Below are 57,671 nucleotides of genomic sequence, written 5' to 3'. Positions count from 1 at the left end.
GCAGCAAAGCTCTTCACCGCTCTCGCCGACAACAAGGTGAACGTCCGCATTATCGACCAGGGTTCTTCGCAGATCAACATCATCACCGGTGTTGACGAAGCCGATACCGAGAAGGCCATCAAGGCTATCTACGGCGCATTCGTGAAATAGGCCCTATCGCTGCTGTTATTCTGGAGCCGCACCAAGTGGCGATAGAATCTAGGGTGACATGATTATAGTGTCATCTTGAGCGGAGGCGCGAAGCGCCAAAGTCGAAGGATCTCAAACCCGAAAATTAGAGACGACCCGGAATAAAATCCGGGCCGTTTTTTTGTTGGGCGGAGTAACAATGAAATTTCTGTTCGAAAAAATGTTCCCCTTTTCATCAACATTTTTCTAACCACTGACCACCAACTACTGACCGCTTTTTTATATTTAAGTCACAAAAATTTTCACTTTAACAGAAGGTTAATAAAATGGCTAAAATCGCTAAAGTTTGGGCTCGTCAGATCCTGGATTCCCGTGGCAATCCGTCTCTCGAAGTCGATGTTACTCTTGACAACGGTATCGTTGGTCACGCTGCTGTTCCGAGTGGTGCTTCCACCGGCGAACGCGAAGCTTGCGAACTCCGCGACGGCGACAAGAAGACTTACTGCGGTAAGGGCACTCTCACTGCCGTGAAGAACGTCAACACCAAGATCGCTAAGAAGATCGTTGGCATGGATCCGTCCAAGCAGACTGAAGTTGATGACGCTATGATCGAACTCGACGGCAACCGCATGCTCAAGAACACGCTCGGTGCAAACGCTATCCTCGGCGTTTCCATGGCTGTTTGCGTTGCTGCTGCTAAGGATGCTGGCCTTCCGCTTTACCAGTACATTGCTAAGCTCCATGGCACTGAAAAGCTCACCCTCCCGTGCCCGATGTGCAACGTGATCAACGGTGGTGCTCACTCTTCCGCTCCGATCGACTTCCAGGAATTCATGATCGCTCCGGTTGGCGCTAAGACTTTCTCCAAGGGTCTCCAGATGGTGACCGAAATCTTCCACGCTCTTAAGGCTGTCCTCAAGAAGGGTGGTTTCGATACGACGGTTGGTGACGAAGGTGGCTTTGCTCCGGGCGTTGCTATCAAGCCGGCTAAGAACAAGTTTGGTTACGAAATCAAGGACGTGATGACCCTCGAAAAGGCTCTCGCTGCTTTGAAGACCGCTACTGAAAACGCTGGTTACGTTTTCGGCAAGGACATCAAGATCGCTCTTGACGTTGCTTCTTCCGAATTCTGCGACAAGGATTCTGAAAAGAAAGGCTCCAAGGCTGTTACTTACACGTTCAAGAAGAGCACCAAGAAGACCCTCAAGTCTGCTGAAATGGTCAAGCTCTATGAAAAGCTCATCGACAAGTATTCCATCTTCTCCATCGAAGACGGTCTCGATGAAGCTGACTGGGCAGGTTGGAAGGTTCTTACCGACAAGCTCGGTGGCAAGATCAACCTCGTGGGTGACGACCTGTTCGTCACGAACCCGACCATCTTCGACGAAGGCATCAAGGCTGGCATCGCTAACGCTATCCTCATCAAGGTGAACCAGGTCGGTTCTGTTTCTGAAACCCTCGCTGCTATCAAGCGTGCTCAGGTTGAAGGCTATGCTCCGATCGTTTCTCACCGTTCTGGCGAAACCGAAGACACCTTCATTGCTGACCTCGCCGTCGGTACTGCCGCTGGCCAGATCAAGACTGGTTCTCTCTCTCGTACGGACCGCGTCTGCAAGTACAATCGCCTCCTCCGCATCGAAGAAGAACTCGGCAAGGCTGCCGTGTACGCCGGTGACCCGCGCAAGGCTTGCAAGGCCACTAAGACCGCTTGCGCTTGCAAGAAGTCCTGCAAGAAGAAGTAGTCTCTAGAGCGCAAGCTCTCGCAACTGCCCCTAGTTAATACCAGGGGCTTTGTTGCTCATGGAAGGCCGCTCCGGCTGCCAAGGCTTGCCCTGACAAGGTCACTGAGCTTGCCGAAGTGACCTTGGCAAAATTATTCAAGGAAGTCGCTCCCAACGGAGCGGCTTCTTTTGTATGTAATAGTGAATTAATTTGTTTGAACTGCAAAAAAAATAAGCGTGTGTTGCAAGTAGTGTAAATTTCTGTAAACAGCGATGGCGCGTGGGGATACCTATGGTGCGCAAAAAAATCCCTTTGTAAACACTATTTTTTAAAAAGCGCAGAACAATTTTTTCATTTAAATCTATATTACGGGAGAAATTTTTTCACACAAGCTTTTTATAGCTATAAAAAGAGGACACAAATGATTGGATTGAAATCGATTGCCAAGACGGCGCTTGCGCTCTCGGCATCCGGTGCGCTCCTTTCGGGTTGCGGCGACGCAGCATCGGAAGGTGATCTGGGTGGCGCGCTTCCCCGTCAACAGACGCTGTACTTGTCGGGCCAGCAGAACGACGCTCCGGGTTCGTTTAACCCGCTAGCTGAAAGCTGGATGGCTTCCTGGCCGGTGGGCGGACGCTTCAACCTGATGTACGAACCGCTCATCACCTACAACTCCCTGAATGGTAAGATCGAACCCCTTCTGGGCACCTTGGTCGAAGAGCTTTCCAATAACGACTCCATCGTTGTGGACCTGAACCCCGCCGCCAAGTGGAGCGACGGTAAGCCGGTGACTTCTACCGACGTGACCTTCATGTTCCTGCGCGGTTCCATCAACTCTACCGAACAGATTTCCGCTATTCATATCGACACCTTGAAGAAGAACGAAGACGGTACCGTTGCTGAACGTCTTTCCTTCATGGTCGCTAAGGACAAGCGCAACAACCCGCTGACCGTGCGCGACATGTTGCAGGCGACCCGTATCGCTCCGTCGCATGTGTTTGAACCGCTGATCAAGGAAAAGGGCCTCGACGAGACGAAGAAGCTCCCCATGGATCAGAATCCGGTGATTTCGGGTCCGTACAACCTGCGTAGCGCTGACCCGAACAAGATTATTCTTGAACGCCGCGACGACTACTGGGGCAACGCTGCCCTCCACGACGGACAGCTCCCGGCTCCGAAGTTCATTGTTCACCCGATTTACAAGAACAACGAACATAATACCATCGCCATGCGCGAAGGCAACCTTGATGCCTCCCAGAGCTTTATTCCGCGTATTGCTCGTAAGGCTTCGGCCGGCGTCCACACCTGGTGGAACGAGCCGCCTTACTTCCGTCCGGGTGCAATGCCCATGCTCGTGATCAACACCCTTAAGGAACCCCTGAACGACAAGCGTTTCCGCCGTGCTCTTGCTACGGCAATTGACTACAACGCTCTGCGCCAGTTCGCCGTTTCCAACTACACCTCTACCCTCAAGGCCGGCCTCATCATGCCGACGGACCTCGAAGGCAAGTACATTGTCGACGAAGACCTCGAAAAGTACGGCGTGAACCTTGGCATCAGCGATGAAGCCGAACGCCTCGCCGCAGTGAAGCAGATTCTTTCCGAAGCGGGCTTCAAGTCCGTGTTCAACGACGACGGTACCTTGGACCACATGGAAAATGCCAAGGGCGAACGTCTCCCGACTCTCTACATCACTAGCCCGAATGGTTGGACCGACTGGGAAGCCATGGTGACGATTGCTGTCGAAGGCATGCGCAAGGCCGGTATCGATATCCGCGAAGGCTTCGTGGACGGTGGTTCCTACTGGCCGGCCATGGGTCTTGGCAACTTCGACCTCGTGATGCACAAGCCTGTCGCCGACGTGACTCCGTCTCTTCCGTGGAGCCGCTTCAACGAAATCATGGCAAGCCGCGACTGGCAGCCGCTTGGCGCCTGGGCCGGTGTGAACATCGGTCGTTACAACCAGCCGGGTACCGAAGGCTTCCGCCCCGAAGTGGACCAGCTCCTTTCCGCTATTCCTCTGATGACGGACTCCGTGGAAATCGCAAAGGCCTACCGCGAACTCAACAAGATCTTCATGGAAGACCAGCCCTCTATTCCGCTGGTCTACCTGCCCGAACAGTTCTACGAATTCAGCGACCGCGTGTGGACGAACTGGCCCACCGCCGAAAACCCGTACGCTCCGGCTCAGCTGCCGTGGGTGGCTTCGGGCACCAAGATCCTCTGGAACTTAAAGCTTGCTAAATAAAGGTTAAAGGAATACAAATGCTTAAACAATATCCTATGCTACGCTATGTCCTGCAGAAGGGGTTCTGGTATCTCCTGACCTTCGTTTTTGCAGTGGCACTTAACTTCGCGTTGCCGCGTCTTGGCGACAACAACCCGGTCGACATCATTATGGGTCAGGCCGGTAAGGGCCTTTCTCCGACTGAAGCTCAGAAGAAGAAGGCCGAACTCCTGGTTTCCTTCGGCATGGCCGAACTCGACGACCAGGGTAACGTGATTTACGAACCGGAAGTCGACGAAAATGGTCAGATGGTTACCCGTAGGGTCGCCAAGCTCGACGAGGCCGGCAATCCGGTGCTCGTGACCGTGAAGGAAGTCAACGAAGACGGCACCCCGAAGATGGTGGAACGCCAGAAGGTTGACGCCGAAGGCAAGCCGGTCTTCGAAGAAAAGCCGGTACTCGACGCCAAGGGCAAGCCCGTGATGGAAAAGGTGGGCAAGAAGAAGGTCGCCAAGGTTGAAAAGGTTGCCGTGATGGAATCTGTCCAGGCAGAACGTCAGGACACCGTGATGGTTGAAGAACCGGTGCTCAAGACCGACCCGAAGCTCAGTTCTGCATTCTCCCAGTTCCTCCGTTACATCGCCAACGTGTTCAAGGGAGACCTCGGCCTCTCTTACCAGAACAACGAACCGGTGACCAACGTGATCAAGAAGTCCCTCCCGTGGACGCTCCTCATCCAGGCTCCGACTATTTTGCTCGGCTGGATTATCGGTAACTTGCTCGGTGCTTTCGCTGCTTACAAGCGCGGCATTTTCGACAAGGTGTTCTTCCCCTGCGCCATGTTCCTGAACGGTGTGCCGTACTTCGTGTTCGGTATGCTCTTGGTGGCCCTCTTCTCCATCACGCTCGGTTGGTTCCCGGCCATGGGTGCCTACAGCTCTGACATTCCGGAACTCACCTTCTCCTGGACCTGCATCAAGAGCGTCGCTTGGTACTACATCCTCCCGTTCTTCAGCTGCTTCCCGATTCTTCTTTCGGGTCAGGCAACGGGTATGCGCTCCATGTCCATTTATGAACTCGGTACTGACTACATGAAGTACGCTAAGTGGCTCGGTCTTCGCGAAGGCAAGATTATTAGCTACGTGTTCCGTAACGCCATGCTTCCGCAGCTCACCGGTCTTGCTCAGTCCCTGGGCGCCATGGTGGGTGGCGCACTCATTACCGAAATGATCTTCTCTTATCCGGGCCTCGGTATGGCGATGCTCAACGCCATCCAGAAGAACGACTACGCAACGATTCAGGGTTGTACGCTCATGATCTCTACCTGCGTGCTTGTGGCCAACTACGCCGTTGACGTGCTCATCGCCGTGTTCGATCCGCGCGTTAAGGCCGGTCTCCAAATGGGAGGTAAGTAATTATGTTGAAACTCTTAAGAAACCTTCTCAAGTCCCCGATGTTTGTCATCGGTATCTCGATCTTCGTGCTCACGCTCCTGATCGCGCTCTTTGGACCTCTCTTCTACAACGTCGATACTCACGCCCGTGACATTCTCGCTGGCCCGTATGCAGGTTCTTCTTCTGAACACCTGCTCGGTACCGACCACCTCGGCCGTGACTATGTGTCCCTGCTGATTGCTGGTCTGCGCAGCTCGCTCTATGTGGGTTTCGTGGCCGGTATCATCGCCACGACGATCGGTGTGCTTATCGGTCTGTTCGGCGGTTTCCGCGGTGGCTGGATCGACGAAGTCCTGAACATGTTCACGAACCTCTTCATCGTGATTCCGCAGTTCGTGATCCTCGTGCTTATCAGCTCTGCCGTGAAGGACGGTCGTTCCCTCACCTTGATCGGTCTCATCATCGGTCTTACCGCATGGAGCTGGTCTGCTCGTGCTGTGCGTGCCCAGGCATCTTCTCTGCGTAGCCGCGACCACATCGCGCTTGCCCGCATCAACGGTGCATCTACGCTCACGATCGTGATCAAGCATGTGCTTCCGTACTTGCTCTCCTACGTGTTCATGGTGTTCATCATGCAGGTGGGTTCGGGTATTCTTTCCGAAGCTTCCATCTCCATGATCGGCCTTGGCCCTGTCGATACGACTAGCCTCGGTATCATCTTGAACCAGGCGAAGGACAACGGCGCTCTTGCCGACTCCATCTGGATTGCCTTCATTCCGGCGACCCTCGTGGTGACCCTTACGGTGTTTGCCCTTTACCTCATCAATACTTCTATGGAAGGCGTCTTTAACCCGCGTCTGCGCAAATAAGAGGTAACGAAATGTCTGAAAATGTATTTGAAGTAGAAAATCTCGGCCTCTATTACCTTGGCCGTTTCGGCGACAAGACTCATGCCGTGACGGATGTGTCCTTCTCCATGAAGCAGGGCGAAATCCTCGGTATCGCAGGTGAATCTGGTTGCGGTAAGTCCACCTTGGTGTCCGGCCTTATGGGCATGTGCATCCCGCCGCTTTACCCCGAAAAGGGTGACGTGCGTGTGCGTGTGGGCGACCACATGGAATCCCTGATGCACCGCAAGCTCGAAGATGTTCGCGCTAACGTGCTCGCTCAGCAGGTCTCCATGATTCCGCAGGGTGCATTCAACGCGCTTAACCCGGTGCGTAAAATCAAGGACATCGCTGCCGACGTGATCGCTGCCCACCAGCAGCCGGGCAAGAAGCTCGACCACAAGGAAATCTACGACCGTCTTTGCGAACGTTTCGACCTGTTCGGAATGGATACCAAGCGTGTGCTGAACTCCTACCCGATTCAGCTCACCGCCGGTGAACGCCAGCGTTCCGTGATCGGTATCTCCACCTTGCTCAACCCGCAGATGGTGATCGCCGACGAACCGACTTCCGCTCTGGACGTTTCTACCCAGAAGGAAGTGATCAAGATGATTTTCGATCTTCTTGACAAGGGCATCTTCTCCACGATGATCTTCATTACCCACGAACTTCCGCTCCTGTACCACGTGGCAGACAACATCGCCATCATGTACGCCGGCGAAATCGTGGAATACGGTACGGCTGATCAGGTCGTTAAGGATCCGCGTCACCCGTATACGCAGGCTCTGATGGGCGCTATGCTTTCTACCGAAGCTTCCCAGCGTACCCGTCATCCGGTGGCTATCGAAGGTGCTCCTCCGAGCCTGAAGAACAAGATCGTGGGTTGCCGCTTTGCTCCCCGCTGCAAGAAGGCATGCCCCGACTGCAAGAAGAATACCCAGAACATCCGCATTGTAGGCGACCGTCAAGTGAGGTGCGATTATGCTGTCTGATAAACCCGTTGTATTTTCCGCTAAGCGCATCAGCAAGGATTTTGGTGCCGGCAAGTCCCTGAAGACCGCCGTGAAGGATGTGTCCTTCGACATCTATGACGAAGAGTTCATCTCCATCGTGGGTGGTTCGGGCTGCGGCAAGTCCGTGCTCGCCAAGATCATGCTCGGTCTTTATAAGCCGACTCGCGGCCAGTTCCTGTATCGCGACAAGCCCATCAAGAACCTGAAGGCTCACTGGAACGAAGTGCAGTCCGTGTTCCAGGATCCGTTCGGCTGCTTCAACCAGTTCTTTACCATCCGTAGCCAGCTGGAAGACGCCCTGAACATCCTCAAGGACAAGCCCTCCAAGGAAGAAGTTCGCCGCCGCGTGGACGAAGGCCTGATGGCTGTGAACGTGAAGCCCGAAGATATCGAAGGCAAGTACCCGTTCGAACTTTCCGGCGGTCAGATGCAGCGTATGCTTTTGGCTCGTATCTTCGCGCTCCGTCCGAAGGTCTTGATCGCTGATGAAGCCACCTCCATGGTGGACGCCTGTGTGCGTGCAAACATCCTCGATTACCTCCGCAAGTTGAAAGACGAGCTGAAGATGACCGTGGTGTTCGTGACTCACGATATCGGTCTTGCAAACTACGTTTCTGACCGTATCTTCATCATGCACGACGGTAAGATCGTGAACCAGGGTACTCCTGCCGAAGTGCTCGACAACACGACCGAACCGCACACGCTCAAGCTGCTCGACGATATCCCGGAAGTCCACAAGACCGAATGGATCAAGAACAGCCATCGTTCTAAGAAGTAATTGCAAGGTGAAAGTCGTGAAAACAAGTTTGCTTGTTTTCATGACCGAACCGAAGATTACTGCGATCGAAGAATCCAGAAAAATCGGCTCCGTAAGGAGCCGTTTTTTCGTATTTTGCGAGAAAAAAGAGTGAATTGTTTTTATAAAATGTATTTTTTTGATAAGTGATTATGCGGGAAGGACAAACGCTAGCGTTATAAAATAATGGTTCATCAGTATGCAACTTTATTCCATGTTGCTTTTGAACAACATTTAGATAACAGTTATTATGCGATAGATTGGAGGAAAAAATGAAATACATCGCTCTTGCCATATTTCTTATTCAGTTGTCCGCTGCCAATGTATTTGCGGCAAGTTGTGACATGAAAAAGTCCTTGTCGTTTTTTCCGTCAACAAGTATTTGCCTGTTCAAGAAGGACTCCTTGAATTTTAGGAATAAGAAGAATGTTGAACCGCCTGTAGTGAATCTGCAAAGGAGTGGAAACCTATGGATGTACCGCTCGCACTTGAATCCAATGATTGTGGTAACGACGGATGGAAGACGTGTAGTGCTGAGCAATATCTGTGAAAAGGACCCCTTGTGTGATTCCTTGGATACGCATGTGTCTTTTTCGGCGGTCTTGAAGGATGAATTTTTGCGGTGGCAGAAGGCCTCTGTTTTTGAGGGGACGGAACAGGAGGCTGATTCCTTGGTGAGCCACATTATTGTAAAGATGTCAAAGGCCTTTGGCGAAGAAGACGATGTTGACGAGCCGGATTTGGCATATATAGAGTACAATATCTATTGCGATGACACAGATTCTGCGGAGTCCATCTTGGGTCCTTTTTTTGGGCTTAATTGGGAAACGCCGACGGTACTTGATTCCTTGTATTTATGCGACGAGTATACTCTAAAGATTCCTGTCGCTTCGACAGGTTTTCACTCGTTGAACATCGAAAGAGTTTCTAGGAATACTTTCTCTATTGGAGGCATAAAGGACTTTACTCCATATAAAGTTTTTGATTTGAATGGAGTTTTGCTTAAACAGGGTTATGTACAAAAGGGATTGGTCGAAATAAGTACGTTTCCTAGTATTTTGATGATTTCAGATCAGAAGGTTCTGTTAAGGTAGGAAAAATAGGTCCTGTTTCCTGCTGAAAACGGAAAAAAGGGGCGGATGTTCCGCCCCTTGTTTTGCAGAAAGATTCTATTTTATGAAAAGATGAAACGAGTACTTCTAGCATTACTTACAATACAATTTTTTGTGTTGCCGACGTTTGCAGGGAATTGTGTTCTTAAAAAGTCCTTGTCGTTTTTTCCGTCGACAAGCATTTGCCTGTTCAAGAAGGATTCCTTGAATCTAAGGAATAAGAAGAATGTCGAGCCGCCTGTAGTGAATCTGCAAAGGGGTGGAAACCTGTGGGTATATCGCTCGCACTTAAATCCTGTGATTGTGGTAACGACGAATGGAAAACGTATAGAACTGAGCAATATCTGTGAAAAAGATCCCTTGTGTGATTCTTTGGACACGCATGTGTCTTTTTCGGCGGTCTTGAAGGATGAATTTTTGCGGTGGCAGAAGGCCTCTGTTTTTGAAGGGACGGAACAGGAGGCGGATTCCTTGGTGAGCCATATTATTGAAAAAATGTCGAAGGACTTTGGCGAAGAAGATGGTTTGGGTGAACCGAGGTTGATGTCTACAGAGTACAATATCGATTGCGATGACACGGATTCTGCGGTATCCGTCTTGGGTCCTTTTTATGTGCTTCACTGGGGAAAACCGACGGTTCTCGATTCCTTGTATTTATGCGACGAGTATACACTAGGTATTTCGGAAATTCCGGTCGGCGGTCGGTCGCTGGGCATACGAAGAATTTCTAAAGGCGCCTTTGCCGTTGATGGCCTGAAGGAAGTTTCTGCGTATAAGGTTTTTGACCTGAATGGGATTCTGCTTGAACAGGGCTATACGCAAGATGGACTTTTGAATGTGGACTATGCTCCTGCCGTTCTGGAAATCTCGAATAAAAGGTTTTTGTTGAAATAATCGGTCTGTTTTCTACTGAAAACAGAAAATCACCCCCTGGAATATTCATTCCGGGGGTTTTTTAGGTATATTCTAGGTATGAATTTCTCTAAAAGTGCGTTTTTAGCCGGTGCAGCTTCTGTAGCTGTGTCATTTTCGTCTGCTTTTGCAGGTCCCCTTGTAAACCAGCTGGGTTTTGCTCCCGATGCAGAAAAGATGGTCGTTTACCCCGGTAGTGACGCCAACGGTCTCGAAGTTCGCGACTTGAACGGCAAGACGGTACTGAAACTTGATGCGCCGATGGTCTACGACTGGGATTACAGTGGCGAGGAGGTGCAGTCGTTCGATATTTCTGCCTTAAAGGTTCCTGGGACCTACCGCCTGTTCCGTGGCGGCGAATACGTGGGTACCCCGATCGTGGTCGGCAAGAACGTCTACGACGACCTGGTAAAGGCTGCCCTCAAGTGGTTCTATTACCAGCGTTCAAGTATGGCGCTGGATCCGCAGTATGCGGGCAAGTGGGCCCGTGCTGCTGGCCATAAGGACGACAAGGTTATCATTTACGGTTCCGACAAGGTGACCGGAGGCAAGGGTGCCGGCAAGACGATCAAGTCGGACCGTGGCTGGTACGATGCGGGTGACTACGGCAAGTATATCGTGAACTCGGGCATTACCGTGTTTACGCTGCTCGAGGCCTACGAAAATTTCCCGAAGTACCTGGATTCGCTCTCCTGGAATATCCCGCGCGAATTTGCGAAGTATCCTGAAATCTTGGAAGAAGTACGCTATAACTTGGACTGGATGCTCACCATGCAGGACAAGGATGGCGGTGTCTACCACAAGGTGACAACGCTTAAGTTCGGTGGCAGCGTGATGCCCGAAAAGGACGACGCCCCGCGCTATGCGATTATCAAGAACGTGACGGCCTCGCTTGACTTCGCGGCCGTGATGGCGCAGGCGAGCGTGGTCTACAGGAATATCGACAAGGCATACGCCGACAAGATGCTCAAGGCTGCCGAAAAGGCTTACGGCTGGGCGAAGAAGAACCCGAAGGCTTTCTACAAGCAGCCCGCCGACGTGCAGACGGGAAGCTACGCCCCCGGCGACGAAAACGGCAAGGATGAATTCCGCTGGGCTGCCGCCGAACTTTACCGTGCGAAGGTGGTGGCGGGATCGAAGAACGACAAGGCTGCGGCTACTTATTTGGCCGACTTGAAGGCGAATCCCTTTACGCCCGATGGCGCCTGGTGGGGCAACGTGAATATGCTCGCCGCGTTCCGCGTGGCGCAGGATTCTGCTTCATTTGACAAGGACCTGGTGGCTGCCGCGAAGAAGGTCGTGCTGGACGAGGCGAACAACCTGCGTGCCGTGGGCGATACGAGCGGTTACCATCTGCCCGCTTTCCCCTGGAGCTGGAACTGGGGCAGCAATAGCGCCATGGCCAACAACGGAATGGTGCTGGTGCATGCCTACCTGCTTACCGGTGACAGGAGCTATGTGGATGGCGCCCAGCAGTGCCTCGACTACCTGCTCGGCAAGAACCCGATGGACATTAGCTACGTGACGGGATTCGGCTACCGAAGCCCCAGAAACCCGCACCACCGTCCGAGCGAATCGGACATGGTCGACGATCCGGTGCCGGGAATGCTCGTGGGTGGCCCGCACCTGGGCAAGCAGGATATCAACCTGGACGGCAAGGAACATTGGAAGTGCCCGGACTATGCCGCCGCCGACAAGCCGGCTCTTGCCTACCTTGACAACCGTTGCAGCTATGCCACGAACGAAGTGGCGATTAACTGGAACGCCCCGCTTGTGTACCTCGCCGCGGCCCTCGAGGTGATTTACGGCAAGTAGCGGATATTTGATTTTATGATTTGGCTCGGGTTCGGCGAAATGCCGGATCCGTTTTTTATTGTATATTTTATTTGAAATTCAAAATGGTGGAGAACATGAAGAAATTGTATACTCTCGGATTTGTGGCCTTGCTGTTTGTCGGATGTAGCGATAATGGGTCCGATGCCGAAGATGTTTTCGGTCCCGGCAAGAAAAAGGGAAAGACCGTTACCGTATCGGGGGTGGCGCAGCGCGGGTTTGGTGAGACGACTGCGAGCGATTCCATCCAGTTGGGGAGCCGTCTGGCGCCGGAATATTGGATTGGCGAATGGGGCGAATCCGTAGGTATCGATAGTGCCGGTAACTTCAGTGCGAGCGTGTTCGGACTCAAGATCAATTATGCCGAACTTTATTCCCCTTCCAATATACCCCTGTCGGCGGCGCTTGATGTTTCGAAGTCAAATACGGCCAACGTGAATTACCTGACCAGCCTGATTACCGAATCGGTATGGCATTATATGGAACAGGGCATGGCTTATGAGGAAGCCTGGTCCAAGGCGGCGAAATCCCTCCTGAAAAATCTCCACATGCCCGAGAATTTGACGGACTTTACCCATTATTCCCTGTATGGCGAAGGCGAAGGCGATGCGATGCTCGCGGCGCTTTCTATCGTGATTGAAAGAAGCGTGACTTGGCGGGTCTTTGAAATGGATACGGCGACAGGCCTTTTCCGCGAGGAGGAGGCTTTTAAGAAAATTTCGGCGAACGTGGCGGGGCTTGTGTATGGCGACAAGCTGGATTCCCTGCGCAAGGCTGTCGAGGCGCAGTCGCCTACGGGGAAAGTGGCGAATTACGAAAAGTACCTGAGCGAGATCTTTGCCGACGGCGAAGGCTATGACCGCTGCACGGCAGAAAATCAGGGCAAGCTGATTGGTTACGAAGATTACTACTACGCATCGATTGTCTGCGACAAGTCCGTATGGCGCAAGGCTCATTTGGGAGATTTTATCGGGCCCAAGTACAACCCGGACCTTACTTACGGAATGTATATAGACGATCGTGACCACCATGTTTATATGACCATCAATATCGGCGGAAAGCTGTGGATGGCGGACAACCTGAACTATGCGGACAGCTCCGCTACTCCGAACCTTGCGGGACAGAGCTGGTGCTACGACAACGATTCGACGAATTGCAACGTGTTTGGCCGTATGTACACCTGGAGTGCCGCGATGGATCTTCCTTCGGCGTTCCTGGATTCTTCTTATGACGAAAAAGAGGGATTCCATCAGGGCATTTGTCCTGAAGGCTGGCATATTCCCACGGACGAGGAGCTGAATTCTGTGACATTCGAGGGTTCGCCCCTGTCCTCCTTTATGACGGGCTCCGATAACGCGAGCGGCTTTTCTGTCATTCCTGGTGGCGCTGCGTATGCGGAAACGGAATACGGGGACTCGGAAGAATATACCGGCGTAATGCATTTTGAGGCCATGGAGTCGTATACGAATATATGGATCCGCAATGAATACAATTCGCGAAATGCGGAGGCTTGGTATTACCGGTATTCGATGGAAGGCGGAAGGTCTCAGGCGTATTCCGAATTGAACGACAAGCATCACGGCTTTTACGTGCGCTGCCTCAAGGATTACTAACGGAAGGTTGATTTGTTGAATTTTGCTGCAAAGATTGTCGCCTCGTTCGTGCTGAGTGCCTTGTTCGGGTGCGCAGGGAACAGGCCTGCGGTGGAAACGGTCGCGAAGTCTGCTGACGGTGTTTCGGCGGGGGCTCCGCGCGACAGCATGCGTGCGAAATTCCAGCTGACGATCGTACAGGACAGCTCGACGCAGGAACTGGATGCGGTCCTTTTCTCGGTGCCGGGAAAGCGCTACCGCATGGAACTCACGGGGCCGCTCGGTATCGGTGTCGCCTCGCTCCTGTGGCAGCAGGAAGGCTGGCAGATGACTTTCCCGACGGAAAAGCTCTACATGAAGGGCGAAGGGTACATGGTGGGGCTCCTGAACAGCGACGCGCTCCCGATGGTGCATATCCACCAGGTGGCAGACATTTTTGACGGCCGCTTGCTCCCCGAAGGGTTCGAGGAAGTGGCTCCGCCCGACGATTCGACCCGCATCGAGGGGGTTGTCTATGCCCGTGAAAAAACAGGGCGCAAGTTTACTTTTGGCCGCGAGCCTGTGGAGGGCGCCCCGGAAAAGTCGCGCGTCGTATGGCTTTCGCGTATGGGGGTCGGCGGCAAGACCGAGACGATCCGTTTCTATGATTTCAAGGCATTCGAGGGGGTAGAAACCCCGTCCAGAATCGTATTCGAACTTGACGGTGCGAAATTCCTCGAAATACGCATCAAGAAGATTGCCCGCAACAAGTCGTTCAGCTCGGGGACCTGGCGCCTGAACATTCCCAGGAGCTTCAAGAAAGTCGGGGAATGACTATTCTAAGTCGCGCCGACGCTCTACTTTCTGCTCCCTACTTTTGTAAATTGTGGATATGAAGTTAAATGCTAAGATCTTTGCATTGGTTTTTGGGCTATTCTCTTTTGTGCCGACGCTTGCTGCGGATACGTTGCAGGTGTATGCGATCCGCGTGCAGTTTGCGGATGAAAACCCTAACGACAACAGTCTCACGACCGGAACGGGACTTTTCGATTCCGACAAGGGAAAGAAGGGCGACTACAAGCTGGACCCTTCGGGGCGTCGCAACAGCGTGCCCTACTGGAAAAAGCATTTCGATTTTGCGAACGCCTACTTTAACAAGGCGAGTAACGGCAATGTGGTGATTGATGCGCATATTTTCCCCACCTCATCGAGCGCCTACACGCTGAAGAAGCAGATTATCGACTATAACCGTACGAGCAAGATGAAGGGCGAGAAGACGGCCGAATTCGACGAGGCCCGTAGCCGCGATTACCTGCAGTTCGTTTACGACGCCGTGATGGCGGCGCATGAGTCGGGCGAATCCCCGTTCAGCGAACCGTTGTCGAAAAACCCGAATACGAAACGCGTCTACATGATTATCCACGCGGGGGCGAGCCGCTTGCTGGATGGCGGCAGCATGGGTACGCGCGGTGCCGATACGCCGGGTGACTTCATGGATTTCTATGTCAGTCGCAACGATTGGCGGTATCTGCCCGATACGCTCGAAGGTACGGCTGTCCGCAAGGTAAGCAAGGATTCTTCGGTGGTCAATGGCCTGGTGCTGAAGGATGCCTCTATCGATACGTTGCGTTCGATCATGGTGACGAGCGAGACCTTCTCGCAGGACGGACTCAACTGGGGCGTGAACGGAAACATCGTGAACCAGATTGCGCATGAACTCGGGCTCCCGAACACCTACGACGTGGTGAAGGGTATCAGCCGCCTGGGTTATTACGACCTGATGGACTTTGCGGGCTACAATGCGGGCAACGGTTTCTTGCCTTCGCTGCCGGCGGCGTGGGAACGCGCCTACATGGGCTGGACGCAGGTGAAGGAAGTACGCCCCGTGGCGGGCAAGCCCGTGACGGTGGAAATTGCCGCGGCGGGAACGGGCAAGGGTACCGAAATTGTGAAGGTGCCGCTTTCTGCAAGCGAATACCTGCTGATTGAAAACCGTCAGCGCAGCTGGGACAAGGACGGCCTGGTGAGCGTGACGCTTGGCGACGATGACGAAAGCTCCGACACGATTGTCAAGACGGTGCCGGTGGACAGCCTGAACCTGGTTTTTGAGGACAGCGTCTGCGTCAAGGGTAAGTGCAAAAAGAACGCCAAGAAGGCGAGCGGGATTATTCTGGATGTGAGCAGCTATGACGCGGGGTTGCCGGCGAGCGGTATCGTGGTGTGGCGTGTGAATGACTGGTACTTGCGTAAGACCCTGGAATACGGCATTGCGAATTTCTGGGGCGGCGATACATTGCGCGATCACCAGTTCGGGATTGCGATGGTCGAGGCCGATGGAATTTTGAGTATCGGCAAAACCTTCAAAAATGCAATCGGCGAAGACACCTACGATTACGGTTCGGGGACGGACCTGTTGCCGCACCTGCGCAAGCCTGCAAAGGATTCCAAGCAGAAGTTTGATACGGTCAAGACGATAGGCGCGACGGGCTATGCGAACACGATGACGACTCAGGGTGGCTACACTGGAATCAAGATTGCCGTGAAGGTGCCTGAAGATGCCCGCATCGAAAAGACTGCGAACGCCTTCATGGGTGACAGCGTCGTGAACTTTGGCGCACAGACGATCAGCGTGACCATTAGCATTGACGACGGGAGTATTGAGGGCGGAAAGTTCCCACGCAATGTGGGCCTTGCCTCGGCGGTGCGTGGCGCCGTGTTCGTAGATGACCCTGAAAACGAAGGCGAAAAAATTCTCGTGGTGGGTGCCGAAGACGGAACGCTGCAGGCGTTCAATGCGATGGGAGATACGCTGTTCCCGGCGGATACGGCGATCGTGCAGAGGACCCTGACTCGCAATGCGACCGAGCGCGAGGTGCCGCTGTATCGCGTGGGTGCAAGCAACGGGACGCTGGTGGGCATAGCCAGCGACGGCAAGGACGTTTACAGCCTGCACAGGAGAAAACTCGTGAAGACGAGCTTTGCGGGAGGGCTCCCGACGCAGCGGGAACTTGACATCGATTCCGCGACGGCGGGGCCTGTGGTGTACGGCGGTGCGGTCTTCTTCGCGACATCGAAGGGACAGGCCTCTTTCAATGTGAGTGACGGGAAGGTGAAGCTTCTCGAGGAACGCGAAGGCATCAATGATTTGGCCTACTGCGGTTCCGCGGATGGAAAGGATGTGTTCGCCTATGTGACCGCTTCGGGAAGCGCCTATGTGCAGGACCGTGAGGTGAAATTGAGTGGCAAGGCCGATGAAATTTTCCGCATTGCCTGCGCCGATCTTGATCGCGACAATAAGGTTGACATGGTGGCGGTGGGTAGCCGCGGAACGGTGACGGCGGCTAGTGTCGGTAGCGTCAAAGGCCCCCTGAATTGGAGCAAGTCCTACAAGCGCGGCGCCGGCGGCACCAGCGGCCTGAAGGATGAAACCTCCGGCATTGCGGTGGGCGATGTCAACGGTGACGGTTATCCTGAAGTCGTGTTCCTGGGCGATAACCTCGTGTATGCGCTCGACCGCTCGGGGCTCCCGATTGCGGGGTTCCCGGTGAAGATTTCTCGCGGCGCTCCGATTTATGGATTCTTCAGCGACCCGATTCTGGTGGACGTGACGGGCGACGACGTCCCTGAAATTCTGGTACCGAGCAGCGACGGTCTTGTGTACGCTTACACGGGTAAGGGCAAGGCGGTCACGGATGGTTTCCCGATGGCGATGGGCAGCTACGAGGATGTTGAAACGGTGGCGGAACTCCAGCCCATGAGCATTTTTGTGGCGAATGCCGTTTCGGACAAGAAGTCGGCTGGTCCTGAACTCTACGCTTTGCATCGTGACAATTTGTCTGCACTGCGCCTGCGCAAGGCTTCTAGCGATGCGGCTTCGTCGAATGCGGCGTGGACGCTCCCGGCGGGTGGCAACGAACGCACCGGCTACTTTGACGCCTCGAAACTCGGAGACGTAAAGAAGCAGGTCGCGAAGGACGAAATTACGGAATTCTTCATGTTCCCGAACCCTGTCCGCGGCGGTGTCGCCAAGGCCCGCTTTGAAATCGGCGCGGCGGCGAAGGATGCGACGCTCGAACTCTACGACATTACGGGACTTTGCGTGTTCAAGACGAAGATGAACGATGCGAAGCAGGGTCGCAACCAGTTCGAAAATCTCGACCTGAAACACCTCGGTTCCGATGTCTATACCGCGCGGCTCAAGGTAAAGTTCGAAAGTGGAAAGACCAAGCAGAAACTCTACCGCGTGGGCGTGGTGAAGTAATGGTGTACTTTAGGGCTGAAAGAAATGAAGGGTCTGCTTCTTGTTATACTCCTTTTTCTTGCCGGGTGCGGCAACGAGTCCGTGAACGAGGCTAAGCCTAGCCCCGGTGGAGTTTCATATTCCAGCAGTCCAGAAATTAATCCGTTCGTTGATTCCTCGGATTCACCCGAACCTGTTGCTTATTCAAGTTCCGAAATTGTTTTAGAGGAATCGTCCTCAAGTTTGCAAGTCTCCTCGTCGGCGGAGGAATCTTCATCCAGTGAGGATACGGAATGGAGTTCTTCTTCGATGCCGCAAGGTTGTACTGGACCTGCCTGCTATTTATATAGCTCGTCTTCCTCGTCTAGAATTACAATCGTTTGTGATGAAATGGTTGACGAACGGGATGGGCAAACATATAGAACTGTGACTATAGGTGGTGAAGTTACTTGGATGGCAAAAAATTTGAACTATGCTTATCTGCAACCGACCGCAGACTTGGATTCTTCGAGTCGGTGCCTTGGTAATTGGTCAACAGGATGTGACGAGTATGGACGACTTTATCTATGGTCCGCGATGATGGATAGTGCAGCCATTTTTTCGGATAAAACGAGGGGATGCGGTTATTATGAAACAGCAGATGAATGGGTAAAATGCGATAGTAAGGGAAATATTCGGGGAGTTTGTCCAGAAGGATGGCGTCTTCCTACATACAGTGATTATCGTAAGTTGATTCCTGCGCGAACTTCTATAGACATGTTTTGGGCTTGTGATGATGTTTTTTTTGAAGAAAATGAGATTTGTGATGATGTGTTTTGTGAAGAACAATTGCGAATAAAGGAAACTGTTTTTTGGCTTGCTGAGGAAGAAAATTTTGCATATGGAATTGTTGATAATTATGGATATCGCGTGGTATTAGAATCTGAAGTGAGAGATTTGATTAATGCATCTAAGAAAGAGTATTACGCAGTTCGTTGTGTAAAAGATGAAGAGGTTGAAGAATGAAGCGTCGATTTTTTTGTTTGTTGACGACAAGCCTGTTGGCTTTTGTTTTCGGGTGCTCTGCTGACGGGAGCGCCGTGGAATCGGATCCCATTACCCCCGAGGGTGGCGGCGGTGGTTCGTATACGAAATCGAGCGAAAGCAAGGTTGCTGAATCTTCTAGTTCCGGTGCCGAGGCGGATTCTACCCAGGATTCGACGGCATCGCCGCTGCAGCGCCTTTCCGAATACCTGGATATGGTCGAAGTCCCGGCGATGGAGTTTTCCAAAGGTTCGGCGAAATACCGGGTCTCGGCGTTTTCTATCGGCGAGACGGAGGTGACGCAGGGCCTTTATCGCGAGGTGATGGGTGAAATTGAGGAATGGCTGGGGGAAAACCATCCTGTTTTCAATGTGAGCTGGTACGATGCGGCTCTCTTCTGTAACGCGCTTTCCAAGATGGCAGGCCTCGATACCGCCTATGTTTACGAATCGGTTGACACAAAGGGTTCTTTAACTAATTTGTCTGTAAATTACGCTGCGAAGGCGGTCCGCTTGCCGACGGAAATGGAATGGGAAGTCGCGGCCCGCGCGGGAACGACAACTACCTATTACTGGGGCACAGAAACAGCCTCGAAATATGCGTACTACGCACAAAGTAAAGGTCCCGTGGAGGTCGCTGGATATCTGCCCAACGCGTATGGCCTTTACGACATGGGCGGAAATGTCGCCGAATGGACGAATGACTGGTATGCGGCTTATCCGACGACCGCCCAGGAAAACTATACCGGGGCGAATAGTGGTGACTACAAGGTGGTTCGCGGCGGTGGCTGGCCTGACAAGGCGCCTGCGCTTGCATCTGCCGAGCGCGACAAGGAGGACCCGAAATACCGTAGCCAGAAGGTGGGTTTCAGGGCCGTGTATTCCGAAGGTTTTTAGAGGCTATCTCCTAATCGCAAGAGCCAGAACATAATCCTTTTTCTAAATTAGGCGCATGAGTGGAAAAAAGTTGTTGTTTTCGCTGTGCGCCGTAGCCCTGCTCGTAGCCTGTTCCGAAGAAAAGTCGGAGCCGTTGCCGGACCTTCAGCCTGTAGAAATTCCGAAGGATGTGCCGGGGCTCTATTCGGGGCGCCTGCCGTGTGATGACTGTACGAGCCGCATGGTCCGTATGACCCTTTCCGAAGACAGCTCTGTTGTTGCGACCCAGCTGACCCTGCGCGACACCATGGTGACGGATACGCTCCGGGGTACATACGTGGTGACGGATTCCTCCATCAAGATTTCACTTTCCGATAATCAGCTCCATTGGAATTTCAAGCGCATCAAGTTCGGTAACTTGCGCTACATGACATCTGCCGGCGTGCCCTACGAAGACAAGGATGGCCTGCACGCCGATTTTATACGTATTTACAAGGCTCCGCTCAAGCCTGTTGCCAGGAATTCGGCGGAACCTGATTCGTCTGCGGAAAAGCCCGTGGCGACCGATAGTTCGAAGGAGTAGCGATGCAGTGCACTGCCCTAGTGATTGATGATGAACCGCTTGCCCGCAAGCGAATGATGCAACTGTTGGAACCGTTCTCTTCCGAGATAGAGATCTTGGGCGAGGCCGGCTCAGGTGCGCAGGCGGTCAAGATGATTCACGAGATGCTTCCCGATGTCGTGTTTCTCGATATCCAGATGCCCGACATGGATGCGTTCGAAGTGCTGCATTCCTTGCAGGGCGAGGACATGCCGCTGGTCATCTTTACGACGGCTTACGATAATTTTGCGCTCAAGGCGTTCGAAGAGAATACGGTGGACTATTTGCTGAAACCCGTGGATCCGGAACGTCTCGCGACCGCCATCGAGAAACTGCGCCGCATGATTCCGCAGGTGGACGATACAACGGTGCCGCCCGGTTTCAGCTGGGAAAAGCTTTGCAACCTGGTCGACATGAGCGCGCTTTACCTGCAGCGCCTGCAGGTGAAGGTGGGCGACCGTATCGTGTTCGTGAACATCGACGAGGTGATTCGTTTCCACAGCGAAGAGAAGTACACGACGGTCTATACCGTGAACGGTCAGTACGTGATCGATACCCCGCTGGTGGAACTCGAAAAGAAACTGGACCCGAGGCACTTTACGCGCGTGCACCGTTCGCACATCGTGGCGATCGACTATATTGCCGAATGCCGCAAGGGCGATGCGGGCCGCATGGTGATGGTGCTCCGCGACAAGGCGGCGACCCAGCTGGTGGTAAGCCGTTCGCTCGTCAAGAAAATCCGCAATCTCTAATTGCAATTCATAGTTGAATACCCGATGGAAAATAAAGAAGAAAAGTTTTCGGCGAAAAAGTTCTTGAAGGGACTGCTCCGGGAAATCATTGTCCCGGTGGCGCTCGCCTTGATTGTCATCCAGTACGTGATTCAGGCATTCCAGATTCCGAGCGGCTCGATGGAAGATACGCTGCATACGGGCGATTTCTTGCTGGGTCTCAAGTTTACCTACGGTTCGCCGATTCCGTTCAGCAACCAGAAGTTCCCCGGCTATGCGTACCCGGCCAAGGGCGACGTGGTGATTTTCCGCTACCCGGGCGAGCCCGAGTATCCTGACGGAAATCCGGCGCGTTATACGCACCTGTTCAATGCGCTCATGTTCGGTAACCTCTACTGGGATCACGAACCGAAGGCTGGCCAGCCGCACCTGGTTCATTACGCCGATGGCCCGAAGGACTACATCAAGCGCTGCGTGGCGACGAGTGGCGATACGGTGGCGGTGCATAAGGGGCGCCTTTACATTAACGGCGTGCTGCAAGATACTTTGCCCGGTCGCGGCAAGTACACGGCGACGGCGCGTACGTTCTCTCCGCGCGATGAACGCGATGCGTTCGTGGTGCCGTCGGTGGGCGATACGTTTACGGTCGCGGATATGCCGCTCGAAAAGCTGTGGTGGCTGCGTTCGCTGGTGGCGCAGGAAAATCCGGACGAATCGGTGGAATTTGAAATTTCGCTGTGGAAGGACAGCGTCGAGATCAATAACTATGATTTCGAAAATTTCAGGATTCCGGTAGAGAATGACCGTGGCCTTGCGCTGAATGAACTTTTCCGCAGGAACCGCATGGTGCTGCAGCAGCGCTTGACGCAGGGCGATACGGTTTCTGGCGTGATGTCCTTTGCGTATTTCAAGGAACTTTCGCGCATCGGTTACCTGCCGATGATTGACCCGAACATCCAGGGCGGCTTTATGCGCCCGGTGAGCTACATGGCGTTCGAAGGGTCGCTCTTGCGTGACCTCGAAGGGAATGTCGCCTTGCTGAACCAGGCCGAAGAAGATAGCGCGGGAACTGTAGAAATGGTCGAAGTGGATGCTCCGCAAGACGGAGCCGCTACGGTGGAAGGGGTCGCGGGCGATACGCTTGATGCCCCGGCGAAGTCGAAGTTTGAAATCCGCCGCAGGCTGCTCCTGGGTGGCAAGCCGCTCGAAACCTACGTCGTGAAGACGCCGCAGTTCTTTATGATGGGCGACAACCACGACAATTCCGCGGATAGCCGCTACTGGGGATTTGTATCGCTGCGTAACATCCGTGCGAAGGCGTTCGTGATTTATTTCTCGTTCGAAAACGATGACGAGGCGTTCGTCCTGAAGAATCCGTTTACCTGGTGGCGCCTTCCGTTCCGCATTCGCTGGGGTCGCCTCGGCAAGATGATCCACATGATCGACTGATGAAGTTCTTGGGTTCGAAATACGGTGCGTTTTTTGCAGGGTTCTGCGGTGTGGCGCTTGCCGCGTTGCTTCTTGCGTCGTGTGCGACACAGGTAGCTCCGGGCGGTGGCCCCGAAGACAAGCTCCCGCCGCGCGTGGCGGCGGTGTATCCTGCACCGAATACGACGAACCATCCGAACGAACTTTTGGTGAGGCTCGAATTCGACGAGTGGATCAACGCCTCTATTCCGCGCAGCGCCGTTTCGATTTCTCCGCCGATCGACAAGAAGCTGCGTTTCGAGGTGAGCGGGAGTACGCTCGAACTTTCGTCGCGAGCCGTGCTCGATACGGGAACGACTTACACGGTTACGTTTGCGGGCGGTATCAAGGATTTGCACGGGAACGCGCTCGCGAAACCTTTCCAGGTGGTTTTCTCGACGGGTGCGATTATCGATTCCCTGACGGTGACTGGCCGCGTGCTCGTGAACCAGGCGATGGCCCGCAAGAAGGAATACCCGAGTATCGGCCTTTTCTTGCTGGGCGAGGAACGCAACTCCAGGCATTATCTTGAAAAGTACCGTGACACGACCACCAAGGAAATCAGCAAGGAACCGTTGCTGTTGAAGGAACCTCCGCTGTACGTGACGCGCGCCGACAGCGCCGGACACTTTACGCTCACGGGCCTTAAGGCGGGGCGCTACCGCGTGGTCGCCTTTGTCGACGGCAACGGTAACCAGAAGGTGGAACTTTCGACGGAACAGGTGGGCCTCTGGACGGGCGACCTGAACCTCACCGCCGAATCGACCGATACGCTGTGGCTTGCCGTGGCCGACATGGATACGACCAAGCTGGAACTTGAGTCGGTGACGCAGCCCTTTGCGAATGTGCTCGAGGCGAACTTTACGCGTGGCGTGTACTTTGATTCCGCGTTTACCGATACCGCGAATTGCCACTTGACGTCTCCCGAGAACAAGGTGCTCTATCCGAAGCTCGTTTACCGGAGCGTGAGTTCCAACAGACCGCAGTTCTACTTTGATCCCGCGCCCAAGGGAGAGGTGCTTTACAAGTTCGCCTGCAATGCGGCGAAGGATTCGATGTTCCGCCCGCTCGATACGCTCCGCAACGAGGTCGAATGGGAATGGAAGAAGATGGAATCCGATACGCTCCCGCCCAAGGTTTCGGGCGTAAGGAGCAATTCCAAGGCGAAGGCGCTGTTCCCCGACGATTCGTTGATTGTGTATTTCAACAAGCCGAAGCTAGATTCGCTGGAACAGACTTTCTTCGTGGCGGTCAACAAGGATACGACGCAGGTGCAGGTGAAGCAGGTGGACCCGGTGCGTTTCGCGGTCGAGAAGACGGCGCCCTGGCAGACCGACATTTCGGTGATTTTCCTGATGGGTTACATGGATACGACGCTTGCCGCCGCCGACAGCAACGGGAAACGCGACACGGTAATTGTGCTTAAGTACCAACGCCTGCAGAAATTCGAGACGGTGAGCAAGCTCAAGTTCGCGAAACTTCGCGGAAAGATTCCGGGGGCGAACCCGAAGGCGATCGTGCGCCTGCTTTCTGCAGAAACGAATCAGTATTATATGGAACATTGCAAGGGCGACGGCAGTTTCAGCTTTGATGACCTGGTGGAAGGCGCCTACCTGATGGACTACTACTACCCCGAAGAAGGCAAGGACCTGCCCGATGCGGGCTCCGTGGAGCCGCTGCGTTACGGTTCCGCCTGGCGTGCCATCAGCGATACGCTCAAGGTGAAAAACGGCGAGAACGTTCTGGATGAATTGACGAAGGCGGTGCCTTCGCTGTAGATTTTGCTGTAATGCCGCAAAAAGTTTAATGAGGAATGAAATGGAAATGAAATCTTTCGTGGCGATTGACTTGGAGACGACGGGTCTCGATTTTGAGAAGGACGAAATTATCGAAGTGGCACTGGTGCGTTTTGAGAATGGCGTCCAGGGAGAATCCGTTGACTATTTGGTCAAGCCGACTTCGGTGACGCTGCGTCCTTTTATCGAATCGCTTACGGGAATTAGCAACGCGGACCTCGAGAATGCGGAACCGTTTGCGGCCGTGGCGCAGAAGATTTATTCGTTCATTGGCGACCTGCCGATTGTCGCGCACAATGCGATGTTCGATTCCAAGTTCCTCAAGCAGACTTTTGCGAAGGTGGGAATCTCGTTCGAGAACCATCCGGTGTGGGATTCACTGACGGTTTCGCGCATTGCTTACCAGGATGTGCCGAACCACCGCCTCGATACCTTGGTGCAGGAGCTGGGCATTGAACGCAGCCGTGCGCACCGTGCGCTCCCCGATGCCGAAGCCTGCGGTCACCTTTTTGTGATGGCGCTTGACAAGATTGCGAATTCGGACCCGTGGCTCGTGGATGTTCTCGCAAGAATTGCCAGGGGTTCGGACTGGTCGCTTGTATGGGGCGAATCGGAGAATGCCTCGGAGCTTCCGCAGTTCAAGCTGCCGGATGTCCCGCTTGAAAATGCGCCGGTCAAGGAGCGCGCCCCCCGCGTGAGCGAGTTTTTTAAGGAGGGTGGGCTCCTTTCGACGAAGGTTGAAAATTTCCAGGTGCGCCACAACCAGCAGGATTACGCCTCGGTGGTGGAACGCAACATGCACAAGGGCGGCCTCTGCGTTCTGGAAGCTCCGACGGGTTCGGGAAAGTCGCTGGCCTATCTGGTTTCTGCCGCATGCAAGGCGGTGTCGGGCGAACGCGTCGTCATCAGTACGGCGACCCGCGCGCTGCAGGAACAGCTCTGGAGCAAGGACATTCCGCTGGTGGCAAGCCTGTTCGACGGCAAGCTGAAGGCGGCCGTGCTGAAGGGCCGCGAAAACTACCTGTGTCTCCGCAAGTTCGAAGAAATCGTGAAGGCTCCGCAAAACCTGCTGCTCAGTGACGAACGCGATTCCTTTATGGCGATCGTGCCGTGGGTCTACGCGACCGAAACCGGCGACGTGAACGAGTGCAATTCGTTCAGCCAGGGCCGCAATCGCGTTCTCTGGTCCAAGATGTCCAGCTCCGCGAAGTCCTGCCTCGGCGAAAAGTGCCCGCATTACAACAAGTGCCCGGCCCTTGCCGCCAAGCGCCGCGCGATGAATTCCAACTTGGTGCTGGTGAACCATTCCCTGTTCCTTGCCGACATGGGCCTCGATTTTGCACTGCTTCCGCTGTACGAACATATCGTGTTCGACGAAGCGCACCGACTCCCGCAAGTGAGCCGCAATGCGTTCGGCCGCACGGTGTCCTTCTTTGCGCTCCGTAACATCATCAAGACGCTCGTGCCTTCGAAGGGCCACGAGGTCGAAAACCGCGACGGCCTTGTCGCTGAACTCGAAAAGCGCATTCCCGCCGAAGAAACCGAACTGCACGCAAGCTGCGTGAACCTTACGGAATCGCTCACCGAAACCGAGAAGGCGCTGCACCGTTTCTTCATGAAAATTGGCAAGAAGCTTGCGAAGCAGAAGAACAACCGCAACGGCTTTACCTACGCTTCCGGCATCATGGCCGAATACGATGCCGACCCTGCGACGTTCATGGAACAGGGCCTGAATGCAATCAAGCTTGCCGAAAGCCTTTCCGCCTCGGTTTCTGCCAGTGCGGCTCTCGCGGCCTCCAAAAAGGAACTGTCGGGCCTGCTCAGCGATGTGGGCGGCCGCATGACGGAACTTTCCCGTTTCTTGCAGGACTTCGAATTCGTGGTCAAGGCGGGCCGCGACGATTGGGCCTTCTATATGGAAGATCCCTTCAATCCGCATACCATCAAGCTGCACGCCAGTCCGCTCGACGCGTCTGCCCCGTGGAAAGAAAAGTTCTATCCGTGGATCAAGTCGGCTACATTTACCTCGGCGACGCTCTCGGTGCAGGGCGACCTTGATTACTTTGTCCAGAAAATGGGAATGGATTTCCCGGACGGCAAGAAGACGCCCTTCCTGCGCGTCTATAGCGAATCGGCAAACAAGGATGCCCGCCGCTCGGTCATTGTCGCGAAATATCTGCCCAAGCCCTCGGCTCCGGAATACAACGATGCCGTGAACGAGACCCTTATGGCGGTTCTCCCTGAAGTCGAGGAGAACACGATGGTGCTGTTTACCAGCATTTCGGCGATGATGAAGGCGCAGGCGGCACTTGCGCCGGTGTTCGCCGAAAAGGGCAAGTTGCTCCTTTGCCAGCATGTGGACGGTTCGCTGGACGGTCTGGTGGCCATGTTCCGCAAGTCCCGTGGCGCCTGCCTGCTCGGCTGTCAGAGCCTGTGGGAAGGCGTAGACTTCCCGGGTGATGCGCTGAAGTTGCTCGTGATTCCGAAGCTCCCGTTCCCGAACCCGGTGGATCCGCTGGTGGCGGGTGTCGCGAACAAGATGAAGGCCGAAGGCAAGAACGCGTTCAAGGAATTCTTTGTTCCCGAGGCCTATATGGAACTGCGTCAGGGACTCGGTCGTCTGATCCGTTCCGAAGAGGATTCCGGCAAGGTGCTGGTGCTTGACAACCGCATCGTGACGGAGCATTACGGCAAGAGTTTCATGCGAATCTGGAACAACAAGCAGACCGTGGTCGCCTCGATCGACGAAGTGAAAGCCTCGCTGCGTTAGTCGTTAAAGTTTCGTTGTGTTCGTCGCTGCACTGGCGGCACCTGAAAATTTTTCTATATTTGGCCACCCTAGTAAAGGGTGGAATTGATGTTTGACTTGAATGCTTTCTTTGACGGAATGTCCAAGCCACTTCTTCGCAACGCTCATGCGAAGGCCTTTGGCCATAAGGGCTTGTTGAACAACGCTTTGATTCAGAACGAGACGCTTTCTTTTTATAACGACAAGAACCGCGTGGCGGCGTTGTGCGAAAAGATGGAACCGTGGCAGCATCGCTGCATGGAACTCATTTACAACAGCGCGTCCAGGGGACTCACCTACAACGAGCTGCGCCTTACGGTCCCGGTAAGTAAGGCGCGCGACCTGCAGACATTCCTGCTTTCGATGTGCCGCGAATACTTATTGTGGCGCACCGCCGTCGGAAATACGACGGTCTATTACGGATTTTCGAATTTTACCGGTTGCTTTGACTTGCCCGTGACGCCGTTGCAGAGTGTTCCGGGGAACGGCCTTGCCTACCAGAACCTGGTGGATTGGCATATCTGCATCGTGCTTGCGAATGCCATGCTCGGTGACCTCAAGCTGAACAACAGCGGTGTGCTTCACCGCCGCAGCTACCAGATTTGCACGGATTCCTTTGTCATGGCGAAGCAGGTTTGCGATAAGGCTGCCGAAAACGAGCTTTCGCTGATATTCAATTTCCTTACGGGGAATGGCTGGCTGGAGCAGCAGGATTCGTGTCTGGTTCCGTCGGAAAAGGCGCTTGAATTTATCCGCAAGAACGGCTTCCGCCTGCACCAGGATCTGCTTTCCTGGTGGCTCAAGGAACGTTTCCGCGGCGACCGTAGCCATTGCGTTCGCCTGTTGCGCATGCTCGAGAAGCCGTTGTCCGCCTTCGAGGCTTCCCGCCTGTTCTGGGTGATCGATCCGAGCTTCAGGTTGCAGGAAAAGGGAAGCGAGCTCACGTGGGATTTCCTGCCCCGCGCCCTCCGCGAATTGTGGCTCCTGGGCTTTGTCCGCATCACGCTTTTAGGCGGCAAGATTGCCTCTGTCGTGCTGGACCAGTCCGGCAAGGATTGGCTGGAATCGTCCATCGCCTCTATTCCCGAGCAGAACATTTCGTGCTTGCCGAACTTCGAGCTGATCGCCTCTACGGGCACGGCGCCGCGAGTCCTCTTTATGCTGGCGTGCCTCGCCCATGTCGAGAATGACGAAATGTACCTGCGTTTCTCGCTGAACCGTGAAAGCTATATGCGCGGTCTCAAGTGCGGAATCGCCGAATCCGAAATCGAAAGTTTCAAGGCTTGGATCAAGCCGCCCGTGAACGTGGAATCGACCCTTGCCGAATGGAATTCGTCCTACTACGGCGCAAAGGTGCAGACCGTTCGCCTGCTCAAGATCGACAGTGCGGAAGTCCTCGGTGAACTTTCCCGTTTCCCGCAGTTCATGGAATGCGCCGAAGAGTTCATTCCGGGTTACGGCTTTGTACTGAAGCCCGAACTCGAAGGGCGCGCCTTCGAAATCCTGACGAACTACGGCTACTGCCCCTTTGTCGAAAGGAACAGCGAGAACCGTACGGCGGCTCCTGTCGACGAATGGCGCAAGGACTTTGCCGTGGCCTGGCCCGAAGCGAAGGCCCCCGACTACGAACTCAAGGAAATCGTGGATTCCGAATCGCTCCGTACCGCACTCAATTCTACGAAGTACGGCAACAATTACCAGCGCCTGAGCAACTTCGACCTGGTGCAGGTGCTGCGTTACGCGAAGACCGTCGGTGCGCTCATCGGTGCGAAGGTGAAGAATCCCGCGAAGCGTGGCGACAAGGAAATCGAGCGGAACTTCTTCGTGCATGCGCTCAAGCTCGCGAAGTCGCCCCAGTTCATCGAGATTCAGCCTTACGGAAGCGATGCTCCCGAAATGCTTGAACTTTCGTTTATCCAGGAAGTCAAGGTCTACAACGGGAAACAGCCGTAGTCAGGTAATGCTACGGTGCGCTCCCGCTACGGGAGCGTCTGCGCAAATCCCGCGATGTCGATAAGGTCCTGCAGCTCCAGCTCGTCGATGTAGGCGGCCATGCTGCGTTCCTTGTCGCCGAAGTTCATCTGGTACCAGAAGGTGGGCATTTCCTCGCGGGCGCGCTGTCCTATGAATGCGGGCGGTTCGTAGTAGGGCGCGAAGTTGAAGCGCTTTCCGTCGCTTCCGTGGCAGGGCCTGCAGTTCTGGTAGAAGAGCTCTTTGCCGCGCGTGATGTTTGCTCCCTTGATTTTCCCGTCCTTGTCGAGCAGCTTGTACACGAGAAGGGCCATGCGGGCGTCTTCGCGGGTGAGCGTGTCTCCCGGTGAACCCGGTTCGGGTTGGAGGGCTGGCTTTTCTTTCACGGTGGAATCGCTATCGGCAAAGGCGGAAACTCCGAGCAGCAACCCGTATGCCGCCACTAGGAAAAGTCCCCAACATATTTGCCGATTGAAACGCATGCATTCAATTTAGCTAAATCTGAAATCCGAATTAAAGTATGTTCCATTCCAGGAACAATCAATTCTGAAATCCGAAATCTGAAATCCGAATTCATCTGCGTTCCGTTCTAGCGACAATCAACTCTGAATTCCGAATTCTGAATTCCGAATTCCGAAATCCGAATTCTGAATTTACTACTATTCCCCCATGCGTTGTTTGAATAGGGTCAAATCGTCTTTGGCAGGTATCGCCCTGCTGTCCGTTTTTTCTTTTGGAGCGGAGGTCTCTGTGGACAAGTTTTCCGAAAATCTGTTGTTTAGCGGTCGCTGGGAACACGGCAAGGAATTCAGCCGCACGAGTGCCCCGGCAGCCATGGTGCAGTTCAATGCACAGGCCAAGTCGCTGGAATTCGAGCTGGAAGGCGAGGCGCGCTTCCGCGTAGACGAAGACGGCAGGCAGATTGCGGTACTTACGACAAATTCACGCTCTGTGAACAAAGTAAAAACTTCGGGGGACGGCTCTGTGCATCGTTACCGTCTGATCAAGATTAGCGAGAGCAATCCCGGTGGCGTGCGCCTTTACAAGGTCTCTACCGACAAGGCGGGCAAGTTTGCCGCTCCGCCCAAACAGAGCAATCGGCGCATCGAATTTATCGGTGACTCGTTTACGGTCGGCTTCGGAAACGAAGGCCGGAACGGTGAAGATGAATCGCTGGTGTTCGAAAAGACGAACGCGTCCAGGAGTTACGCTTTCCTGATTGCCGACGGCTTCAAGGCTGATTTCCAGGTGAACGCCTTTAGCGGTCGCGGTCTCGTGCGCAACTACGACAACATCGTGCCCGAGTGGCCTGTGCCGCGCCTTTACGAGTATACGGTCCCGGGCGAGGCTCCGGGGGACCTTGCGAATGGCCTGGCCGATGCGTCGCTGCGTTATGATTTCGATTCGTTCCATCCCCAGGTTATCGTTATCTTTATCGGGATCAACGATTTTCAGGGAAACCCGCCCTATGCCGACAAGGGCGCCTTCAAGAAGGCCTATGCGGGGCTGCTTGAAAAGCTCCGCAAGGCTCATCCGGGCGTAAAGTTCCTGCTGTTGTCTACCAAGGTATGGCCCAACGACGACTTGACTCCTACGGTAAAGTCCATTTACGACGTCGAAGTGGCCGCGGGTAAGCGCGATCTGGAATTCATGACGCTCCAGACGGCCAACGTGGCGCTGCTCGGACATCCGGATATCCATTCCCACGAAGACATGGCGAAGGCGATCCGTTCGCTGGTCGGGCGTCTGGGCCGCTGGCTTTCTCGCTAGTTATCCCCGAAAACGGGGGCTTTATCACGTAAATCTGCAAAGAGGCACTCTGTTTTATGAAAAAACAGTTGCCTTTTTTTTGTTTTTTATATATTTAAAACTAGATTTACGCTGGATTTCGTCTATGTCTAGGATATTTGAAAAGATTTATGTGCTGTTCAGGATGAACATCCTGATTTTCGTGCTTTTGGCCGTGACGGTCATCGCGCTTTTCGCGTATCAGAATGGGCTTGATGTGATTGAGCCTCTGTACCTGCACGACTATCCTTATTTGATGGCAGAGACGGACTCTGCGGATGGCGGCGCCTCGGCCGTGAAACTTTCCCGTACCGATTCCTCCATTATCGTGGACTACGAACTCAAGGAAGGCTATGCCTACCCGTATGTGGGCGTGAAGATTTTCCTGGGCGACGGCAAGACGCGCGGCAAGGACCTTTCCCGTTTCGACAGTATTTTCGTGTGGGTGAAGCCCCGTGGCGAAGGTACGGTCCGTCTCTACATGCGCGGGTACGACAGCACGTTCTCCCGTCCGGGGGACGAAACCTCGCTCAAGTTCAACGAAATTGAATTCTACCCGCTCGAAGAAACCTATCCGGCTGTATTTGTGCCGCAGGAATTCCGCGTGGCGGGCTGGTGGGTAGCCCAGAACGAGATCAACGTTCACAAGGCGAGGGTTGACCTCTCGAATATCCCCCTGATCGAGATCCAAACGGGCACGAATGCTCCGCTCGGGTACGGGACGCTCGAAATCAAGGGCCTCTGCTTCAAGGGCAAGAAGATCGAGAAGGAAGAGCTTGCGACGGCGTTGGTCGCCCTCTGGTTCATTACCTTCTTTGTTATCCTTGTGATCCGCTTCTTTGACTACAGTCGCGAACGCGCGGCCAACAAGAAGAAACGCGAAGAGCTTGAAAAGAACCTGCGCGCCCTCGAGATCGAGAAGAGCGAATACGAAAAGTCCAGCAAGGAAGACCCGCTGACGGGCTGCCTGAACCGTGCCGGCTTCAGCAGCGTGCTCATGCGCGAACAGGAAAATCTGCAAAAGAACGACAGCCCCGTGTCCTTCGTGATCCTGGATATCGACCACTTCAAGCACGTGAACGATACTTACGGTCACATGGTGGGCGACGAAGTCCTGGTGAACCTCGCGAAGCTTATCCAGAGCAAGATCCGCAATACCGATGCGCTTGTGCGTTGGGGCGGCGAAGAATTCGTGATCCTCTGCGGCGACACGCCGATCCAGAATGCCCAGTTCCTTGCCGAAAAGCTCCGCATGGCGATCGAGAACACGCAGCTGATCAAGCAGCAGAAGATTACCTGCTCCTTCGGTATTGCCGAGATGATTGCCGGCGAAGACCCGAAGCGCCTGTTCGAACGCGCCGACAAGGCCCTGTACGCCTCCAAGGAAAACGGCCGTAACCGCGTGACGAGCGCGACCTTCCGCCATACCAGGTAAGTTCGGAATTCGGAATTCAGAATTCGGAATCTAAATCATGAAAAATCTTATTAAGAACGTGGCAATCCGATTCACGATTGCCTTTTTCTTGTTAATTGCTTTTTTGCTCGCGGGCTGCGCCAAGAAGGAGCCTGAAGTAGACTTCAAGCCGGTCCAGATACACTGGAACCTGGCCGAGGGCGAAGACGAGTCGCAGATGCCCCGCAAGGACAACTGTGTGATCTTGCTCACGGGGCGCTTGATGGGCGAAGCCCCGGTGCAGGCCTCCCAGACGGGCGAACTGAACTACGAGGTCACCGTTTCCCGTAACGCGAAAAAACCGGAAATCCTTGATTTTAGCGGAATTTGCGCGGATTTGTCGATGGCGGATGCCCCGGAATGCAGGTGGTCGGCCACCTGCGATGCCGACCTCGAAATCGTTGTAAAGTTCGACAACGGAGATTAGGGCCGTTGCATAGTATTTTGAGTATCAAGGATTTATCTTTATTGGTATGAAGAAGATTTTTGAATACACGGACTATCGCGAGTGGTTGAGGGATGCTTTTGAGGATTTTAAGCAGCGCAAGACTGTCATTTCGTGGCGTTACATGGCCATGAAGATGGGCGCCGATCCGGGCAACCTCCTTCGCGTTTCTCAGGGCAAGATCCACTTGCCCCTGAGTCTGATACAGCCCGCCGCAGACTTCTTCGAACTCGAAGGCAAGGAAGCCGACTATTGGGCCGAGATGGTGTATTTCGGCCGAGCCAAGACCGATGCCGACGCGCTCCAGCACTACGAGCGCATGCAGGCTCTCAAGGGCGTCTCGCTCAAGTTGCTGCAGAAGAAGGAACTCGAGTTCTACCGTCACTGGTACTACAACGCCATCCGTTCCGTGATAGGCATCTGCAAGTTCAAGGATGATTACCAGGGGCTCGCCGAAAGCTGCACCCCGAACATTACCGAGAAGGAGGCCCGCGACGCGGTAAAGCTGCTGGCCGACCTCAACATGATTTCGATGGACCGCGACGGATACTGGAAGGTGAACGACACCTTCGTGTCTACCGGCGGAAACTGGCGCTCCCAGGCCGTGCGCGCCTTCCAGCACGAGACGATCCGCCTTGCCGATGAATCCCTCGACAGGCATCAGCCGTTCCTCAGGGATATCAGCACGGTCACCATGACTTTTTGCATGGACGATATCCAGCTCTTGCGCGAAAAGATTAACGCTTTCCGTGAAGATTTACTACGTTTATCCCAAGAAGGGACGGATGACGATACTGTGTTCCAGTTGAACATCCAGATGTTCCCGCTCGCGTTCACCAAACCTCTGAAGGAGAAAGGAAAATGAGAAAATCGCTCGCTCTTTTGCCTTTGCTCTCGCTCACGGTAGCGGGGTTGGTGGCCTGTAACAATAGCAATGATGTCGCTGGCGGTCCGGGTAGCATTACCACGAACGGAATCGCGCTTGTCGACGGTAAACCCGCGTCTTACGCGACGGTGGCGCTCCGCAAGGTGGACTTCAGGGCCGAACAGCCTGTCGAAGAGAATGCGCTGGTGGTGGCCGATTCCTATGCCGACGAAAAGGGTAACTTCAAGGTGGAAATCCCTGCCGGGGGCAAGTATCGCCTGACGGTGCTGCATGACGGCGTGGCTTACTCCAAGGAACTGTCCCGTGATGAATTTGCCGTGGTGGGCGAATCTACGGCTCCCGATACGGTGAACCTTTCTGCGACTGCCGTGATGGCGGGCGTTGTCGACATTCCCGAGGGGGATTCCTCTGTCTGGGTCGGCATTGTCGGAACCGATGTGCTGGTGAAGACCGATGCGGCGGGCTGGTTCGCGCTGTCGGCGTTGCCGGCGAACGATTCCCTTGTGCTCTACTTCGTAAGTGAAAATTTCGCCCAGAATCTGGGATCACAGTCGGTCTACGTGACTCCGCGTGAATCGCTGATGAAGGATTACCGTAGCGTGATTCCTGGCGATACCTCGTCTAAGGATACGGCGCAAAAGGATACCGCCGCCCCGCTCCCGCAGGTGTTGGCGCTCATGGGAGATGGCTCTCCTGCGGCCTATGCGACGGTGGCACTCCGCGCCGCCGGTGCGATGGTTGATAGTTATGTTGTTCAAAATGCAATGGCTGAATCCGATCTCCGCGCCGATAAGCAGGGGCGTTTCGATATGGAATGGCCTACCAAGGGTGACTTCCGTCTGACGGTCGTAAAGGATGGCTTTGCATTCTCCAAGGTGTATAGCGCCAAGGAACTTGCCGGCCTCGATACGGTCCGCCTTTCGGCTACCGCCTCGATTTCGAGCAAGGTAACGCTCCGTTCGGTGGATACCGCGGTGTGGGTGGGCGTCTATGGCCTCGATTTGTTGGTCAAGACGAATAACGTGGGCGCCTACGTGCTTCCGAATGTTCCTGCGAACGATGAACTCGGCATCTACTTTGTGACGGCGGATTCCGCCAATGGCCTTTATGCCGAATGGAATGCCTTTGCCGAACCGAACAGCACCGAGTTCTTGAGCCCCGTAAAGGTGCTCCAGGATTTTGAAGACGGTGCAAGCGGCTGGTATGTGAATACCGATTCCCTGAAGAAGGGAACGACCATTACGCCTGCAGTGTATGCGAAAGACGGCGTCGAGTACGATTCTACCCGCAAGTCCAACGTGTTCCACGCGAAATATAAGCTGGCCAACGATGGCTACGCCTGGGCGCTTGTGGGAACGTCCTTTGTGCATTACATGAATCTTGCCGCCATTGATTCTGTTGTATTCTATGCAAAGGGCGACGGAAATATCCGCCTTTCGCTGGAAAACTACATCGATCCGTCCAAGAACCTGAAGGCAGCCACCGAGTGGATAAAGCTCTCGAAGGACTGGACGCGCATCAGCGTGAACCCTGCGGAACTGTGCGTAGGTAGCGCCACCGACGAAAGCTGCTTCACTACCTGGAGCACCATCAAGGGTTATGTCAAGCAGTTCCACATCTTCGTGCAGGACGGCACTGAATTCTACATCGACGACGTGACGCTTTACGGCGCATTGTTCTAGTCCGTAGAGCATGTTGCGGACCGAATCGCATTTTTCGTCTATGTGTTCGGAGTGCCCGTAAGTTGCGGTCGCTCGAGTGCCCGCAGGGCGCGATAGGGGCAATCTTGATTAGCTTTGTTTTCCCGGCCCCCGGCTTTGGTGCCGGGATTTCTTTTTGCGTGTCCGGTATGCTCCTTTGGCGCTTGTTACGCCCCTTTGCGCGACCACCTTACATACTAAACACTTGAAAAAGGCCGATTAGTATGTAAATTTTCACGATTTTGACCTTCAAAATTGGCATTTTTTTATCTTGAAAAGCTCCCAAACTGCACTTTTCGGGCAATTTTGCCCCCATTTTTACATACTAATTGGGTTGAAATTCGTTTTTAGTATGTAAGCCCCCTGAAAAATTGTGTGAATAAATTAATCAAAAGGAACCCTGCTCAAGGAGGACTGTGTCGAATCGCTTTTGCGCCCCGAGAATGGGACGTCAGCCCTGGAAATGCTTTGATTCCCTTGCAAAAAGCGGACGCAGAAACGGCTGTTATCGAGGGGTTCAGGCATTGTTTCCGGCTTGTCAAGGCTTGTATAGGTGCCCGAAATTAAGTATCTTTGTGCTTATGGAAAATCTTGAAAAAGAAGCATCTGCTGCCCTTGATTACCTTTCCCGCATCTCGAAGGAAGCGGAAAAGAAGTTTGATGAATTTTTGCCGCCCGTCGCCGACCGTCCGGAAAGGCTCCACGAGGCGATGCGTTATTCGATGTTCGCCGGTGGAAAGAGACTCCGTCCGGCACTTGTTCGCGCTGCGTTTGACATGTTCGGTGGAAAGGGCGATTCGGTGGATTACGCCATGAGCGCCCTCGAAATGCTCCACACCTTCAGCTTGATTCACGATGACCTGCCCTGCATCGACAACGATGGCTTTAGGCGCGGGAAACCCACGAGCCACAAGCAGTTCGGCGAAGCCACCGCCGTCATGGCTGGCGATGCCCTTTGCATTCTCGCTTTCGAGCTGATGGGCAAGACCGGCAACGCGAAGGCGATTGAAGTCCTCGCACATCTGCTGGGTACCTACGGCATGATCGGTGGCGAAATGATCGACATCGAGTGCGAAGGCAAGAAGGTCGATCTCGAAATTGTCGACTACATCCATTACCACAAGACGGCGGCCCTGATCGAGGCTTCCCTGGAAGTGGGCGCGCGCCTTGCAGGTGCAAGCGAAGGCGACATCAAGATTGTTCGCGACTACGGTCGTTCCATTGGCCTTGCGTTCCAGATTGTGGACGACATTCTGGATATCGTTTCGACGACCGAGGAACTGGGCAAGGATGCCGGTTCCGACATCGAAAAGGGTAAGGCGACGTACCCGGCGCTGGTGGGCCTCGAAAAGTCCCGCGAACGTGCGCATGAACTGTACGAGGAATCGCTCAAGGCTTTGGACGGCCTCAAGTGCGATACCACGATCCTGCGCTCCATTGCCGCATTCATCATTACCAGGGTTAAATAATGGACCTTAAGAATATCAAGTCCCCCCAGGACATAAAGCATTGCTCGGTAGAGGAGCTTTACAACCTGGCGTCGCAGATCCGCGAGACCATCATCGGTCAAGTGGCTAAGCATGGCGGTCACCTGGCGTCTAGCCTGGGTGTGGTGGAACTGACGCTCGCTCTGCATTATGTGTTTAACGCCCCCGACGACAAGATCGTGTGGGACGTGGGACACCAGGCTTACGTTCACAAGCTTTTGACGGGTCGTTTCGACCGTTTCGACACGCTTCGCCAGCAGGGCGGTATTTCGGGATTCTTGAAGAGGAACGAGAGCGAGTACGACTGCTACGGTGCAGGGCATGCGACGACCTCGATTTCTGCCGCGCTCGGTTTCGCGGTGGCCCGTGACCATTTCAAGCGTAAGAACAGCGTGGTGGCCGTTATCGGTGACGGTTCCATGACTGGCGGTATGGCCTACGAGGCCATCAACAATGCGGGGCTTTCGAAGCAGAACATGACCATCATCTTGAACGACAACAAGATGAGCATCGCCCCGAACGTGGGTAACTTCAGCAAGTACCTGAACCGCGTGATTTCGGACCCGGTCTACAACAAGATGCGTTCGGACTTGGACCGCCTGATGAAACGCCTGCCGGGCATTTTGGGATCGCGTTTCCGTGACTTGTTCCTGCAGGCGGAACGCGCCGCGAAGACTGCGGTAAAGCCGGGTCGTTTCTTTGAAGACCTGGGCATTCGTTACTTTGGCCCGATTGACGGTCACGACATCAACGAACTCATTATGCTGTTGCAGCGCGTCAAGGAACAGCCGGGCCCGTGCCTGGTGCATATCTTGACCGAGAAGGGCCGCGGACTTGATGCTGCCGTGAAGAACCCGACCAAGTGGCACGGCATTGGACCTTTCGACCCCGAAAGCGGTTTGCCGCTTTCTCCGGGGAGTCCGAATCCGTCGCTCACGCATGTGTTCGGTCAGACACTTTTGGAACTCGCGAAGAAGGACGACCGCATTATCGGCATTACGGCTGCCATGCCTACCGGTTGCGGTATGGATATCGTTGCCCGTGAACTTCCGGATCGCGTGATTGACGTGGGCATTGCCGAAGAACATGCGCTCACGTTTGCCTCTGGCCTTGCCTGCGACGGCGTGGTGCCGGTGGTCGCGATTTATTCGAGCTTTATGCAGCGCGCCTACGACCAGATTATGCACGACATTGCCTTGCAGAACTTGCACGTGGTGATGGTGCTTGACCGTGCGGGGCTTGTCGGGGCCGACGGCCCGACTCACCATGGCGCGTTCGACTTGTCTTACCTGCGCACGGTGCCGGGCATTACCATCTTGGCGCCGAGCAACGAAAACGAACTGCGCGACATGGTGCGCGCGGCTATCGACATGAAGGGTCCTGTCGCGATCCGATACCCGCGCGGCACCGCCCTCGAAGAACACCTGAAACCCGCTCCCGAGACCGTGGACGTGAAGCTCCCGAAGGTCTTGGAAGAAGGCAAGGACATCTTGCTTTTGGGTGCAGGGTTCATGACAAACGAACTCAAGAAGACGGCAGCCGTTCTCCGCGAAAACGGAAAGAGCGCGACAGTCGTGGATGCACGCATTATCAAGCCGCTGGATACCGAGGCTTACCGCAAGCTCTTTGATGCACACAAGACGATTGTGACCCTCGAAGACAACACGCTGGTGGGCGGTTTCGGTTCTGCCGTGGCTGAACTCATTGCCGATCTCGGTTACACCGACAAGCGCCTGTTGCGTTTCGGCCTGCCGGATCATTTTGTGGAACAGGGTGAAATTCCTGCCTTGTTCAAGCTTTTGAAAATTGACGGGGAATCCGTCGCCAAACAAATCATGGAAAAAGTATGAGCGAAGAAAATAAAAACCGCACCGTAAAAGTGACTCTGGACCGTAAGTTCGGAGTGAGCGAAAAGCCTGAACGTCGTCCGCGCCGTGACGATGACCGCGAAGAACGTGGTGGCCGCGAAGGCCGTTCTTTCGACGATCGCAGGGGCGACCGCAAGTTTGGCGACCGTAAGCCTTTTGGTGATCGTGGCGACCGCCGTTTTAATCGCGATGGCGAAGGTGAGGGCCGTTTCAACCGTGACCGCCGCCCGCGTCGCGACGGTGATGACCGTGGCTCCTTCGGAGGCCGCGAAGGTCGCCGCCCGTTCGGTGACAGGGGCCGCTCCTTTGGCGGCGACCGTCGCCCGCGCCGCGAATTTGCATCTGCAGGTGCTCCGATTTACCGCCAGCGCCCCGAAGAACAGAAGGAAGAAGTCGAAGAAGTATTGGACGAAGCCGCACTCGAAGCCCGCGTGGCCGAAGTCGAGGCTAGCGAAGATTCCAACTTCAACCCGCCTTGGTTCAAGCGCATGCTCGCCCTCACGACCGAAAAGGGGCGCGAACGCGAAGGTCGCTTCCTCGGCGAAGGCGTGCACGTGGTGCAGGAACTGGTGTCCAACCACCGCGAACTCGTTCTCGGCGTGTACGTGACCGAAGCTTTCAACGACGAAGCCTTGATTGAACAAATTAACGAAGCCGAAATCAAGCTGAACGTTCTCACCGACGAACAGATGAAGAAGATTTCTTCGACCGTGACGACGCAGGGTATTGTTGCCGTGGCGCGTATCGCAAGCAAGAAGCCGGTGTACGAATCCAGCCGCAGCGTGATTACGCTCGTGGATGCCGTGCAGGATCCGGGTAACCTCGGTACGCTTTTCCGCACGAGCCTCGGTTTCGGTTCCGACGGCATGATTCTTGGCCGCGGTACCGTGAGCCCGTTCAACCCGAAGGTGGTGCGCGGTTCCTCGGGAACCTTCCTCCGCGTGCCTTTCGAATTCGGCGTCGATCTCGTGGACCAGATCAATTTCCTCCGTAGCAAGGGCTACACCATTATCGCGACCGATTTGCACGCCAAGCAGTCCCTGCGCCAGATTCCGCAGAACAAGCTCCGCAAGATGGCGTTCCTCGTGGGTAACGAAGGTGCAGGTACCAACCCGTACTTCATCGAACTCGCCGACGAAACGGTGAAGATTCCGATGAGCAGCGAACTCGAATCCTTGAACGTCGCCGTCGCTCACGGTATCCTCAGCTACGAAGCCGCCCAGATTCAAGAGGAACTTAAGTAATGAACTTCCAGGCCCGTTTAGAAGAACGTATCGCCAAGTGCGGTAACCCGATTTGCCTCGGCATGGATCCGGTCATGAAGCTGATCGACCCGTGCTGCCCCGAAGGTAGTGCCGAAGACAAGATCAAGCGTTTCTATTCCGAAATTCTGGAATGCTGCCTCAAGCGTAATGTAACGCCCGCCGTGGTGAAGCCGAATAGCGCTTACTACGAATGCGTGAGCGTGCAGGCGATGCTCGTGTTGCAGCAGCTGATTGCCGACTACAAGAGCGCCGGTATCCCCGTTATTTTGGATGCAAAGCGTGGTGACATCGGTAAGTCGAGCGCGGCCTACGCAACTGCCGCTTACGATGTGTACAAGGCCGATGCCGTGACGGTTTCCCCGTGGATGGGTGCCGATTCCGTGGGCCCGTTCATTCGCGAAAATTCCGAAAACGGTGCGTACGTCTTGCTCCGCACGAGCAACAAGGGCGCCCACGACTTCCAGGATTTGCCGGTGTCCCGTAGCGACGACCCGCGCGACGTTGCCGAAGCCTTCTATTCCGTGGCCGACAAGATTATGGAATGGGACGCAAGCCTCGGTTACCTCGGTGCCGTCGTCGGTGCAACCCACCCCGAAGAACTCGAAAAGATTACCGCTTACACGGTGGCCCACAAGCACGAAATTCCGTTCCTGATTCCGGGTGTGTCTATTCCTGGTGTTCCGGGCGGTCAGGGCGGTGATGCCAAGACGGTGCTTACCGCTATTGCAAACGGTGGCGGCAAGCGCAAGTTCCACGTGCTCAACAGCTCGAGTGGACTCAACTTTGCCTACCAGCGCAGCGGTCACCCTGAGAACTTCGCAAACGATTGCGTAGATGCTCTGGAAAAACTCGCGGAGGCCTGTGTTATCTAGAATTTAGATCTTAGAGCTTAGAACTTAGATTATTTTTTCTAAGCTCTACCAACTAAGTTCTTGTAACTCTGAACTCTGAAATCTGAATTGCCTATGCGTTTCCTAGTTGTCATATTGTTCGCTATCGCAGTTATCGCGGCGGCCTTCCATTTCGCGAAGCCGCTTCCCGGTACAAACTTCGACGAGTCCTTCTTGCCGAAGGCTTCGACGGTACATTATGTGGCGGCAGGTCATGACGCATCGGTGGCGGGACTTTTCTGGATTAAGGGTTTGACTGAACTCGGCGAAAGCTACCTGACCGGCAAGGAATATGCCTATCTGGGCCATGTGGCGGAACTTTCGACGAGTCTCGATTCCCTGTTCTACACGCCGTATTACTTTGTCGGTGGCGTGACTCCCATTGACGCACCGGATACTTCCGATTTCTCGGTATTGCGCCGCGCCAGCCGCGTTTACCCCGAGAACTGGCGCCTTTCCTTGTACTACGCGCTTCGACTTGGTCGCGGCCCGTACCCGAACAAGACCGAGGCGGCGAACGTGATGCGCAAGTATTTCGATAGTCCGGACACGACGATTCCCGACCATATCCGTACGATTTACCGTAGCTTTGAAATTGACGAAATGCAGACGGAAACGGCGCTTGAAACGGTGCTGAACGACGTGATGCAGCCGCGCTTCAAGAAGTTCCGTGCGAGCTTCTACTCAAAGATTCTAAGGTTGATCGGCTACAAGGGCTTGATTAACGATGTGGAAAAGGACGAACATTACCAGAAGGTGAAAACGCTTGTCGACGGTATGGCCGACGGCAAGATCCACCCGGCAATCGTCTACCGCGAGCTCCTCGCCATGAAGAAAATCCGTGACGACGAACTCGCGGAAGAAGCAAAGAAGTCGGCGGAAGCCAAGGCGAAAGAAACCGCTGATTCTACGGCGGTTGTCGACTCTACGGTGGTAACGGATACGACAGTTGCAGCGGATTTATCCGTCGTCGACTCTACGGCAACTACGGAAGCAACCTCTGTCGATACGCCCGCGGTCGTTGATACGACTGCTGCGATAAAAGAATAATTTGTTTGTAAAATAATTCGCCGCATCTCGTTAGACGCGGCGTTTTTTTAGGATTCTGAATTCCGAACTCTGAACTCTGAAATCTGAATTCTGAACTCTGAACTCTGAACTCCGAATTCGAAAGCTATTCCCCGCAGCGTTTGGCGTTGTTCGGGAGGCCCATCAGTTCAAAGGCGTTCTTGCAGCGGAGTTTCAAGTCCGTTGCTTCTTTTTTGGAGACGCTTTTCAGCTGCGAACGGAGGTAAAGGATGTTCGCCGTGTTGTAGGGCTTGTTCGCCTTGATCGCTTTTTCTTCGGCGACACGGTAGAGCGAATCTGCGTTGTCCTTGTTGGAAAGGTCAGCCATGCGGGCGGCGGTGAAGGCGTAGAAACCCCCGTCCTTGTCGGTGCGCTTGCCTAGCATCTTGAACGATTCGCTGGCGCGGCTCTGGTCGCGGTTTGCGGTGTAGGCGATTGCGCATCCGCCGTAGAAGGCGGCCTGCACGTTTTCGTCGGCGGACTTGAGCGACTTTTCGTTGTAGGAGTCGCATATCCTGACGGCGTCGGAAAACTTGTTGCGGTCACTCAGGAGCGCCACTTTCGTCTTGGCTAGCTGGATTCTTGTGCTATTGTCGAGGACGTTTTCACGGACGATTGAAAGGAGGGAATCCGCAAAATCAAGGTCAAGGCTCATGGTTCTGATCTGCGCCATGGCAATCAGTACGCGGGCTTCGGACAGGAGGTCGGCTTCCTTGCGGCTCGCGAGCAGGGCGCGTTCCAGCTGGCCGTAACCCTTTGCGAATTTTCCGCTGTCAAACGAGCGTTGGGCCCGGTAAGAAAGGATGCCCGATTCGGAGGCGCTGGCGATGGTACCTGCGGCAAGCATCGCGACAAGAATCTGCTTGAGTCTGCGCGTTACCATAGGGTCTCCACCATGAACGGCACCGAGTCCTTGCTAGGCAGGGAACGCTTCACGATCCACATGTTCGAAACGCCTGCCATCAGGTCGTCTGCATTCTGGAGCGTCTGCTCCGTCGCTTCCATAAAGTCCGAAAGTCCGGTAGTCACGAGGCTTACTTCGTTCAGCAGTCCGTCGACCCGGTTGAAGGTGTTGTCCACCTTGCCCATCATGCCGTCGACATTTCCCAGGAGGTTGTCGAGTTTTTGCGGCACGGGTTGCAGCTCGTTCATCATGCCCGAGACATTGTCTGCGATATTGTCCACCTTGCCCAGGAGAACCGGGACCTGCACCTGTATCGTATCGAACAGGCCTGATGCCTGGTTAAGCACCTTCTTGCCGGAGTACGTGATGTCGTCGAGACGGTTGAGCTGGCGGTTTAAGTTGTCGTAAAGGAGGCGAGACCCGAAAAGGGCACCGATGGTCGTTCCTGTATCCAGGGCCATTCCGACAAGGGTGTCGGCGGCGTTGATCAACTTGCTGACTCTTCCCAGGAGCTCGTTGGCGGTTTCGATCACGGTTTCGATATCCTGCGCATCTCCGGGTTTCAGGAAGTCTTCGTCTTGCAGCACGCGGCCCTTGCCACGGCGAATGTCGATGTTGACGACACGAGCCGAAATGAGGTTCTGGTCGCGGATTGCGAAAACTTCGGCACTGTCGGTAATCAGGTTCTGGTACTGCTTGCGAATCTTGAAATGCATGACGACGCCGTTGCCTTCGACTTCTATACTGTCGATTTGGCCGACGTCCACGCCGCTGATCTGGACCTTGGTACCTGCGTGCAGGCCGAACGCCTTGTTGAATCGGCTTTGCAGGTGGTATTCTTCGACTCCGATAATTCCTTCGTCGAAAAGTTTCGCGTAAAGCACGATAGCAAACACCATGACGGAAACGGTAAAGAAGACTCCGACCAGAAGGCCGGAAATTTCCATCCAGTTGATTCCTTTTAATGGTTTGAATGCCATGCTAAGAATATAGTAATAGAACTTAGAATTTAGAGCTTAGTGCTTAAAATTTAGAGCTTAGAGCATAGATTATTCTTCTAAGTTCTACCAACTAAGTTCTACCAACAATTACCTAACCACTGAATCCTATATTTACTTCATGGATTTTTTTGAATTTTTGAATAAATCGGTAACGCCGTACCATACGGTGGATAGCCTCAAGGGTCTTGTTGACAGTGGGAAAGATGAAAAATTTCAGTTGTTCGAACGCGGCGGCGCCCTGATTGCCGTCCGTCCGCCAAAGGAAGTTTGTTCTGACTCGAAATTCAGGATTGCCCTGGCGCATACGGATTTCCCGACTCTCAAGATTACGCCGGATCCCGATGGCGCTGCGGCGGGAGTGCGTACGTTGCACCCCGAGATTTACGGCAGTCCGCTTTTTACCAGCTGGCTCGATCGCGACCTGGGTTATGCGGGCTTGATCGCCTATGAACAGGACGGCCGTTTACGTACAAAATTGGTCCGTGGCGAAAAGTTGTTCCGTATTCCGCAGCTTGCCGTGCACCTGAACCGTGGCGTGAACCAGGACGGCCTCAAGGTTAACCCGCAGACGGACCTGAATGCGCTTTGGACCGCCATCGGCGGTAAGGAAAACTTTACAGATGCTTTGGCGGCGGAATTGCCCGCCGGGGCGAAGCTTCTGGATTTCGACATCCAGCTGTTCGACGCGCAACCGGCGCAGCTTGGCGGCTTTGACGACGAATGGATTTACTCGGGTCGCCTTGATAACTTGAGCAGTTGCCACGCCATTGCCGAGGCTTTTGCCGCAGCCCTCGCCCTTGAAAAGGATTTTCAGGTGGCCGCTTTCTTCAATAACGAGGAGGTCGGTTCCGAGACCCGCGAAGGTGCCAGCGGAAACTTCCTGAAGAGCGTATTCGAAGAGGTTCTATCTTCATTTACACAAACCTCAAAGCGAGCTTGCGAGCGATCTCTTTCCTCGATTCTTGCAGATTCGTTTGCATTGTCAATAGATATGGCGCACGCCTGCCATCCGAACTTTGTGCAGAAACATGAAAGCAACCATGCCCCCGTATTGGGTGGCGGTGTCGTGTTGAAGGTGAATTCGCAAAAGCGCTATGCCAGCGACGTATTCTCGAACGCGCGTTTCAAACTGCTTTGTGAACAAAGTAACATTCCGTACCAGACTTTCGTGATGCGTAACGATATGCCCTGCGGCTCGACGGTGGGGCCTGCCATTTCTGCCAGTCTTGGGATTCCGACGGTGGATATTGGCGAACCCATGCTCAGTATGCACAGTATCCGCGAAATGACGGCCGTTGCGGATCACGAAAAAATGACAAAACTGGTATCTGCGTTGTACGGTAGCTCAAATCTGCCCTAGATTAGTTACATTTACACACGCATGTTTGCTGATAAGATAAAAGCGATTCGCGGCAGGTTCCCGCGCAAGTCCCTGTTGGGGCAGTTTTTGCGTTACCTGGTGACGGGGGGCCTCGCCTTCGTTGTCGATTTTGGCCTGTTCGCCTTGTGCCTTTATGTGTTTGACTGGCATTACCTGCTTGCGAACTTGGTCGGCCTGGTTGCGGGGCTTGTGCTCAACTATACCATGAGTATCGTGTGGGTGTTTACGGCTTGCGAAAGGACTCTCGAAAAACGCAAGGTGATGGAGTTCTCGCTGTTCGCGCTTGTGGGAATTGCCGGTGTCGGTATCAACCAGCTGCTGATGTTTTTGATGGTGGGCGTGTTTGACTGGAACGAGATGGTCTCCAAGATGGTGGCCGCGGTTCTTGTTCTGATGTGGAATTTTGGGGCGCGCAAGTTGATGCTGTTCCGAGAAAGGAAGGAGTGATTATGGTTGCTGAAAATAGTGGAAAGAAGATTGCCGTGATTGCGGGTGCGGGCCCTGCGGGACTCACCTGCGCGCTGGAACTTTTGCGTACGACGGATGTGAAACCCGTGATTTTCGAGGCCGAAGATGTTATCGGCGGTATTTCGCGCACGGCGCGTTACAACGGCAACCGCATGGATATCGGCGGTCACCGCTTTTTCAGCAAGAGCGATACGGTGATGGACTGGTGGCAGGGAATCTTGCCGTTGCAGGGTGCCGCGAGCAAGGACGACATTGCTATTGGCCGCAAGGTGCCGCTGGTCGAAGGTGGCTCCGATCCCGAGAAGACGGACTACGTGATGCTTTGCCGCAGCCGTCTTTCCCGCATCCTTTTCTTACGCAAGCTCTTTGACTATCCGGTTTCGTTGAATGGCGACACCATCCGTAACCTCGGGCTGTGGCGCATGTTCAAGATTGGCATGAGCTACCTCAAGGTGCAGCTGCTGCCCGCCCGTAAGGAAAAAAGCCTCGAAGACTTCATGATCAACCGCTTTGGCGTGGAACTGTACCGCACGTTCTTCCGCGATTACACCGAGAAGGTGTGGGGCGTGCCCTGCAGCAAGATCAGCCCCGACTGGGGCGGCCAGCGCATCAAGGGACTCTCGATTACCAAGACCGTGGTGCACGCGCTCAAGCAGATTTTTGCCGGCAAGAAGAAGACTGAAGCTGGTGCCGCGAACGGTGCGGACATCCGCCAGAAGGATACCGAGACGAGCCTTATCGGGCAGTTCCTTTACCCGAAATTCGGCCCTGGCCAGCTTTGGGAAACGGTCGCCGAGAAGGTGCAGGAAATGGGCGGCGAAATCCGCATGAATTCGAAGGTGGTGGGCGTGAACCGCTCCGCCGACGGCAAGCGTATCGAAAGCGTGGTTGTTGAATCCCGTGCGGCAGACGGAAACGTTTCGACCGAAACGGTCGCCTGCGACTACTTCCTCAGCACGATGCCCGTGAAGGAACTTGTCGCCGCGATGGACAATGAAAAGAACCCGGTACCGGCGGAAGTTCGCCGCGTATCCGACGGCCTTGTGTACCGCGACTTCATTACCGTGGGGCTCCTGCTCGACGAACTGCTCATCAAGAACCCGGCGAAGCCCGGCACTCCCGAAAGCAAGCTCAAGTTCGTGGCGGACAACTGGATTTATGTGCAGGAGTCCGACGTGAAACTCGGCCGCATCCAGATTTTCAACAACTGGAGCCCCTACCTGGTGGCCGACCCGAGCAAGGTCTGGATTGGCCTCGAATACTTCGCGACCGAGGGCGACGAAATGTGGCGCATGCCCGATGCCGACTTCATCAAGTTCGCGATTGCGGAACTCGACAAGATTCACGTGGCAAAGCCCGCGTCCGTCCGCGATTCTGTGGTGTTCCATATCAAGAAGGCGTACCCCGCCTACTTCGGCACCTATGGCGAATTCGACAAGGTGCGCGCCTATGTGGACCCCATCGAGAACCTTTTCCTGATGGGCCGCAACGGCATGCACAAGTACAACAACATGGACCACAGCATGCTCGCAGCCATGGAAGTCGCGAAATGCATCCGCGAAAATTCTACCGACAAGACTGCCCTCTGGAACGTGAATAGCGAAGAAGAATACCACGAAGGCAAGAAAGCGTAGCGGTGCCTCTGATGAAAAAATTGCTCGGAATTTTCAGGCTCCCTGAACTCTATTGTGCATTGCTGTTGGCGGCAAGCCTCGTCGTCGGTTTTGCGTTGAGGGTTTCAGTCGAAAACGTCGTGCTGAGGCAGGGCGCTTCTATGGAGAAAGTAAGCCTTCCCGTTACCAAGAAAATGCGGGATGGGGAAGTGTTCCAGGTTGAACTGGATATCAAGAATGTCTACCGTACTCCGTACGACCTGCGCGTGGTTCCCGACGATTGCGCCGAGGGAATTGTAATCAATGGACAAAATCTGGAAATCAGGTCGGAGCCGGGGCGCTGTAATTTTACGAAAGGTTTCCTGCTGGACGACAGCGTGACTGCGCCGCATCGGGTGGGCGACAGGACTCACTATACGTTCTACCTGAAGAACAACGGCGGAAATGCAGGACTGAATGTATTTATCTACCAGACGTCGTTCTTGACACGTGTGGCGAATGTCGGCGCGGTGGTCTTTTTTGCGTTGCTCTGCATGTTTGTGGCGCGGCGGTTCAAGTTGCGCGGTGGAATCCTTTTCCTCTTTTTGTTAGGAGTGCTCCTCAGGACGGTGTTTTTTGCGAACGTGCCGTACACGACTTACTCGAACGATGTTGACGGGCATGTTGCCTACGTACAGTACGTCCTCGACAACCATGCCATTCCTGGAGTCGATGACTGCTGGACTTGTTACCATCCGCCGGTTTATTACGTAACGGCAGCTCCTGCGTTCGTTCTGGGGAACTGGATGGGAGTTACGGGAACGACGGGGTTGCAGGCGTTCAGCTTGCTGCTGTCGGTGCTCACGCTTTTCCTTGGAATCCTGTTCCTGAAGAATTTCATGTCGGGCGGTGCGCTTGGAATTGCATCGCTGCTGTGGACGATGTGGCCTGTGCTGATTTTGATGTCGCCCCGCATCGGTAACGACCAGATGTTCTGCCTGATGCATGTGCTTTGCTTGTGGGGCGGTGTAAAGTATTTCAACGAAGGTCGTGGCAAGTTCCTGATTGTGGCGGTCCTTGCAGCGGCACTTGCGGTGTGGACCAAGACGACGGGCGTGGTGACCATCGGGATGGTTTTCCTGTTTGCCGTTGGCGGTTACGTTCGGAGCGCGAGGCTTTTGCACCCGACAAAGTCCGAGGTGGTGGCGTGGGTGTTTTTTGCGTTGCTCCTTGCGGGGCTCGCTTTGCAGAAATTGCTCGGCGATGCGGACCTGGTGGGCAATTCGAGCGGCCTGAACGGACGGTTGAGGGTTGGCAACGAGGCGTTCAACTACATTTTCTTTGACTTGAAATCCTTCGTGACGCATCCTTACACGAGTGCTTGGAACGAGGAATGGGGACGCGAGTTCTTCTGGAATTATGCGTTCAAGTCGTCGATGTTCGGTGAATTTGAACTGGTGCGCAACGAGACCGGTAGGACGCTCGCGACCTTGATGAGCGTGTCTTTCCTCGGACTCATGGTGTATGCGGCCCGCGGATTCTGGAAGACGAAACTGCAAGCGATGCACTGGATTCTGTTGTTGCAGGCGGCGGCGTTCTTTGGCGCGCTGATGGTCTTGCGTATCAAGGTGCCGTTCTCTTGCAGCAACGACTTCAGGTACATTGCACCGGTCGTGTTGAGCATGATACCCTTCATGGCGACGGGAATTACCCTGGAAGGCTCTTCGGTCAAGTGGAAAGTGCTCGGTTACGCGCTGGTGGCGACATTTGCCTTGAGCACGGTGATTTTGTATATTCTTGCTATGTAGAAACAAGTTAGTTCGGGACGGCGAACTCTAGGTTCCTGAGCTCGGTTGGTGAGCCTGCCGAACCATGCCGAATGGCCGAGCTATCCATGGAAGAATGAAGATGCGTTTTTTGTTGATTTGTGTATGCCTGCTGTCGGTAGGCCTGTGGGCGCGCCCCATTAACGACGGCAATAAACTGTTCAAGAACGGCGACTATGCCGGAGCGCTCGAAAAGTACATGAAGGCCCGCGAGGCCGAACCTGCGAACCCGCTCCTGTTCTACAATATCGGAACTTGCCAGTACAGGCTCGGCAACTACGAAGAGGCCAAGAAAGAGCTTGAAAGCGCCGTGCGCATGCCCGACAAGAATATGGCGGCGAAGGCTGCCTACAATTTGGCGAATACGCATTTCCGCATGGGCGAAAAGGCGGCCGAAGGTAGCGAACGCATTGCCGCGTGGCGCGAATCGGTGGCGTACCTGAAAAAGGCGATTGACCTCGACAACAATTTCGAGAACGCCAAGAAGAACGTGGAAATCGTGCAGCGCAAGCTGAAAGAAGAACTCGACAAGCAAAAGCAGAATCAGGATCAAAACCAGGACCAGAACAACGACCAGAAACAGCCGCCCCTGAGCGACAAGGCTAAGGAAGTTCTGGCACGTGCACTCCAGCTTTGCAAGGATGGCAAGTATGCCGAAGCGAAGGAAATGCTCGAGAACCTGATTGCCGAAGACGAGACCGCGGGCCAGCTGAGCGGACACGTGCAGCGCATCGACGACGTCATCGAAATCAAGGCGGGCAGGAAGCCCAAGGCGAAAATTGACGCAAGCAACACCGACAACGACCTGGAGGTAATCTGATGAAAATTCAGAATTCAGAATTCGGAGCTCAGGTTTGTTGCTTGTCACCCTGGAGCGTAGCGACGGGGTCTAGTCCCGATTCAAGCGGAAGCAAGTTTGCGGAAACCAGTCACCTGTCACCCTGGAGCGTAGCGATAGGGTCCAGGCCTCATATTCTTGCATTTGCGTTTGTAATTCTTTTGGCTGCAGTGTCGGCCTTTGCCGCCCCGAAGTCAGCAAGTGCCTATTACAGCGACGCCGCCTTCCAGTACATCGAAAACCGCCTGCCTTCTGCCGAAATTACTTGTAACGAAGGCCTGCAATATTATCCGAACGACCAGAAACTGCAAATGCTCCTTGACCGTATCCACGAGGCCAAGGACGAGCAGAAGAACGAGAACAAGAAGAACGACAAGAATCAGGATAATAATCAGGACCAGAACCAGGATCAAAACAAGGATCAGCAGGACCAGAATCAGGACCAGCAGAACCAGGATCAGAATGGCGAAGGCAATTCCAGCGGTTCCGAGAGTTCTTCGAGTGCTTCCGATGACCAGAACCAGAATGGTGGCGGACAGTCCAGCAGCTCGGATGCAGGGAGCTCCGACAGCGAAGGCGGTGCGCAACCAGAACAGCAACCCGAACAGCCTCAGGAAAATTCCAGCGACAGTAACGGCGGCGAGGAACCCCAGGAACAGCCTGTGCAGATGGGCGAGATGAGCCCCGAAGAAGCGGCGCAGCTCCTGAAAGACTTCGACGAACAGAACGGCGAACGCAAACCCTGGAAACCCATCCGCGGCCAGGCAAGACCAGCCAAAGACTGGTAAGGCGAGCGCCGCAGAAAAATGCTTGCATTTTTCTATGGCCGAGCCGTCGAGTCTTGCGCGAAGCGCAATGACTGGTAAGGCTGGCTTTTGATACCCGCAAGGTCTTGCGCTCAACGAGCGCAACGACTGGTAAGGCGCTCATTTGTCATCCCGGCCAACCACTCACATGTCATCCCGGCCTTGTGCCGGGATCACCCTTTTTCATTAAAAGAATATATTATATTCAAGGGTATGAGACTTCATGCCCTTGCTTTTTGTTTCAGCGCCCTGCTGGGTGCAGGCTTTGTTGCTTGCGGTGATGATTCGTCGGCGAGTGCCACCGATACACTTTCAAGCGAAAGTTCGCTTCTGTCAAGTTCCTCCGAAATAACCAAGGCCCCTGAGCCTGCCGAAGGTTCAAGCTCCTCTGAAACAACCAAGGCCCCTGAGCTTGCCGAAGGTTCAAGCTCCTCCGAAATAACCAAGGCCCCTGAGCCTGCCGAAGGTTCAAGCTCCTCTGAAACAACCAAGGCCCCTGAGCTTGCCGAAGGTTCAAGCTCCTCCGAAATAACCAAGGCCCCTGAGCCTGCCGAAGGTTCAAGCTCCTCTGAAACAACCAAGGCCCCTGAGCTTGCCGAAGGTTCAAGCTCCTCCGAAATAACCAAGGTCCCTGAGCTTGCCGAAGGGACAAGTTCCTCAGTGAATGTGGCGCTATCTTCGTCGAGCGCAGCACCAGAATCCAGCAGCGACGATAACGATGGCGACGACGGCAAGTGCACCGCCTGCGATAGCTACACCGCGGCAGACCCCGAACTCACCGAAAACGGCGGCAAGGGTTCCGTGACCACCTACGGGAGTATCACGGCAAAAGAAACGAGCCTCGGTGGCGCCTGCAACTACGGACAAACTAACATACAATACTACGCGGCGATCCATGTGAATGTGTCCCCTGGCGATGAAAAGGGCCCGTGGAATGGCGGCGCGGCCTGTGGCGGCTGCGTGCGCGTGAAGGCGAAAACACTCTACGGCTGGAAGCATGTGACCGTGCGCATTACCGACCGCTGTCCCGATGCTGATTGCGGCGTGGACTTGGGCGGCGCCCCTGCCGCTGACATCATGGGAAATCAGGTGGGCCGCTACTACGGCGAATGGGAATTCGTGAGCTGCGAGGGCGTAGACGGCGTGTGGGGCGATTCAACGTCCATCTGGGTCAAGGAAGGTGCCAGCGAATTCTGGAGCATAATCCAGGTGCGTAACCCGAAGGACATGGTAAAATCCATCGCCATCTACGGTGTCGACACTAGTGACTTCTACGAACTAGAAATGGTCGTGGGCACCGAAAACTTCTGGACCGTTCCTGAGGCCGTCTTAAAGACCGACAACCGCTACCGCGTGGTGGTGAAGTACCGCACCGGCACCGACGACGAATGGAAAATCAAGGGTTCCGACCTCGCAGTACCCGAGGCGAACCTGTACCTATACGAACATAGGGAATAGCTACAAGCTGAGTGCTTTGGCACGGTCGCGAATGTTTTCTTTGTATTGGACTTTGGCTTCGTCGCTTAAGAACGACTTGTCCAACATTTCGTCCATTTCTGGAATGTGTGCCGTGATGTCACGAATGAATTTTTGGGCGCGTTTTTCTACAATGCCGATGCGTCTTGCAAATTCCAGAAAGTCGCTAGCTCCGTAAAAACCGTTGTCCTTAAAGAATTTCCCGTTATAGTTTTCTTCGTCCTTGAAAAGATCAAGCGCGGTTCTAAAGTCATCGGCGTGCAGCGAAGTGTTTATCAGGTCGTAGGCGGGCGTGAGTTCGTAAACGCCGTCTTGATGAGGGCAATATATCGAAAAATTCTTGATGTGCGCGTCGCCGTTGCATACAAGATAATTGAACAGCAGAACCTTGAAAAATTGCTCAATCGCAATGGGACTAGCGCTTACATGTTGCTTCAGGATGTAAGCGATTTCTTCGTAACTTAGGCTTTCGTACTTGAAATTAGAACCATTTGCGTCGCTTGATAGACCTGCGGTTTGTGCTAAATCTTCCTGAAGAATTTTTGAACCATCGTTGCGAATGTCGAATCGTTTGGTGAGATAGGTGTATTCTCCGGTTGTAAACTGTAGCAAAGCCGATTCGGCTACATTCAATTTGAAAATCTGTTTTGCCATTTGCATGGTGATGTGCTCGTTTGCGGGCATATCGGCGAATAGCCTAAACTGCATATTTGTAGCAGGCTTCAGAATGTAGGTGCCATTGTTGTCGGTCGGTTCAAGCTCTTTAGATACGATGCGCAAGGAATATTTTGCCTGTGCCCCGGATATGGAAATTCTTCGGGTGTTTTGGTTGGTGCCTTGAGCGATGCTTGGAAGTGTAAACTTCAGCATTGCGCTGAAATTGGCTTTGCTGAAAAGTCTTTGCGAACAGGAACGGCAGAAATCGTTTTCGGTTTCTTTGAGGCAGCAATGGCAACGCATTATTCGATTCCTCTCACGGTGATGGCGCCGATGGTTTCGTTCTGGGCGAGTTCCAGAAGTAGGCCGAATTTATCTTTGGGGTTGAGCTTTAGGCTCCTGCAGATGTAAGCTAGGTTTTCGCCTTCGGGCAAGAGTCCACTGAAGAATGGGAATAGATATCGTGAAGAAAAAATCCGTTGGGCTTTGGGGAATCCGGTAGCGATGGAGGAACCTCCGGTTGCGAGGTAGTCACTGTCGTAGATAAACACAAAGCGCCTTTTGTTCGCTAGCAGATATCCTGCAGTTTTCCCGTTTTTTAGAACGCATGCCTTGCGTAATCTGTAGTGAGCCGTTTTATTCATGGATGACGCGCTCCTGCAGGGTAATCGTGAGTCCTAGAACCTCTAGAATTTTGGAAAGCACGTCGAGACTAGGATTGGCGCTCCCGTTTTCGATCCCGCTCACGGTGCGCAGGCTGACGCCCGCCATTTCCGCAAGGTCTGCCTGCGAAATGTTGAAGTATTTGCGCCGTTGCGCTATCTGTTCGCCAAGATTCTGCATCTATTTATCGCTGTTTTGTGTTTAAAATGTGCAATATGTTGCGTGTTTTGATTGTAAAATACATAATTTTTGGGAAAATGTCAACTATTTATGCAATATATTGCGTGTATTGGAGCTTTTTTGGGAGGAAAATGGTTTTTGTCATCTTTTGTCAGTGAAATGGAGCTATATTATACCGTAGATGTTGGGAAAATGCTTAAAGAATACTCAAGAACGTCAAATTGAGGCGTTGTCGCCGGAAAAATGTCTGGCTAAACTTGTTGTTGACGAAAAAACGGGCGACACAAAGCCTGGTATTTCGGTTGCTGAGCATTGTATAATAACTGGTTTTGTTGCAGAGGAATTGTGCAAGTCCTTAATAGATAATGTGAAGCAAATTCTTACGAAATCAGCTCCGTTTTTTGCGTCCATACACGATGTAGGGAAGTTAAGTCCTGATTTCCAGCGTATGATATACACATCGTGGCTTGGGAGTGTTAAAGATTTTCCTCAGTTGCAGAATGCCAACGAAAATAGGGCAAAACGAAAAGATGTGAGTTTTCACGGAAAAGTTTCTCAAGTATCTATTGAAAGTAGCTTTCCAGAACAAAAAATGCTTGCAACCATTGAAGGAATGCATCACGGCTTTAAGCCGAATTTTAGTCCAATTGCGGAGAATCGTGATATTTATGGTGGCGAAAACTGGACCGCGTTGCGGCATAAGCTTATTGAAAACTTGGAACGGAGTTTCCCCTATTCTGATTCAAATAATTTAAGTGAATGGAATCAGGCTTGTGTTATAGGTGGTTTCATAACTGTTGCAGACTGGATTGCTTCTGGTGGTTATTTTGGCAATATTCAGCAAAATCATTCTTATAGTAAAGATGATTTGAAAAAGATTGCTCATAAGGCTGTTCATAATGCTGGTTTTATTCCGCTTTCTATAAAGCAAGGGCTTCAGTTCAAAGATATTTTTGGCTTTACTCCTAGAAAAATTCAGTCGGATCTGTTCGAATCTGTTTCTTTTCCTGGTGTTTATGTTTTGGAAGCCCCGATGGGTTTGGGAAAAACAGAAGCGGCTCTTTATGCTGCCTATAAAATGCTGGAAAAAGGGCTTGCTTCTGGAATTTACTTTGGCCTTCCGACACAATTGACATCTAATAAAATTTATGAACGAGTGGAATCGTTCCTTAGTAAAATCGTGGGCGAAGAATCCTCGTATTGCTTAAAGTTGCTGCATAGTTCTGCTTGGCTTGAAGAGGATTCTTTGGGTGAAGATGCCAAAGTTGGTAAGTCTTGGTTTGATTCCAAAAAACGAGGAATTCTGGCTCCGTTTGCCGTTGGTACTATTGACCAAGCACTTATGGCGGCTATGAATGTCAAGCATAGCATGGTGCGAGCATTTGGTTTGGCAGGGAAAGTCGTAATTCTTGATGAGGTGCATAGCTACGATTCCTATACTGGAACGATAATGAATGCCCTTGTTGATGAATTAAAGCACATTGGATGCACAGTAATTATTTTAAGTGCAACATTGACGTCATCCCAGAAAAAGAAAATTTTGGATTTACCGTTTGAACAGGTCTTAAACGATAGTTATCCCTTAATTTCTAGCCAAACGGACAAGGCTTTTTCTGAAATTTCAAGTTTGGGAGAATCTAACCGGAATGTCTCTATTAAAATAAGTAAAGATGATAAAATGGCTTTTGACATTGCTTTGGAAAAAGCTGAAAATGGGGAACAAGTTCTTTGGATAGAAAATACTGTTGCTGATGCTCAGAATGTTTACAAAAAACTGGCTGCTAAATCTGCCGAAATGGGCTTAGAATGTGGATTGATTCATTCCAGATTTATAAAAAAGCAACGATCTGAAATAGAAAATAAATGGGTCACGCTGTACGGGAAAAATGGCTATTCTAAGCGAAATGCTTGTGGTCGAATTTTAGTGGGAACGCAAGTCCTAGAACAATCTATTGATATTGATGCGGATTATTTGATAACCAGGATTTGCCCGATGGATATGCTTTTGCAAAGAATCGGGCGCTTATGGCGACATCGCGAAAATGATAAGATTCGCCCGTCAACGGCAAAATGTGAAACACTTGTCCTTTCGCCTGTTGTTGAAGATGTTATAAAAAGCGATAAAGTATTTGGAGTAACGGGGGTGGTGTATAGCCCCTATGTTCTGAGCCGAACACTTGATGTGTTGAAACATATAGATGTCGTTAATTTGCCGAATGATATTCGTGGGCTGTTGGAAAGCGTTTACCAAGAGCGGCAGGAAGATGGAATCCTAGCAAAAATGAAAACTGATTTGTTGGGAAAACAGTCCCATTTGCAAGGACTCGCTAGGGTCGGCTTATCTTCAGCTATTTCAACATTGCCAGAATCTGCTGTACAGACACGATATTCCGATGTTGATACGGTTTCCGTGTTGTTGTTGGAATCTTTCGAAGTTGGAGAATACGGAGTTGAAATAAATTTTTGGAATGAATCGGAGACGGTTGTTTTGCCTAAATATCCGTCAAGTGAAAGACAAAAAAGAGAATTGTCGAAAAAAATTGTGGAACATTGTGTTGTTATTGCAGAACAGGATGCTCCTCCGATAGATCGGCATATAGATGTTTTTGGAGCTTATGTTTATCTTGGAGACCAAGAAGACGATGAAAAATGTATGTTCAGAGCGGTTATTGTGGACAAAGACAGCTCGTTTAGAGACTTAAACCGGAATAGACTAGAAATTTTTGGTGACGAAAACGCAAAAAAAATGTTATATACAAAGAGTGTTGGTTATAAAATTGAAAAGTAAGGCAGAAAATGAAAGAGAATAAATTTAATTTGATTGATGAACCTTGGATTCCTGTGGTAGGGAAAGGAAAAGTTGGTTTAAGGCAAATTTTTGCTGACGAATCTATTTCTGCACTTGGCGGAAATCCTGTTGAAAAAATTGCCGTATTCAAGTTACTTTTGGCTATAGCTCAAAGTGCAATAACTCCGAAGGATGAAGATGAATGGAAGTCTTTGGGGGTTAAAGGGTTGCAAGAACGGGTCTCCGATTATTTAGACAAATGGCATGATAGTTTTTGGCTTTATGGTGAGAAACCATTTTTGCAAATGCCTGAATTGAAGAAAAAAGCAGAAACATTGTCCAAAAAGGAAAAAAGAGAACCTTATAAAATAGGGAATGGTACTTTTGCTGATTTAATGGCTGAAAATAATACTTGCGTAACGCAATATGATTTTAGGGATGTTTCTCAAAACGATTCTGATAAAGCATTATTTTTATTGGCTGTCATTAATTTTGCATTTTATGGGAAACAACCAAATCAAGAACTTTCTTTAGAGAAAAATCTTAAAAAGAATGTAATAGCAAAGCCTGGTGCTAGTTTAGGATTTTCCAATTATCTACATTCATTCGGACTTGTTGAAAATGTTGTTACATCTGTTTATTATAACTTGCTTTCAGAGCAAAATGTAAAATCTTATACTTGGTTGTCTGAAGGAGTGGGTAGACCATTTTGGGAAATGATGCCAACAACTGAAAATGATTGTGTAACAGAAACTTCGAAAAAAACATTATTAGGTCATTTAGTACCATTGTCAAGATATGTGTTAATGGTAGATAAAGGCTTGTACTTTACTGAAGGTGTTATTTATCATTTAGCCAAATCAGAAAAGAAAAAGGGGCAAAGTGTAGAAAATTGGATTGAAGCTAGTATGTCGTGGTATCTTGAAAAGGATGAAATAAAAGCGTTAAATGCTGATATTTCTAAGAAACCTTGGAGAATGCTGACATCAATGTTGTCTTTATCGGATACGGAAAGGAAGTATTGCAATTTGGGCTTGTCTTTATTCATAAATCGTATTTCAGAATGTGATAAAGTATTTTCTATATGGTCTGGAGGTATTGATGTTTCCGGAGATTCGTTTGGAAAGAAAATAAAGAATAATGATGATTATGT

Annotated in this window: 46 protein-coding genes (2 of these 46 running past the window's edge); 40 read left to right on the top strand and 6 right to left on the bottom strand. The window is 53.0% G+C overall.

Translation table 11 applies throughout. The features are described from left to right. From BUA93_RS12235 to BUA93_RS12135, 21 genes are all read left to right on the top strand, one after another. Positions 1 to 150: the final stretch of an aspartate kinase gene (locus tag BUA93_RS12235; protein ID WP_072979830.1), read on the top strand. It extends 1,173 nt beyond the left edge of the window; only the last 150 of its 1,323 coding nucleotides appear in the window; its start codon lies off the left edge, out of view; it ends in the stop codon at positions 148 to 150. 305 nt (positions 151 to 455) lie between these two features. Further along, positions 456 to 1,871, top strand: a complete 1,416-nt coding sequence (gene eno, locus BUA93_RS12230) for a phosphopyruvate hydratase (RefSeq protein WP_072979829.1) — start codon at positions 456 to 458, stop codon at positions 1,869 to 1,871. A 401-nt stretch (positions 1,872 to 2,272) separates the two neighbouring features. Then, the gene (locus tag BUA93_RS12225; RefSeq protein WP_072979827.1) at positions 2,273 to 4,099 is read left to right on the top strand and encodes an ABC transporter substrate-binding protein; all 1,827 of its coding nucleotides are present in this window, start codon (positions 2,273 to 2,275) and stop codon (positions 4,097 to 4,099) included. Between the two features lie 35 nt (positions 4,100 to 4,134). Beyond that, on the top strand, positions 4,135 to 5,493 hold the full coding sequence (locus BUA93_RS12220; protein WP_254793974.1) for an ABC transporter permease: 1,359 nt from the start codon (positions 4,135 to 4,137) through the stop codon (positions 5,491 to 5,493). 2 nt (positions 5,494 to 5,495) lie between these two features. Beyond that, on the top strand, positions 5,496 to 6,341 hold the full coding sequence (locus BUA93_RS12215; protein WP_072979824.1) for an ABC transporter permease: 846 nt from the start codon (positions 5,496 to 5,498) through the stop codon (positions 6,339 to 6,341). Between the two features lie 11 nt (positions 6,342 to 6,352). Further along, positions 6,353 to 7,351 carry an ABC transporter ATP-binding protein gene (locus tag BUA93_RS12210; protein ID WP_072979822.1) on the top strand — a complete coding sequence of 333 codons (999 nt, stop codon included), beginning with the start codon at positions 6,353 to 6,355 and terminating at the stop codon, positions 7,349 to 7,351. After that, positions 7,341 to 8,150, top strand: coding sequence for an ABC transporter ATP-binding protein (locus BUA93_RS12205; RefSeq protein ID WP_072979820.1), 810 nt, complete (start codon positions 7,341 to 7,343; stop codon positions 8,148 to 8,150). The genes BUA93_RS12210 and BUA93_RS12205 overlap by 11 nt, the downstream gene beginning before the upstream one ends. 290 nt (positions 8,151 to 8,440) lie before the next feature. Further along, positions 8,441 to 9,262, top strand: coding sequence for a hypothetical protein (locus BUA93_RS12200; RefSeq protein WP_072979819.1), 822 nt, complete (start codon positions 8,441 to 8,443; stop codon positions 9,260 to 9,262). Positions 9,263 to 9,484: 222 nt separating this feature from the next. Beyond that, positions 9,485 to 10,174, top strand: coding sequence for a hypothetical protein (locus BUA93_RS12195; protein WP_139258039.1), 690 nt, complete (start codon positions 9,485 to 9,487; stop codon positions 10,172 to 10,174). A gap of 78 nt (positions 10,175 to 10,252) precedes the next feature. Beyond that, complete coding sequence (locus tag BUA93_RS12190) at positions 10,253 to 12,007, top strand: glycoside hydrolase family 9 protein (RefSeq protein WP_072979815.1); 1,755 nt, start codon at positions 10,253 to 10,255, stop codon at positions 12,005 to 12,007. Between the two features lie 95 nt (positions 12,008 to 12,102). Further along, positions 12,103 to 13,638, top strand: coding sequence for an FISUMP domain-containing protein (locus BUA93_RS12185; protein ID WP_175547435.1), 1,536 nt, complete (start codon positions 12,103 to 12,105; stop codon positions 13,636 to 13,638). A gap of 12 nt (positions 13,639 to 13,650) precedes the next feature. Continuing rightward, complete coding sequence (locus tag BUA93_RS12180) at positions 13,651 to 14,430, top strand: hypothetical protein (protein ID WP_072979812.1); 780 nt, start codon at positions 13,651 to 13,653, stop codon at positions 14,428 to 14,430. 58 nt (positions 14,431 to 14,488) lie between these two features. After that, positions 14,489 to 17,857: a hypothetical protein gene (locus tag BUA93_RS12175; RefSeq protein ID WP_072979810.1), complete on the top strand. Its 3,369-nt coding sequence runs from the start codon at positions 14,489 to 14,491 to the stop codon at positions 17,855 to 17,857. A gap of 24 nt (positions 17,858 to 17,881) precedes the next feature. Beyond that, positions 17,882 to 18,841, top strand: a complete 960-nt coding sequence (locus tag BUA93_RS16795) for an FISUMP domain-containing protein (protein ID WP_072979808.1) — start codon at positions 17,882 to 17,884, stop codon at positions 18,839 to 18,841. Further along, positions 18,838 to 19,755, top strand: a complete 918-nt coding sequence (locus BUA93_RS12165) for a formylglycine-generating enzyme family protein (protein ID WP_072979806.1) — start codon at positions 18,838 to 18,840, stop codon at positions 19,753 to 19,755. The genes BUA93_RS16795 and BUA93_RS12165 overlap by 4 nt, the downstream gene beginning before the upstream one ends. A gap of 55 nt (positions 19,756 to 19,810) precedes the next feature. Continuing rightward, the gene (locus BUA93_RS12160; RefSeq protein ID WP_083597414.1) at positions 19,811 to 20,317 is read left to right on the top strand and encodes a copper resistance protein NlpE N-terminal domain-containing protein; all 507 of its coding nucleotides are present in this window, start codon (positions 19,811 to 19,813) and stop codon (positions 20,315 to 20,317) included. A gap of 2 nt (positions 20,318 to 20,319) precedes the next feature. Then, the gene (locus BUA93_RS12155) at positions 20,320 to 21,087 is read left to right on the top strand and encodes a LytR/AlgR family response regulator transcription factor (RefSeq protein ID WP_072979802.1); all 768 of its coding nucleotides are present in this window, start codon (positions 20,320 to 20,322) and stop codon (positions 21,085 to 21,087) included. A 24-nt stretch (positions 21,088 to 21,111) separates the two neighbouring features. Continuing rightward, positions 21,112 to 22,515, top strand: a complete 1,404-nt coding sequence (gene lepB / locus BUA93_RS12150) for a signal peptidase I (protein WP_072979800.1) — start codon at positions 21,112 to 21,114, stop codon at positions 22,513 to 22,515. Continuing rightward, on the top strand, positions 22,515 to 24,311 hold the full coding sequence (locus tag BUA93_RS12145; RefSeq protein WP_083597412.1) for an Ig-like domain-containing domain: 1,797 nt from the start codon (positions 22,515 to 22,517) through the stop codon (positions 24,309 to 24,311). Before lepB ends, BUA93_RS12145 begins: the two co-directional genes overlap by 1 nt. 40 nt (positions 24,312 to 24,351) lie before the next feature. Beyond that, the gene (locus BUA93_RS12140; protein WP_072979798.1) at positions 24,352 to 27,099 is read left to right on the top strand and encodes a helicase C-terminal domain-containing protein; all 2,748 of its coding nucleotides are present in this window, start codon (positions 24,352 to 24,354) and stop codon (positions 27,097 to 27,099) included. Positions 27,100 to 27,186: 87 nt separating this feature from the next. After that, positions 27,187 to 29,070, top strand: coding sequence for a hypothetical protein (locus tag BUA93_RS12135; RefSeq protein ID WP_072979842.1), 1,884 nt, complete (start codon positions 27,187 to 27,189; stop codon positions 29,068 to 29,070). A gap of 26 nt (positions 29,071 to 29,096) precedes the next feature. Here BUA93_RS12135 and BUA93_RS12130 read toward each other — a convergent pair whose 3' ends face one another. Further along, positions 29,097 to 29,570, bottom strand: coding sequence for a cytochrome c (locus BUA93_RS12130; RefSeq protein WP_139258035.1), 474 nt, complete (start codon positions 29,568 to 29,570; stop codon positions 29,097 to 29,099). Between the two features lie 268 nt (positions 29,571 to 29,838). Here BUA93_RS12130 and BUA93_RS12125 point away from each other — a divergent pair, with 268 nt between their 5' ends. The 10 genes from BUA93_RS12125 (at position 29,839) to BUA93_RS12080 (ending at position 41,920) form a co-directional block, all read left to right on the top strand. Next, on the top strand, positions 29,839 to 30,858 hold the full coding sequence (locus tag BUA93_RS12125; RefSeq protein WP_254793973.1) for a GDSL-type esterase/lipase family protein: 1,020 nt from the start codon (positions 29,839 to 29,841) through the stop codon (positions 30,856 to 30,858). A gap of 124 nt (positions 30,859 to 30,982) precedes the next feature. Then, complete coding sequence (locus BUA93_RS12120) at positions 30,983 to 32,311, top strand: GGDEF domain-containing protein (protein ID WP_072979794.1); 1,329 nt, start codon at positions 30,983 to 30,985, stop codon at positions 32,309 to 32,311. A 37-nt stretch (positions 32,312 to 32,348) separates the two neighbouring features. Further along, on the top strand, positions 32,349 to 32,756 hold the full coding sequence (locus tag BUA93_RS12115; RefSeq protein WP_072979792.1) for a hypothetical protein: 408 nt from the start codon (positions 32,349 to 32,351) through the stop codon (positions 32,754 to 32,756). A 46-nt stretch (positions 32,757 to 32,802) separates the two neighbouring features. Then, positions 32,803 to 33,639, top strand: a complete 837-nt coding sequence (locus tag BUA93_RS12110; protein ID WP_072979790.1) for a TIGR02147 family protein — start codon at positions 32,803 to 32,805, stop codon at positions 33,637 to 33,639. Next, positions 33,636 to 35,342 carry a hypothetical protein gene (locus BUA93_RS12105; protein WP_072979788.1) on the top strand — a complete coding sequence of 569 codons (1,707 nt, stop codon included), beginning with the start codon at positions 33,636 to 33,638 and terminating at the stop codon, positions 35,340 to 35,342. Before BUA93_RS12110 ends, BUA93_RS12105 begins: the two co-directional genes overlap by 4 nt. 599 nt (positions 35,343 to 35,941) lie before the next feature. Beyond that, the gene (locus tag BUA93_RS12100; protein WP_072979786.1) at positions 35,942 to 36,829 is read left to right on the top strand and encodes a polyprenyl synthetase family protein; all 888 of its coding nucleotides are present in this window, start codon (positions 35,942 to 35,944) and stop codon (positions 36,827 to 36,829) included. Beyond that, on the top strand, positions 36,829 to 38,697 hold the full coding sequence (gene dxs, locus BUA93_RS12095; RefSeq protein ID WP_072979784.1) for a 1-deoxy-D-xylulose-5-phosphate synthase: 1,869 nt from the start codon (positions 36,829 to 36,831) through the stop codon (positions 38,695 to 38,697). Before BUA93_RS12100 ends, dxs begins: the two co-directional genes overlap by 1 nt. Next, a complete protein-coding gene (locus BUA93_RS12090) occupies positions 38,694 to 39,959 on the top strand; it encodes a TrmH family RNA methyltransferase (protein WP_072979782.1) in 1,266 nt (421 codons plus the stop codon). Before dxs ends, BUA93_RS12090 begins: the two co-directional genes overlap by 4 nt. After that, positions 39,959 to 40,852: an orotidine-5'-phosphate decarboxylase gene (pyrF, locus tag BUA93_RS12085; protein ID WP_072979780.1), complete on the top strand. Its 894-nt coding sequence runs from the start codon at positions 39,959 to 39,961 to the stop codon at positions 40,850 to 40,852. Before BUA93_RS12090 ends, pyrF begins: the two co-directional genes overlap by 1 nt. 93 nt (positions 40,853 to 40,945) lie before the next feature. Continuing rightward, positions 40,946 to 41,920, top strand: a complete 975-nt coding sequence (locus tag BUA93_RS12080; protein ID WP_139258031.1) for a hypothetical protein — start codon at positions 40,946 to 40,948, stop codon at positions 41,918 to 41,920. 124 nt (positions 41,921 to 42,044) lie between these two features. On the opposite strand, the gene BUA93_RS12075 is transcribed toward BUA93_RS12080, so the two are convergent. Both BUA93_RS12075 and BUA93_RS12070 read right to left on the bottom strand, forming a co-directional pair. Further along, positions 42,045 to 42,821, bottom strand: a complete 777-nt coding sequence (locus BUA93_RS12075) for a hypothetical protein (protein WP_072979776.1) — start codon at positions 42,819 to 42,821, stop codon at positions 42,045 to 42,047. Then, positions 42,815 to 43,822, bottom strand: a complete 1,008-nt coding sequence (locus tag BUA93_RS12070) for an MlaD family protein (RefSeq protein WP_072979775.1) — start codon at positions 43,820 to 43,822, stop codon at positions 42,815 to 42,817. The genes BUA93_RS12075 and BUA93_RS12070 overlap by 7 nt, the downstream gene beginning before the upstream one ends. 139 nt (positions 43,823 to 43,961) lie before the next feature. On the opposite strand from BUA93_RS12070, the gene BUA93_RS12065 reads away from it, so the two are divergent. The 7 genes from BUA93_RS12065 to BUA93_RS16585 all read left to right on the top strand — a co-directional run bounded on the left by BUA93_RS12065 (position 43,962) and on the right by BUA93_RS16585 (position 52,212). Next, complete coding sequence (locus BUA93_RS12065) at positions 43,962 to 45,203, top strand: M18 family aminopeptidase (protein ID WP_072979773.1); 1,242 nt, start codon at positions 43,962 to 43,964, stop codon at positions 45,201 to 45,203. Between the two features lie 21 nt (positions 45,204 to 45,224). Next, a complete protein-coding gene (locus BUA93_RS12060) occupies positions 45,225 to 45,671 on the top strand; it encodes a GtrA family protein (RefSeq protein WP_072979771.1) in 447 nt (148 codons plus the stop codon). A 2-nt stretch (positions 45,672 to 45,673) separates the two neighbouring features. Beyond that, positions 45,674 to 47,326, top strand: coding sequence for an NAD(P)/FAD-dependent oxidoreductase (locus BUA93_RS12055; protein WP_072979769.1), 1,653 nt, complete (start codon positions 45,674 to 45,676; stop codon positions 47,324 to 47,326). A gap of 11 nt (positions 47,327 to 47,337) precedes the next feature. Next, positions 47,338 to 49,092, top strand: a complete 1,755-nt coding sequence (locus BUA93_RS12050) for a hypothetical protein (RefSeq protein ID WP_072979767.1) — start codon at positions 47,338 to 47,340, stop codon at positions 49,090 to 49,092. Positions 49,093 to 49,186: 94 nt separating this feature from the next. Then, positions 49,187 to 49,930 carry a tetratricopeptide repeat protein gene (locus BUA93_RS12045; RefSeq protein ID WP_139258030.1) on the top strand — a complete coding sequence of 248 codons (744 nt, stop codon included), beginning with the start codon at positions 49,187 to 49,189 and terminating at the stop codon, positions 49,928 to 49,930. Then, on the top strand, positions 49,930 to 50,736 hold the full coding sequence (locus BUA93_RS16330) for a hypothetical protein (RefSeq protein ID WP_175547434.1): 807 nt from the start codon (positions 49,930 to 49,932) through the stop codon (positions 50,734 to 50,736). The genes BUA93_RS12045 and BUA93_RS16330 overlap by 1 nt, the downstream gene beginning before the upstream one ends. 231 nt (positions 50,737 to 50,967) lie before the next feature. Continuing rightward, positions 50,968 to 52,212, top strand: coding sequence for an expansin family protein (locus BUA93_RS16585; RefSeq protein ID WP_072979763.1), 1,245 nt, complete (start codon positions 50,968 to 50,970; stop codon positions 52,210 to 52,212). Here the strand turns inward: BUA93_RS16585 and BUA93_RS12030 are convergent, their stop codons facing one another. The 3 genes from BUA93_RS12030 to BUA93_RS12020 form a co-directional block, all read right to left on the bottom strand. Continuing rightward, positions 52,213 to 53,100 (bottom strand): HipA domain-containing protein, encoded by an 888-nt coding sequence (locus BUA93_RS12030; RefSeq protein WP_254793972.1) that lies wholly within the window; start codon positions 53,098 to 53,100, stop codon positions 52,213 to 52,215. Between the two features lie 89 nt (positions 53,101 to 53,189). Further along, on the bottom strand, positions 53,190 to 53,531 hold the full coding sequence (locus BUA93_RS12025; RefSeq protein ID WP_072979759.1) for a HipA N-terminal domain-containing protein: 342 nt from the start codon (positions 53,529 to 53,531) through the stop codon (positions 53,190 to 53,192). Then, positions 53,524 to 53,730 (bottom strand): helix-turn-helix domain-containing protein, encoded by a 207-nt coding sequence (locus tag BUA93_RS12020; RefSeq protein ID WP_072979757.1) that lies wholly within the window; start codon positions 53,728 to 53,730, stop codon positions 53,524 to 53,526. Before BUA93_RS12020 ends, BUA93_RS12025 begins: the two co-directional genes overlap by 8 nt. A gap of 181 nt (positions 53,731 to 53,911) precedes the next feature. Here BUA93_RS12020 and cas3 point away from each other — a divergent pair, with 181 nt between their 5' ends. After that, positions 53,912 to 56,518, top strand: a complete 2,607-nt coding sequence (gene cas3, locus BUA93_RS12015; protein ID WP_083597409.1) for a CRISPR-associated helicase Cas3' — start codon at positions 53,912 to 53,914, stop codon at positions 56,516 to 56,518. Positions 56,519 to 56,526: 8 nt separating this feature from the next. Next, positions 56,527 to 57,671, top strand: the 5' portion of a protein-coding gene (casA, locus tag BUA93_RS12010; RefSeq protein ID WP_072979755.1) for a type I-E CRISPR-associated protein Cse1/CasA. The gene runs 415 nt beyond the window's last position; 1,145 of the gene's 1,560 nt are visible here — the first part of the coding sequence; it begins with the start codon at positions 56,527 to 56,529; its stop codon lies off the right edge, out of view.

Source organism: Fibrobacter sp. UWH4, from assembly GCF_900142475.1.
Classification (GTDB): Bacteria; Fibrobacterota; Fibrobacteria; order Fibrobacterales; family Fibrobacteraceae; genus Fibrobacter.
This window is presented reverse-complemented; position numbering and strand designations above follow the sequence as displayed.

Coding starts and splice junctions, on each gene's coding strand:
- BUA93_RS12145 (WP_083597412.1), top strand. CDS start 22,515: ATGAAGTTCTTGGGTTCGAAATACGGTGCGTTTTTTGCAGGGTTCTGC.
- BUA93_RS12030 (WP_254793972.1), bottom strand. CDS start 53,100: ATGCTGAAGTTTACACTTCCAAGCATCGCTCAAGGCACCAACCAAAAC.
- BUA93_RS12215 (WP_072979824.1), top strand. CDS start 5,496: ATGTTGAAACTCTTAAGAAACCTTCTCAAGTCCCCGATGTTTGTCATC.
- BUA93_RS12065 (WP_072979773.1), top strand. CDS start 43,962: ATGGATTTTTTTGAATTTTTGAATAAATCGGTAACGCCGTACCATACG.
- BUA93_RS12060 (WP_072979771.1), top strand. CDS start 45,225: ATGTTTGCTGATAAGATAAAAGCGATTCGCGGCAGGTTCCCGCGCAAG.
- BUA93_RS12075 (WP_072979776.1), bottom strand. CDS start 42,821: ATGGTAACGCGCAGACTCAAGCAGATTCTTGTCGCGATGCTTGCCGCA.
- BUA93_RS12165 (WP_072979806.1), top strand. CDS start 18,838: ATGAAGCGTCGATTTTTTTGTTTGTTGACGACAAGCCTGTTGGCTTTT.
- BUA93_RS12135 (WP_072979842.1), top strand. CDS start 27,187: ATGTTTGACTTGAATGCTTTCTTTGACGGAATGTCCAAGCCACTTCTT.
- BUA93_RS12175 (WP_072979810.1), top strand. CDS start 14,489: ATGAAGTTAAATGCTAAGATCTTTGCATTGGTTTTTGGGCTATTCTCT.
- BUA93_RS12155 (WP_072979802.1), top strand. CDS start 20,320: ATGCAGTGCACTGCCCTAGTGATTGATGATGAACCGCTTGCCCGCAAG.
- BUA93_RS12105 (WP_072979788.1), top strand. CDS start 33,636: ATGAGAAAATCGCTCGCTCTTTTGCCTTTGCTCTCGCTCACGGTAGCG.
- BUA93_RS12140 (WP_072979798.1), top strand. CDS start 24,352: ATGGAAATGAAATCTTTCGTGGCGATTGACTTGGAGACGACGGGTCTC.
- BUA93_RS12205 (WP_072979820.1), top strand. CDS start 7,341: ATGCTGTCTGATAAACCCGTTGTATTTTCCGCTAAGCGCATCAGCAAG.
- BUA93_RS12080 (WP_139258031.1), top strand. CDS start 40,946: ATGCGTTTCCTAGTTGTCATATTGTTCGCTATCGCAGTTATCGCGGCG.
- BUA93_RS12070 (WP_072979775.1), bottom strand. CDS start 43,822: ATGGCATTCAAACCATTAAAAGGAATCAACTGGATGGAAATTTCCGGC.
- BUA93_RS16585 (WP_072979763.1), top strand. CDS start 50,968: ATGAGACTTCATGCCCTTGCTTTTTGTTTCAGCGCCCTGCTGGGTGCA.
- BUA93_RS12190 (WP_072979815.1), top strand. CDS start 10,253: ATGAATTTCTCTAAAAGTGCGTTTTTAGCCGGTGCAGCTTCTGTAGCT.
- BUA93_RS12090 (WP_072979782.1), top strand. CDS start 38,694: ATGAGCGAAGAAAATAAAAACCGCACCGTAAAAGTGACTCTGGACCGT.
- BUA93_RS12220 (WP_254793974.1), top strand. CDS start 4,135: ATGCTACGCTATGTCCTGCAGAAGGGGTTCTGGTATCTCCTGACCTTC.
- BUA93_RS12130 (WP_139258035.1), bottom strand. CDS start 29,570: ATGCGTTTCAATCGGCAAATATGTTGGGGACTTTTCCTAGTGGCGGCA.
- eno (WP_072979829.1), top strand. CDS start 456: ATGGCTAAAATCGCTAAAGTTTGGGCTCGTCAGATCCTGGATTCCCGT.
- BUA93_RS12055 (WP_072979769.1), top strand. CDS start 45,674: ATGGTTGCTGAAAATAGTGGAAAGAAGATTGCCGTGATTGCGGGTGCG.
- BUA93_RS12045 (WP_139258030.1), top strand. CDS start 49,187: ATGAAGATGCGTTTTTTGTTGATTTGTGTATGCCTGCTGTCGGTAGGC.
- BUA93_RS12210 (WP_072979822.1), top strand. CDS start 6,353: ATGTCTGAAAATGTATTTGAAGTAGAAAATCTCGGCCTCTATTACCTT.
- BUA93_RS12160 (WP_083597414.1), top strand. CDS start 19,811: ATGAGTGGAAAAAAGTTGTTGTTTTCGCTGTGCGCCGTAGCCCTGCTC.
- lepB (WP_072979800.1), top strand. CDS start 21,112: ATGGAAAATAAAGAAGAAAAGTTTTCGGCGAAAAAGTTCTTGAAGGGA.
- BUA93_RS12100 (WP_072979786.1), top strand. CDS start 35,942: ATGGAAAATCTTGAAAAAGAAGCATCTGCTGCCCTTGATTACCTTTCC.
- BUA93_RS12120 (WP_072979794.1), top strand. CDS start 30,983: ATGTCTAGGATATTTGAAAAGATTTATGTGCTGTTCAGGATGAACATC.
- BUA93_RS12020 (WP_072979757.1), bottom strand. CDS start 53,730: ATGCAGAATCTTGGCGAACAGATAGCGCAACGGCGCAAATACTTCAAC.
- BUA93_RS12225 (WP_072979827.1), top strand. CDS start 2,273: ATGATTGGATTGAAATCGATTGCCAAGACGGCGCTTGCGCTCTCGGCA.
- BUA93_RS16795 (WP_072979808.1), top strand. CDS start 17,882: ATGAAGGGTCTGCTTCTTGTTATACTCCTTTTTCTTGCCGGGTGCGGC.
- BUA93_RS12185 (WP_175547435.1), top strand. CDS start 12,103: ATGAAGAAATTGTATACTCTCGGATTTGTGGCCTTGCTGTTTGTCGGA.
- BUA93_RS12025 (WP_072979759.1), bottom strand. CDS start 53,531: ATGAATAAAACGGCTCACTACAGATTACGCAAGGCATGCGTTCTAAAA.
- pyrF (WP_072979780.1), top strand. CDS start 39,959: ATGAACTTCCAGGCCCGTTTAGAAGAACGTATCGCCAAGTGCGGTAAC.
- BUA93_RS12200 (WP_072979819.1), top strand. CDS start 8,441: ATGAAATACATCGCTCTTGCCATATTTCTTATTCAGTTGTCCGCTGCC.
- BUA93_RS12115 (WP_072979792.1), top strand. CDS start 32,349: ATGAAAAATCTTATTAAGAACGTGGCAATCCGATTCACGATTGCCTTT.
- BUA93_RS12110 (WP_072979790.1), top strand. CDS start 32,803: ATGAAGAAGATTTTTGAATACACGGACTATCGCGAGTGGTTGAGGGAT.
- dxs (WP_072979784.1), top strand. CDS start 36,829: ATGGACCTTAAGAATATCAAGTCCCCCCAGGACATAAAGCATTGCTCG.
- cas3 (WP_083597409.1), top strand. CDS start 53,912: ATGTTGGGAAAATGCTTAAAGAATACTCAAGAACGTCAAATTGAGGCG.
- BUA93_RS12050 (WP_072979767.1), top strand. CDS start 47,338: ATGAAAAAATTGCTCGGAATTTTCAGGCTCCCTGAACTCTATTGTGCA.
- BUA93_RS16330 (WP_175547434.1), top strand. CDS start 49,930: ATGAAAATTCAGAATTCAGAATTCGGAGCTCAGGTTTGTTGCTTGTCA.